General features: G+C 70.6%; 54 protein-coding genes and 1 pseudogene (2 of these 55 cut by a window edge). 26 read left to right on the top strand and 29 right to left on the bottom strand.

Annotation, left to right across the window (positions count from 1 at the left end; all coding sequences use genetic code 11):
* On the bottom strand, positions 1-1,363 hold the beginning of the coding sequence (locus AB0M87_RS07015) for a DNRLRE domain-containing protein (RefSeq protein WP_365850733.1). Its footprint begins 7,190 nt before the window's first position; only the first 1,363 of its 8,553 coding nucleotides appear in the window; its start codon is at positions 1,361-1,363; its stop codon lies beyond the left edge, outside the window.
* Positions 1,364-1,813: 450 nt separating this feature from the next.
* Here AB0M87_RS07015 and AB0M87_RS07010 point away from each other — a divergent pair, with 450 nt between their 5' ends.
* Both AB0M87_RS07010 and AB0M87_RS07005 read left to right on the top strand, forming a co-directional pair.
* Positions 1,814-2,431, top strand: a complete 618-nt coding sequence (locus tag AB0M87_RS07010; RefSeq protein ID WP_365850732.1) for a hypothetical protein — start codon at positions 1,814-1,816, stop codon at positions 2,429-2,431.
* A 228-nt stretch (positions 2,432-2,659) separates the two neighbouring features.
* The gene (locus AB0M87_RS07005) at positions 2,660-5,326 is read left to right on the top strand and encodes an FG-GAP-like repeat-containing protein (protein WP_365850730.1); all 2,667 of its coding nucleotides are present in this window, start codon (positions 2,660-2,662) and stop codon (positions 5,324-5,326) included.
* Positions 5,327-5,362: 36 nt separating this feature from the next.
* Here AB0M87_RS07005 and AB0M87_RS07000 read toward each other — a convergent pair whose 3' ends face one another.
* Positions 5,363-7,723, bottom strand: coding sequence for a transglycosylase domain-containing protein (locus AB0M87_RS07000; RefSeq protein ID WP_365850729.1), 2,361 nt, complete (start codon positions 7,721-7,723; stop codon positions 5,363-5,365).
* 236 nt (positions 7,724-7,959) lie between these two features.
* Here AB0M87_RS07000 and AB0M87_RS06995 point away from each other — a divergent pair, with 236 nt between their 5' ends.
* The 5 genes and pseudogenes from AB0M87_RS06995 to AB0M87_RS06975 all read left to right on the top strand — a co-directional run bounded on the left by AB0M87_RS06995 (position 7,960) and on the right by AB0M87_RS06975 (position 11,286).
* A complete protein-coding gene (locus AB0M87_RS06995; protein ID WP_365850728.1) occupies positions 7,960-8,760 on the top strand; it encodes an ABC-2 family transporter protein in 801 nt (266 codons plus the stop codon).
* Positions 8,753-9,556: an ABC transporter permease gene (locus tag AB0M87_RS06990; RefSeq protein WP_365850727.1), complete on the top strand. Its 804-nt coding sequence runs from the start codon at positions 8,753-8,755 to the stop codon at positions 9,554-9,556. The genes AB0M87_RS06995 and AB0M87_RS06990 overlap by 8 nt, the downstream gene beginning before the upstream one ends.
* Positions 9,531-9,641: pseudogene (locus tag AB0M87_RS06985) on the top strand (hypothetical protein); the annotation flags it as partial. The gene AB0M87_RS06990 and the pseudogene AB0M87_RS06985, both read left to right, overlap by 26 nt.
* Before the next feature lie 19 nt (positions 9,642-9,660).
* On the top strand, positions 9,661-10,626 hold the full coding sequence (locus tag AB0M87_RS06980; protein ID WP_365850726.1) for an ATP-binding cassette domain-containing protein: 966 nt from the start codon (positions 9,661-9,663) through the stop codon (positions 10,624-10,626).
* A gap of 9 nt (positions 10,627-10,635) precedes the next feature.
* A complete protein-coding gene (locus tag AB0M87_RS06975; RefSeq protein WP_365850725.1) occupies positions 10,636-11,286 on the top strand; it encodes a DUF1707 domain-containing protein in 651 nt (216 codons plus the stop codon).
* Between the two features lie 25 nt (positions 11,287-11,311).
* On the opposite strand, the gene AB0M87_RS06970 is transcribed toward AB0M87_RS06975, so the two are convergent.
* Complete coding sequence (locus AB0M87_RS06970) at positions 11,312-12,547, bottom strand: SGNH/GDSL hydrolase family protein (protein ID WP_365850723.1); 1,236 nt, start codon at positions 12,545-12,547, stop codon at positions 11,312-11,314.
* Between the two features lie 110 nt (positions 12,548-12,657).
* Here AB0M87_RS06970 and AB0M87_RS06965 point away from each other — a divergent pair, with 110 nt between their 5' ends.
* Positions 12,658-13,980: a DUF445 domain-containing protein gene (locus AB0M87_RS06965; RefSeq protein ID WP_365850722.1), complete on the top strand. Its 1,323-nt coding sequence runs from the start codon at positions 12,658-12,660 to the stop codon at positions 13,978-13,980.
* A 21-nt stretch (positions 13,981-14,001) separates the two neighbouring features.
* Here AB0M87_RS06965 and AB0M87_RS06960 read toward each other — a convergent pair whose 3' ends face one another.
* Genes AB0M87_RS06960 through AB0M87_RS06950 form a run of 3 tightly spaced genes read right to left on the bottom strand, consistent with a single transcriptional unit; the run spans position 14,002 to position 15,588 of the window.
* Positions 14,002-14,331 carry a DUF2087 domain-containing protein gene (locus AB0M87_RS06960; protein ID WP_365850720.1) on the bottom strand — a complete coding sequence of 110 codons (330 nt, stop codon included), beginning with the start codon at positions 14,329-14,331 and terminating at the stop codon, positions 14,002-14,004.
* Positions 14,332-14,388: 57 nt separating this feature from the next.
* The gene (locus AB0M87_RS06955; protein WP_365850719.1) at positions 14,389-14,706 is read right to left on the bottom strand and encodes a hypothetical protein; all 318 of its coding nucleotides are present in this window, start codon (positions 14,704-14,706) and stop codon (positions 14,389-14,391) included.
* A 60-nt stretch (positions 14,707-14,766) separates the two neighbouring features.
* Complete coding sequence (locus tag AB0M87_RS06950) at positions 14,767-15,588, bottom strand: excalibur calcium-binding domain-containing protein (protein ID WP_365850718.1); 822 nt, start codon at positions 15,586-15,588, stop codon at positions 14,767-14,769.
* A 256-nt stretch (positions 15,589-15,844) separates the two neighbouring features.
* Between AB0M87_RS06950 and AB0M87_RS06945 the strand changes: the two genes are divergently transcribed.
* The 4 genes from AB0M87_RS06945 (at position 15,845) to AB0M87_RS06930 (ending at position 19,309) form a co-directional block, all read left to right on the top strand.
* Complete coding sequence (locus AB0M87_RS06945) at positions 15,845-16,462, top strand: hypothetical protein (protein ID WP_365850716.1); 618 nt, start codon at positions 15,845-15,847, stop codon at positions 16,460-16,462.
* A gap of 170 nt (positions 16,463-16,632) precedes the next feature.
* A complete protein-coding gene (locus AB0M87_RS06940) occupies positions 16,633-16,866 on the top strand; it encodes a DUF5984 family protein (RefSeq protein WP_365850978.1) in 234 nt (77 codons plus the stop codon).
* Positions 16,842-17,390 carry a DUF5984 family protein gene (locus AB0M87_RS06935; RefSeq protein ID WP_365850715.1) on the top strand — a complete coding sequence of 183 codons (549 nt, stop codon included), beginning with the start codon at positions 16,842-16,844 and terminating at the stop codon, positions 17,388-17,390. The genes AB0M87_RS06940 and AB0M87_RS06935 overlap by 25 nt, the downstream gene beginning before the upstream one ends.
* Before the next feature lie 545 nt (positions 17,391-17,935).
* A complete protein-coding gene (locus AB0M87_RS06930) occupies positions 17,936-19,309 on the top strand; it encodes an amino acid permease (protein WP_365850976.1) in 1,374 nt (457 codons plus the stop codon).
* 38 nt (positions 19,310-19,347) lie between these two features.
* Here AB0M87_RS06930 and AB0M87_RS06925 read toward each other — a convergent pair whose 3' ends face one another.
* Complete coding sequence (locus AB0M87_RS06925) at positions 19,348-19,920, bottom strand: DinB family protein (RefSeq protein WP_365850714.1); 573 nt, start codon at positions 19,918-19,920, stop codon at positions 19,348-19,350.
* 226 nt (positions 19,921-20,146) lie between these two features.
* Here AB0M87_RS06925 and AB0M87_RS06920 point away from each other — a divergent pair, with 226 nt between their 5' ends.
* A complete protein-coding gene (locus AB0M87_RS06920) occupies positions 20,147-21,127 on the top strand; it encodes an alpha/beta hydrolase (RefSeq protein ID WP_365850713.1) in 981 nt (326 codons plus the stop codon).
* Between the two features lie 190 nt (positions 21,128-21,317).
* On the opposite strand, the gene AB0M87_RS06915 is transcribed toward AB0M87_RS06920, so the two are convergent.
* Both AB0M87_RS06915 and AB0M87_RS06910 read right to left on the bottom strand, forming a co-directional pair.
* Complete coding sequence (locus tag AB0M87_RS06915; protein ID WP_365850712.1) at positions 21,318-22,439, bottom strand: peptidoglycan bridge formation glycyltransferase FemA/FemB family protein; 1,122 nt, start codon at positions 22,437-22,439, stop codon at positions 21,318-21,320.
* 118 nt (positions 22,440-22,557) lie between these two features.
* Entirely contained in the window at positions 22,558-23,349 is a 792-nt protein-coding gene (locus AB0M87_RS06910; protein ID WP_365850710.1) for a GNAT family N-acetyltransferase, read from the bottom strand.
* Between the two features lie 198 nt (positions 23,350-23,547).
* Here AB0M87_RS06910 and AB0M87_RS06905 point away from each other — a divergent pair, with 198 nt between their 5' ends.
* Both AB0M87_RS06905 and AB0M87_RS06900 read left to right on the top strand, forming a co-directional pair.
* A complete protein-coding gene (locus AB0M87_RS06905; RefSeq protein WP_365850709.1) occupies positions 23,548-24,375 on the top strand; it encodes a YndJ family protein in 828 nt (275 codons plus the stop codon).
* Positions 24,372-24,884 (top strand): DUF1990 domain-containing protein, encoded by a 513-nt coding sequence (locus AB0M87_RS06900; protein ID WP_365850708.1) that lies wholly within the window; start codon positions 24,372-24,374, stop codon positions 24,882-24,884. The genes AB0M87_RS06905 and AB0M87_RS06900 overlap by 4 nt, the downstream gene beginning before the upstream one ends.
* On the opposite strand, the gene AB0M87_RS06895 is transcribed toward AB0M87_RS06900, so the two are convergent.
* Entirely contained in the window at positions 24,872-25,417 is a 546-nt protein-coding gene (locus tag AB0M87_RS06895; protein ID WP_365850707.1) for an NADPH-dependent FMN reductase, read from the bottom strand. The two genes, AB0M87_RS06900 and AB0M87_RS06895, sit on opposite strands and share 13 nt — an antisense overlap.
* A 105-nt stretch (positions 25,418-25,522) precedes the next feature.
* On the opposite strand from AB0M87_RS06895, the gene AB0M87_RS06890 reads away from it, so the two are divergent.
* On the top strand, positions 25,523-25,900 hold the full coding sequence (locus AB0M87_RS06890; RefSeq protein ID WP_365850705.1) for a hypothetical protein: 378 nt from the start codon (positions 25,523-25,525) through the stop codon (positions 25,898-25,900).
* 134 nt (positions 25,901-26,034) lie between these two features.
* The gene (locus AB0M87_RS06885) at positions 26,035-26,820 is read left to right on the top strand and encodes a class I SAM-dependent methyltransferase (protein ID WP_365850703.1); all 786 of its coding nucleotides are present in this window, start codon (positions 26,035-26,037) and stop codon (positions 26,818-26,820) included.
* On the opposite strand, the gene AB0M87_RS06880 is transcribed toward AB0M87_RS06885, so the two are convergent.
* From AB0M87_RS06880 to AB0M87_RS06850, 7 genes are all read right to left on the bottom strand, one after another.
* Positions 26,814-27,584 (bottom strand): hypothetical protein, encoded by a 771-nt coding sequence (locus tag AB0M87_RS06880; RefSeq protein WP_365850701.1) that lies wholly within the window; start codon positions 27,582-27,584, stop codon positions 26,814-26,816. The genes AB0M87_RS06885 and AB0M87_RS06880 overlap by 7 nt on opposite strands.
* 98 nt (positions 27,585-27,682) lie before the next feature.
* Positions 27,683-28,816, bottom strand: coding sequence for a serine hydrolase domain-containing protein (locus tag AB0M87_RS06875; protein WP_365850700.1), 1,134 nt, complete (start codon positions 28,814-28,816; stop codon positions 27,683-27,685).
* Positions 28,813-29,742, bottom strand: a complete 930-nt coding sequence (locus AB0M87_RS06870) for a hypothetical protein (protein ID WP_365850698.1) — start codon at positions 29,740-29,742, stop codon at positions 28,813-28,815. Before AB0M87_RS06870 ends, AB0M87_RS06875 begins: the two co-directional genes overlap by 4 nt.
* The gene (locus tag AB0M87_RS06865; protein ID WP_365850975.1) at positions 29,739-30,767 is read right to left on the bottom strand and encodes a hypothetical protein; all 1,029 of its coding nucleotides are present in this window, start codon (positions 30,765-30,767) and stop codon (positions 29,739-29,741) included. The genes AB0M87_RS06870 and AB0M87_RS06865 overlap by 4 nt, the downstream gene beginning before the upstream one ends.
* 56 nt (positions 30,768-30,823) lie before the next feature.
* Positions 30,824-31,558, bottom strand: coding sequence for a hypothetical protein (locus AB0M87_RS06860; RefSeq protein WP_365850696.1), 735 nt, complete (start codon positions 31,556-31,558; stop codon positions 30,824-30,826).
* A gap of 12 nt (positions 31,559-31,570) precedes the next feature.
* Positions 31,571-31,750 carry a hypothetical protein gene (locus AB0M87_RS06855; RefSeq protein WP_365850694.1) on the bottom strand — a complete coding sequence of 60 codons (180 nt, stop codon included), beginning with the start codon at positions 31,748-31,750 and terminating at the stop codon, positions 31,571-31,573.
* Between the two features lie 160 nt (positions 31,751-31,910).
* A complete protein-coding gene (locus AB0M87_RS06850) occupies positions 31,911-33,077 on the bottom strand; it encodes a low temperature requirement protein A (protein WP_365850973.1) in 1,167 nt (388 codons plus the stop codon).
* A 162-nt stretch (positions 33,078-33,239) separates the two neighbouring features.
* On the opposite strand from AB0M87_RS06850, the gene AB0M87_RS06845 reads away from it, so the two are divergent.
* On the top strand, positions 33,240-34,037 hold the full coding sequence (locus AB0M87_RS06845; RefSeq protein ID WP_365850693.1) for an inositol monophosphatase family protein: 798 nt from the start codon (positions 33,240-33,242) through the stop codon (positions 34,035-34,037).
* 78 nt (positions 34,038-34,115) lie between these two features.
* On the opposite strand, the gene AB0M87_RS06840 is transcribed toward AB0M87_RS06845, so the two are convergent.
* Positions 34,116-34,769, bottom strand: a complete 654-nt coding sequence (locus AB0M87_RS06840; protein ID WP_365850691.1) for a maleylpyruvate isomerase N-terminal domain-containing protein — start codon at positions 34,767-34,769, stop codon at positions 34,116-34,118.
* A 136-nt stretch (positions 34,770-34,905) separates the two neighbouring features.
* Here AB0M87_RS06840 and AB0M87_RS06835 point away from each other — a divergent pair, with 136 nt between their 5' ends.
* The gene (locus AB0M87_RS06835) at positions 34,906-35,568 is read left to right on the top strand and encodes an antibiotic biosynthesis monooxygenase (RefSeq protein WP_365850690.1); all 663 of its coding nucleotides are present in this window, start codon (positions 34,906-34,908) and stop codon (positions 35,566-35,568) included.
* Between the two features lie 182 nt (positions 35,569-35,750).
* Entirely contained in the window at positions 35,751-36,224 is a 474-nt protein-coding gene (locus AB0M87_RS06830) for a carboxymuconolactone decarboxylase family protein (RefSeq protein ID WP_365850688.1), read from the top strand.
* A gap of 59 nt (positions 36,225-36,283) precedes the next feature.
* Here AB0M87_RS06830 and AB0M87_RS06825 read toward each other — a convergent pair whose 3' ends face one another.
* The 4 genes from AB0M87_RS06825 to AB0M87_RS06810 form a co-directional block, all read right to left on the bottom strand.
* Positions 36,284-37,216 (bottom strand): methyltransferase, encoded by a 933-nt coding sequence (locus tag AB0M87_RS06825; protein WP_365850686.1) that lies wholly within the window; start codon positions 37,214-37,216, stop codon positions 36,284-36,286.
* Positions 37,217-37,389: 173 nt separating this feature from the next.
* Entirely contained in the window at positions 37,390-37,971 is a 582-nt protein-coding gene (locus AB0M87_RS06820) for a DUF1707 domain-containing protein (protein ID WP_365850684.1), read from the bottom strand.
* A 265-nt stretch (positions 37,972-38,236) separates the two neighbouring features.
* The gene (locus AB0M87_RS06815; RefSeq protein WP_365850683.1) at positions 38,237-39,412 is read right to left on the bottom strand and encodes a macrolide family glycosyltransferase; all 1,176 of its coding nucleotides are present in this window, start codon (positions 39,410-39,412) and stop codon (positions 38,237-38,239) included.
* A 200-nt stretch (positions 39,413-39,612) separates the two neighbouring features.
* On the bottom strand, positions 39,613-40,272 hold the full coding sequence (locus AB0M87_RS06810; protein WP_365850682.1) for a CatB-related O-acetyltransferase: 660 nt from the start codon (positions 40,270-40,272) through the stop codon (positions 39,613-39,615).
* Positions 40,273-40,397: 125 nt separating this feature from the next.
* Here AB0M87_RS06810 and AB0M87_RS06805 point away from each other — a divergent pair, with 125 nt between their 5' ends.
* Both AB0M87_RS06805 and AB0M87_RS06800 read left to right on the top strand, forming a co-directional pair.
* Positions 40,398-40,949 carry a YciI family protein gene (locus AB0M87_RS06805; protein WP_365850680.1) on the top strand — a complete coding sequence of 184 codons (552 nt, stop codon included), beginning with the start codon at positions 40,398-40,400 and terminating at the stop codon, positions 40,947-40,949.
* Between the two features lie 56 nt (positions 40,950-41,005).
* A complete protein-coding gene (locus tag AB0M87_RS06800; protein WP_365850679.1) occupies positions 41,006-41,812 on the top strand; it encodes a glucose 1-dehydrogenase in 807 nt (268 codons plus the stop codon).
* Between the two features lie 162 nt (positions 41,813-41,974).
* Here AB0M87_RS06800 and AB0M87_RS06795 read toward each other — a convergent pair whose 3' ends face one another.
* From AB0M87_RS06795 to AB0M87_RS06775, 5 genes are all read right to left on the bottom strand, one after another.
* Positions 41,975-44,734, bottom strand: coding sequence for an alkaline phosphatase family protein (locus AB0M87_RS06795; RefSeq protein WP_365850678.1), 2,760 nt, complete (start codon positions 44,732-44,734; stop codon positions 41,975-41,977).
* Positions 44,735-44,738: 4 nt separating this feature from the next.
* Complete coding sequence (locus tag AB0M87_RS06790; RefSeq protein WP_365850676.1) at positions 44,739-46,103, bottom strand: ABC transporter permease; 1,365 nt, start codon at positions 46,101-46,103, stop codon at positions 44,739-44,741.
* Complete coding sequence (locus tag AB0M87_RS06785) at positions 46,100-47,074, bottom strand: ABC transporter ATP-binding protein (RefSeq protein ID WP_365850674.1); 975 nt, start codon at positions 47,072-47,074, stop codon at positions 46,100-46,102. The genes AB0M87_RS06790 and AB0M87_RS06785 overlap by 4 nt, the downstream gene beginning before the upstream one ends.
* A gap of 168 nt (positions 47,075-47,242) precedes the next feature.
* Positions 47,243-49,066, bottom strand: coding sequence for a SpoIIE family protein phosphatase (locus tag AB0M87_RS06780; protein ID WP_365850672.1), 1,824 nt, complete (start codon positions 49,064-49,066; stop codon positions 47,243-47,245).
* Between the two features lie 239 nt (positions 49,067-49,305).
* Positions 49,306-49,908, bottom strand: coding sequence for a TetR/AcrR family transcriptional regulator (locus tag AB0M87_RS06775; protein ID WP_365850670.1), 603 nt, complete (start codon positions 49,906-49,908; stop codon positions 49,306-49,308).
* A 121-nt stretch (positions 49,909-50,029) separates the two neighbouring features.
* Between AB0M87_RS06775 and AB0M87_RS06770 the strand changes: the two genes are divergently transcribed.
* On the top strand, positions 50,030-51,058 hold the full coding sequence (locus AB0M87_RS06770; RefSeq protein ID WP_365850669.1) for an aldo/keto reductase: 1,029 nt from the start codon (positions 50,030-50,032) through the stop codon (positions 51,056-51,058).
* Positions 51,059-51,535: 477 nt separating this feature from the next.
* Here the strand turns inward: AB0M87_RS06770 and AB0M87_RS06765 are convergent, their stop codons facing one another.
* Positions 51,536-52,381, bottom strand: coding sequence for an oxidoreductase (locus AB0M87_RS06765; protein WP_365850668.1), 846 nt, complete (start codon positions 52,379-52,381; stop codon positions 51,536-51,538).
* Positions 52,382-52,489: 108 nt separating this feature from the next.
* On the opposite strand from AB0M87_RS06765, the gene AB0M87_RS06760 reads away from it, so the two are divergent.
* From AB0M87_RS06760 to AB0M87_RS06750, 3 genes are read left to right on the top strand one after another with little or no spacing between them, the layout of a single operon-like run.
* Positions 52,490-53,404, top strand: a complete 915-nt coding sequence (locus tag AB0M87_RS06760) for a LysR family transcriptional regulator (protein ID WP_365850667.1) — start codon at positions 52,490-52,492, stop codon at positions 53,402-53,404.
* Between the two features lie 47 nt (positions 53,405-53,451).
* Entirely contained in the window at positions 53,452-53,961 is a 510-nt protein-coding gene (locus AB0M87_RS06755) for a hypothetical protein (RefSeq protein WP_365850665.1), read from the top strand.
* Positions 53,958-54,485, top strand: a complete 528-nt coding sequence (locus tag AB0M87_RS06750) for a GNAT family N-acetyltransferase (RefSeq protein ID WP_365850664.1) — start codon at positions 53,958-53,960, stop codon at positions 54,483-54,485. Before AB0M87_RS06755 ends, AB0M87_RS06750 begins: the two co-directional genes overlap by 4 nt.
* Before the next feature lie 178 nt (positions 54,486-54,663).
* Here AB0M87_RS06750 and AB0M87_RS06745 read toward each other — a convergent pair whose 3' ends face one another.
* Positions 54,664-54,833, bottom strand: partial view of a hypothetical protein gene (locus AB0M87_RS06745; RefSeq protein WP_365850972.1) — the 3' portion only. It continues 169 nt past the right edge of the window; the window shows 170 of its 339 coding nt (coding positions 170-339); the start codon falls outside the window, past its right edge — the gene reads right to left on this strand; its stop codon occupies positions 54,664-54,666.

Raw genomic sequence — 54,833 nt, 5'->3', positions numbered from 1 at the left:
AGGCGGTGCTGCCGTCCTTGCCGGTCACCGTGTAGGGCGCGGCGGTCGAACGGTCGGTGGCCGGCACGTAGTGCACGTCGACGCGGTACGAGGCGGTCTCGGGAAGCTTCGGCTGCCAGGTGTAGGTGTCTCCGGCGACCGAGTCCTTGTTGTAGTGGTAGTCCTTGCCGATCGCGTACTGGGTCAGGGTGGACCCGGAGTTGGGCCAGGCACCCTTGGCGGCCGTGGTGCCGGCGTCACCGTCATCCACCTGGACGCTGGTGCCGGACAACTCGCCGACCAGGCTGCTGGTGTTGGACCAGGTCGCGGTCGACTCGTCCCACGCGCCGGTCGCCCGGTAAGCGCCGATCGGGACGTCGTAGCCGTTGGTGGTGTGCGCCTGGTCGAAGTACATGCCCAGGCGGGCCGAGTCGATGTGGGTGCCCGCGGGGATCTCGTCCAGCGGGAACTTGATCAGCGACCGGGAGATGCCGGTGTCGGTCTTTCCGGCGGCCAGCTTCCAGGAGGTGTTGAAGTTCACTCCCGGCTGGTCCGACAGGACCATCGCGTCCTGGGACTGCGAGGGAGTCGGCGCGATGGTGATGGTGGGGTCGATGACGACCGGGTACTGCCGGTCCTTCGACGCCAGCCACTTCGCGTCCGGGGTGACGGTCAGCTTCCACTGCTTCCCGTCCCGCGTCAGCTTCTGGGAGACCTTGGTGCTGTAGGTCTTGCCGAAGACCGACTTCTCGGTGGCCTTGGTGTGTGCGGCGTCCGTCATGTACGGAGCCGGGATGACCAGCGACGGGGTGTTCGGCAGTTCGCCGTAGAAGGCGATCGAGCCGTCCTTGCGGGCCTTCGGCGTGAGCCCGTCGGTGTCCAGGGTGAAGGTGAACCTCACGGGCCCGGACGGGCGCTTCGCCAGGGTGATGTCCTCCTTCACCCGGCCCGGGCCCACCTGGTACGCCAGGTCGGCGCCGTTGGCCGCGTCCTGGTAGGTGACCGTGTCGCCCTTGCCGGACGGCTTCAGACGGCCCTTGGTGCCATCGAGACCGAAGGTGACCGCGCCGCCTCCGTCCGCCTCGAACCGCAGCAGGCGGTCCGTGTTCGAGCCGAACCAACTGCGCCCGGTGTTCGTGGTGTTGGCGATGTCGAAGCCGTTCGCCGCCTTGCCGCTCACCGCGTGCACGGCGGGGTCGATCGGCTTCCAGGACTTCGACTTCTTGTCCCGGTAGGACGTCGGCACCGCCGAGAGCTCCGCCTCGACGCGGCCGTCGGACAGCTGCCAGAAGCGGGCGCTCGAGGTGCGCCGGTCCGTCAGCTCCCTGACCCGCTTCGCCTTCGGCGCGTTCTTGCCCCGGGGAAGTTTCTGCCGGTCGGCCATCTCCAATTCGTCATGCGACGACGGCTTTTCCGTATGCTTTCCATCGTCCGTGAACCACCCCTTGACCGCGGCGGCGAATCCCTCGCCGTCACCGCCCGGAGTGGGTACGGCATAAGCAGCCTGTGGTAGGAGCGCACTCGTCACCGCGCCCACCACAAGGCACGCCAATAGCCTGCCCAATCTCGGTTTCACACCAAACCTTTCTTACGTCAAAGTGACCAAAAAGCGTCGCGTCGTCTGCACGCCCCCACCGGTCGGTGCGGGATGGCATACGCAGCGGCGACGTGGTTGTAATCAAGTTGCTGATCGCGCGTCAAGTGACGGAACAACACGGTGGTTGACCGACAAAGTGGGCGGGTGGTGTCCGTTTTTTCCGCTCGCTGGCAGCGGCGTCCCGGCGTCGTGTATAAAAGCCCGGTTCCGGGCCTGTATTTGTCTGAAGGAGAGAGAATGGACGCGAAGACCGACGAATCCACCGAGGCCGATCAGGAACGCAGAAATACGGAACAAACAGCAGCGGACCCCGAGAAAAACGGGGCGAATCAGGAGGCGGTGATTGCGGGGACAGCTCGAAATCCCCGCCGGCGCGCCTATGTGGCGGCCGGTGCCGCGCTCGCCGTCTGCGCCGGGCTTGTGCTGTACGGCGTCCACGGCGCCGGGGGTGACGACGCGAAGCCCGCGTCCGGGCCGAGCGCCGCGGTGACCTACCGGGTCGACGGCACCGGCACGGTCGACATCTCCTACCGAGCGGCCGACGGGAGCGGCGCGGCGGATACGGCGGTCACCGCCGACGCGGTGCGGCTCCCCTGGCAGAAGTCCGTGCAGGTACCGCTCGGCCAGGACCCGGTCGTCAGCATCGCCCTCGACGGGAAGGGCGGGAAGGCCCGGTGCGAGCTCACCGTCCGCGGTCGGTACGTGCGCAGCGCCACCGCCAGCGGGGCGTACGGGCGTGCCGGCTGCCAGGGCACGCTCGCGACGGCAACGCTTGCGACGGGCACGAGTGGCGCGGGCACGAGTGGCGCCGGCACGAGTGGTGTGGGCACGAACCGGGCCACATCGGGTGGGTGACCGCCGTCAGGTCGGCGGAGAGTGACGTTTGACGGTGCCGGAGCGCTGAACGGATCGGACCGCTCTCACGGAGAGCGGCAGTTGTCTGAACACTTCTGAGGGGTGGGGCAAGTGAGCCCGCGTACACCGCGCAGGGCGCGCGCTTCGCGTGCGAGACGCGCATCGCATACATCACACGCGTATCGGCCGCTGAGCCTGCGGCGCCGCGCGTGGATCACGATCGGCGCCGTGGTGCTGGGAGGGGCCGGAGCGGCGACGTACGCCATGGCGGGTCCCGCGGACGGTCCGCAGTACACCGCGCAGCCGCGCAAGCCGGCCGTGCACAGCCTGAAACTCGAGAGTGAGGGCGCGCACCGCAAGGGCCTGGGGCAGAAGAGCACCGGCCGCTTCAGCGCGGTGCTGCTGACCTGGAACAACCCGAAGGCCCAGCTGGACGGCACCGCCGAAGTGCGTTACCGCGGGCTCGAGTCGGGCACCTGGTCCGGGTGGCAGAAGCTGCCGGACGACCCGTTCTCGGCGGACGGCGCGGAGGGCGCGCGGGCCGGGCAGCGGGGCGGCACCGCGTCGTTGTGGACCGATGACGCGAACGGCGTCCAGGTGCGGGTGGTCGGCAAGGACGGTTCGTCGGCCGATGCGCTGCCGGCCGGCCTGGATGTGAAGCTGCTCGACCCGGGCACCGACCCCAAGGGTTCGCCGCACGGCCCGGACGCGGCGAAGGGCATACAGCCCGCGGCCTTCGCCGAGGACGCCACACCCACGGCTACGCCCACGGACACGGCCACCGACGTGGTGACGCCCCCGGCCACCACCGGCCCGGTGCCCACGGACACCACCGGCCCGGCGCCCACCGACACCGCCACCGGCCCGGCGCCCACGGACGCCGCCACCGGCCCTGCGCCGACCGACTCCACGTCCCCGACGCCCGAGCCCTCGGCGACCGTGCCCGCGCCCCGGCCGTCGACGGTCGTGAAGCCGCCGATCATCACCCAGGCGCAGTGGGGTGCCTCCACCGACTACGACGGCACACCGTCGTACGGCACCGAGATCAAGGCCGCCGTCATCCACCACACCGGTGTCGACTCGGACAACACCGTCTCCTGCGCCGACTCCCGTGCCCGGATGCGCACCATCCAGCAGGAGCACTTCTCGCGCGGCTACTACGACATCGGCTACAACTTCGTGGTCGACCGCTGCGGCCAGATCTTCGAGGGCCGCAGCGGCGGCATGGACCTGCCGGTGGTGGGCGCCCACGACATCGGCTTCAACACGAACACGGTCGGCATCTCGTACATCGGCAACTTCGAGAGCGCCCAGCCGACGAAGGCCGGACTCGACGCCATCGCCCGCGTGGTGGCGTGGAAGTTCGGGATGTACGGCATCGATCCGACCGGCAAGGTGACGCTGGAGTCCGGCAGTCCCAAGGGGCAGGACGGCAACCTCGTCGACCAGGGCCAGTCGATCACCCTGCCGCGGGTCTTCGGACACCGTGACACCAACGCGACGCTCTGCCCGGGCAAGAACCTCTACCCGAAGCTGCCGACGATCGCGAAACTGGCCGCGCTGCCGGGCGTCTCGCACGCCCTGCCGACCACGGACTACAACGGCGACGGGCTGACCGACCTGGTCACCGGTACGCCGAAGACGTCGAGCGGGTCCGGTTCGCTGACCGTGGTACCCGGCGGCGCCAACGCCCCCGCCACCGCGGCGAAGCGGATCCTCACCCAGTCGAGCAGCGGTGTCCCCGGCGGCTCCGAGGCCGGTGACGGCTTCGGTGCGGCCACCGCCTGGGGCGACGTCAACGGCGACGGGGTCGCGGACCTGGCGATCGGTGTTCCCGGCGAGGACGACACCTCGGGCCACGCCGACGGCGGCGCGGTCACCGTCATGTACGGCCCGGCCCTCACCTCCGGTGTTTCCTGGGGCACCACGGGCATCACGCGGACCGGCGCGCAGCTCGGCTCCGCCGTGACGGTCGGCGACTTCGACGCCGACGGCAAGGCAGACGTCTTCGCCGCGGGCATCGGCTCCGGCGGCAGCTGGAACGTCCACCTCTCCAAGGGCACCGTCCAGTACGGAACGCTCACCACCTCCACCGGGAAGCTCTCCTACGAGGACGCCACGACCGGCGACTTCAACCGGGACGGCTACCAGGATGTGGCGCTCAACTACCGCGACGCGTCCGGCATCGGCCGGGTCGTCTGGTTCAAGGGCACCGGTTCCGGCCTGGTCAAGGTGGGGACGCTCGCCGTGAAGGGTGGCCGGTCCATCGCGGCCGGCGACGTCAACGGCAACGGCTATGACGACATCGTCATCGGCCAGCCCTACACCGCCGAGTCCGGCGCCCACTCGGGTGGCCAGGTCACCATGGTGCCGGGCTCCGCGACCGGGCTCACCACCACCGGCGCGAAGACCATCCACCAGTCCACCTCGGGCGTGCCGGGCGCCGCGGAAGCGGGAGACGCCATGGGGGCCTCGGTGGCCGTCGGCGACTACAACCTGGACGGATACGCGGACGTCCTCGCCGGCCTGCCCGGTGAGGACATCACCAGGGACGGAGCGAACCGCAAGGACGCGGGTGCGGCGGTGCTGCTGAACGGTTCATCGGCGGGTCTCACCGGCAGCGGTGCCCGCGGCTTCACCCAGGACACCTCCGGGATGCCGGGGGCGAGCGAGTCCGGTGACCACGAGGGGTCGGCGGTGCTGCTGGGGGACATCTCGGGATACGGCCGTGCGGACCTCGCCATCAGCGCGGAGGGCGAGAACGCGGGCGACGGCGTGGTCGCCTACCTCAGCAGCGGTAGCAGCGGCATCTCCGTGTCCGGCGCCGTACTGATGGGGCGCGGCACCCTGGGCGCCCCGGCCGGGGCGCACCTGGGGCAGACCCTGACGCCGTAGGCCGCACAGCGGGCCACGGAGGGCGGGGACGGGCGGCTAACGCCCGTTCCCGCCTTCGTCGTTCCCCCGGAAACCGTCGCCGGCGTTTCCCCAGCCGTCGTAGCGTCCGTCGTCGATTCCTCCGCCGTCGCTTCCGTCGGCGCCGGGTTCCGGGCCGCCCCCGGTGAGCCCACCGATGACGCCGGGGTTCCCGCCGGCGGGCGATTCACCGGGCAACGAGGGTGTTTCCGCGGGCGTGCTCCCGGACGGGGTGGGTGCCGGGCCCGTCGACGGTCCCCCCGGAGAGGGCGACGACGATGTGTCGGACGGCGAGGGTGACGCGGACCCGGAGGGTGACTGGTCCTGCTTCGAGCCCGGCCGGACGTCCAGGTCGAAGGGGGTGGCCGGAGTGCCGTCGAGGGCGTCCGCGGTGTACTGGCCCCAGATCTGCGCGGGCGGGCCGCCGCCGTTGATCCGGGGCAGACCGAGCGCTCCGTAGAGCGGCTTGTGTACGGCGCTGGTCGGGTCCTGGCCCATCACCGCGACGACGGTCGCCAGGTCGGGGGTGTAGCCCGCGAACCAGGCCGCCTTGTCGTCCTCGGCGGTGCCCGTCTTGCCCGCGGCGGGGCGGCCCGCCGACCGGGCCGCGGTGGCGGTGCCGTGGTCGACGACGCCCCGCAGGATGGACGTGGTGGTGTCGGCGGCCTGCCTGCTGATGGTCTGCACGGTGTTGTTCTCGGGCAGCGGGAGGTCCTGGCCGCTCTTGGTGACCTTCCCGACCAGGGTGTACGTACCGTGCCGGCCGTGGCCCGCGAGCGACGCGTAGGCCTCGGTCATGTCCAGCACGCTGGGGGTCGCGGGGCCCAGCGCGATGGACGGGGTGGGGGTGAGGTCGGGGGTGGACTTCGGAATGCCGAGGTCGATGGCGGTCTGCAGGACTCTGGCCGGACCGACGTCCTCGGCCATCTGCGCGAAGACGGCGTTGACCGACTTGTCGGTGGCCTCGCTGACGGGGATGTTGCCGTACGACTTGCCGTCCTCGTTGCCCGGCGCGTAGCCGGTGGGGCCGCTGGGGCCCTGCACCATCCGGTGGTCGGTGCCGTCGTAGGTGGTGTCCGGGGCGATCGGCCGGCCGTCCTGGGTGGTCGAGTCGTTCTCGAAGGCGGAGGCGAGGACGAACGGCTTGAAAGTGGAACCGACCTGGTAGTCGCGGCGGGTGGCGTTGTTGACGTACTGCTTGGTGTAGTCGATCCCGCCGTACATCGCGACGACCCTGCCGGAAGCCGGGTCGACCGACGCACCACCCACCCGGACGTTGCGGTCGGCGGCACGGCTCTTGTCGAGGTGGCTGTTCACCTGGTCGTCGACGGCGTGGACCAGAGCGTCCTGCTTCGCGTGCTGCAGCGTGGTGGTGATCCGGTAGCCGCCGGTGGCCAGGGTGTCCTCGTCGATGACCTTGTTGCTGGTGAGGTAGTCCTTGACCGCTTGAATGACATAACCGCGCTGTCCGGCGAGCCCGGAGGACGGCTTCGCCTTGCCGGGCACCGGGAACTTCAGACCGGCCCGTGCGGTCTCACTGATCCAGTCCTCCTTGACCATGCCGTCGAGTACGTAGTTCCAGCGGGCCTCGGCCCGCGCCTTGTTCTCGGGGTGTGCCGCGATGTCGTACGCGCTGGGGGCGTTGAGCAGCGAGGCGAGGTAAGCGCCCTGGGCGATGCTGAGGTCCTGGACGTTCTTGCCGTAGTAGGCCTGGGCCGCTGCCTGGATGCCGTAGGCGTTGCGGCCGAAGTAACTGGTGTTCAGGTAGCCCTGGAGGATGTCGTCCTTGCTCTCCTCGCGGTCCAGCTTGATGGAGATGAAGAACTCCTTGACCTTGCGTGTGATGGTCTGTTGCTGGCCGAGGTAGTAGTTCTTGACATACTGCTGGGTGATGGTCGAGCCGCCCTGCTTGCCCTTGCCGGTAACGGTGTTCCAGGCCGCGCGGAGCATCGCCTGGGGGTCCACCGCGCTCTCCGAGTAGAAGTCGCGGTCCTCGGCGGCGAGTACGGCACGCCGCACGCCCAGCGGGATCTGGGAGAGCCGCACGTTCTCCCGGTTGACCGTGCCGTCGCGGGCGAACGCGGAGCCGTCGGAGTAGAGGTACACGTTGCTCTGTTTGATGGCCGCGCTGTTGGCCGCGGGGATCTCGACCAGGTTGTAGCCGGCGAAGAAGCCGCCGATGATCAGCAGCAGCACGATCAGCACGCCGCCCAGGACCATCCGCCAGGTGGGCACGAGCCGGCGCCAGCCGGTGCGCCGGGGGCGCTTCCGCTTGCCCTGCGCCCGCTGTGCGGCTGCCTCTTCCGGTGACGGTGTGCCACTCGCGGTGGGGTCCCGGGGCGCCCAGCCGGGCTGCTGCTCGGGCTGCTCGTCGCTCACTGTGTCTCCAGCGTCCGGCTGCGGGTCATGAGGGGTGTCGTATGGGCGATTCGCGTTGTACGTCCATAAAACACTGTCGCAGCGTCTGTCCCCGACCAAGCCGTTTATTCGGTCGCGGCGTGCGACCCCGTTGGACTAAGGTCGTGCGCTTTGGTGCCTGCGGGCCCGACGCCCGGTGAGGCCGCCGGAAGGACGGGGATTCCGTGGGCGGGGGCGGGCGAGGGGAGGGGAATCGGGTGCGGTTGTACGCGGTCGTCGCCGCCGGGGGTTTCCGGCGCTTTGCGACCTACCGGATCGCCACGGTGGCCGGGGTGTTCACCAACAGCGTGTTCGGTTTCATCATGGCCTACACCTACATCGCGCTCTGGCACGAGCGGCCGCACCTGGGAGGCTATGACCAGGCACAGGCCCTCACCTATGTGTGGATGGGGCAGGCGCTGCTCACCACCATGGCACTGATGGGCGGCGGATTCGAGGACGAGCTGATCGAGCGCATCCGAACGGGTGACATCGCGATCGATCTGTACCGTCCCGCCGACCTGCAACTCTGGTGGCTCGCCAGCGACTTGGGCCGCGCTGCCTTTCAGCTGCTGGGGCGCGGGGTGCTGCCGATGGCGCTGGGAGCGCTCGCTTTCCCCCTCGCGCTTCCGTCCGACCCGTTCGTGTGGGGTGCGGTGCTGCTCTCCGTCGTGCTGGGGATGGTCGTCAGCTTCGCGCTGCGCTACCTCGTGGCACTGTCCGGCTTCTGGCTGCTCGACGGTGCGGGAGCGGCGCAGATCGCCTGGCTGGCCGGGATGTTCTTCTCCGGGATGCTGCTGCCGCTGAATCTCTTCCCCGGGCTGCTCGGCGAGGTCGCCCGCGCGCTGCCCTGGTCGTCGCTGCTCCAGGTGCCCGCCGACGTCGTGCTGGGCAAACGCACCGGCTGGGGCCTGTTGAACGCTTACGCCTTCCAGCTGGGCTGGGCCGTCGTCCTGCTCGCCGCAGGGCGGATGTTGCAGTCCGCGGCCACCAGAAGGGTGGTGGTGCAAGGTGGTTGAGGGCCTCCGTGCGTATGCGCTGATCGCCGGGATGTGGATCCGCTCGACGATGGCCTACCGGGCCTCGTTCCTCATGACGGCCTTCGGGAACTTCGCGGCGACCGGCTTCGACTTCGTGGCGATCCTGCTGATGTTCTCGCACGTCGACCGCCTCGGCGGCTACTCGCTCGGCGAGATCGCCTTCCTCTACGGCGCGGCCGCCACCTCCTTCGGCCTCGCCGACCTGATCATGGGCTCGATGGACCGCCTGGGCCGCCGTATCCGCGACGGCACCCTCGACACCCTGCTGGTCCGTCCGGTGCCCGTCCTCGCGCAGGTGGCCGCCGACCGCTTCGCGCTGCGCCGGCTCGGCCGGATCAGCCAGGGTCTGCTGGTGCTGGTCTATGCACTCACGGCCGTCGACATCGCCTGGACGCCGCTGAAGGTCGTCCTGGTTCCCGTGATGATCCTCAGTGGCGCGGCGATCTTCTCGGCGGTGTACGTGGCCGGTGGCGCCTTCCAGTTCTGGGCGCAGGACGCCTCGGAGGTCCAGAACGCCTTCACCTATGGCGGGGTGACCCTGCTGGAGTACCCGCCGACCGTCTTCGCGAAGGACCTGCTGCGCGGGGTGACGTGCGTGGTGCCGCTGGCCTTCGTGAACTGGCTGCCGGCGTTGTACGTGCTGGGGCGGTCGTATCCCCTGGACATGCCGCGGTGGGTGGCGTTTCTTTCCCCCGGGGTCGCGGTGGCGTGCGGGGCCCTGGCCGGGATGGCCTGGCGGGTCGGGCTGCGTGCGTATCGCAGCACGGGGAGCTAGCGGGGTCGTCCGACCCGGAAGCGCAGACCTCAGGAGCGCGGACCTCAGGAGTACAGACCTCAGGAGTACGGACCTCCGGACCGCAGACTTTAGGAGCAGAGACCATGAGCGCCGACTTCATCACCCTCGACGCAGTCGAGAAGGTCTTCAATGTGCGCCGGAGGACCAGCCGGCTACGGCGGGAAACGCACCAGGTCCGAGCCGTGGACACGCTCACCTTCCGCATCGCCCGGGGGGAGATGGTCGGCTACATCGGTCCGAACGGCGCCGGTAAGTCCACCACCATCAAGATGCTGACCGGCATCCTCACGCCCAGCGCGGGCCACCTGCGGGTGGCCGGTCTGGACCCGTCCCGCGAGCGCACCAGGCTCGCGCGCCGTATCGGCGTGGTCTTCGGCCAGCGGACCACCCTCTGGTGGGACCTCCCGCTGCGTGACTCCTACCGGTTGGCGCACCGGATGTACCGCATCCCGGACGCCCGCTTCCGGGAGAACCTGGACCGGTGCGTCGAACTGCTCGACCTGAAGGACCTGTTGGACGTGCCGGTGCGGCAACTCTCCCTCGGGCAGCGGATGCGCGGTGACATCGCGGCAGCCCTGCTGCACGACCCGGAGGTGCTCTATCTGGACGAGCCGACGATCGGGCTCGACGTCATCTCCAAGGTCAAGGTCCGTGCGTTCCTGCGGGACCTGAACGCCGAGCTCGGCACCACCGTCCTGCTCACCACCCACGACCTGACCGACATCGAGCAGCTCTGCGAGCGGGTGATGGTGATCGACCACGGCCGGCTGATGTACGACGGCGCGCCGGCCGCGCTGCACGAGGTGGGGGAGAGCGAGCGGATGCTGGTCGTCGACCTGGAACAGGAACTGCCGCCGATCCGAACGCCGTTGGCCCGTACGGTCAAGGTCGAGGGTCCGCGTCAGTGGCTGGCCTTCCCGGCCTCCGCATCGGCCGCGCCGGTCGTCGCCGCCATAGCCGCCGACTATCCGCTGGTCGATCTCTCGGTACGGGAGCCGGACATCGAGGCCGTCATCGCGAAGATGTACGCCGACCGTGGTCTTCAATAGGCTGGCGGCATGACAAACGAACTCCCCGAGATGCGCGCATCCGATGCCGAGCGCGAGCGGATCGCCGAGTCGCTCCGTGAGGCCGTCGCCGAGGGGCGTCTCGACATGGCGGAGTTCGAGCACCGCCTCGACGCGGCGTACAAGGCCCGCACGCACGGCGAGCTCGAACCGCTGGTACGTGACCTGCCGGCCCCCGGCGCTGCTGCCGCCGTGTCCGAGCCGCAGCCGGGGAGCGACTGGTCGGCCCGCATCGGCGGTCCCGCCACCTCCACCGGGGCGCTCGCGGTGTTCGGCGGCTTCCACCGCAGGGGCACCTGGACCGTCGCCCGCCGGTTCACCGCTTTCACGCTGTTCGGCGGCGGCGAACTCGATCTGCGCGAAGCCCGGTTCGAGGACCGGGAGGCGGCGATCCGGTGCTTCGCGCTGTTCGGCGGCATGGGCGTGATCGTGCCGCCCGACCTGCACTGCACCGTCAGTGGCTTCGGCCTCCTGGGCGGCTTCGGCGACAAGGCGTCCGGCGAGGGCACACCGGGATCACCCCGGGTCAAGGTCACCGGCTTCGCGCTGTTCGGCGGCATCGGGGTCGAACGGCGCATCACCAAGGCGGAGAAGCAGCGGCTGCGGGAGGAGAAGAAGTCCGGCCGCAAGGAACTCGGCTGACCCGCCGCCGCCCCGGCCGCCGCCGTCAGGCCCGCGCCGGCGCGGACCTGCTCAGCGAGCCCAGGTCGATCACGGCGGCCATCGCCCGGTACCCGGCGTCGCTCGGGTGCAGGTGATCCCCGGAGTCGTAGCGCGGCAGCAGGCGCCCCGGTGCGTACGGGTCGCGCAGCGCCTTGTCGAAGTCGACGACCGTGTCGAAGATCCCGCCCGCCCGGATCGTGGCGTTGACCTGCTCGCGTGCCGCTTCGAGCTGCGGGGTGACGCCGGGGTGGCCGCCGAAGGGCGTCAGCGTGGAGCCGACCACGTGCAGCCCGCGGGCCCGCGCCCGCTGGGCCAGTTCCCGCAGGCCGTCGGTGATCTGCTGGGCGTCCAACTGGTGGGGCAGCCGCAGGATGTCGTTGACACCGAGATCGATGATCACGGTCCGCGCGCCGGACCGGCCGAGCACATCGCGGTCGAAGCGGGTCAGCCCGCTCTGGCCGATGCCCGGGAGCAGCACCCGGTTGCCGCTGATGCCCTCGTTCAGTACCCCGTACCGGCCGTCCAGCCGCTCGGCGAGTCCGTCGGTCCAGCGGTGGTTGGCTCCGGTGGTGGAGGTGATGCCGTCGGTGATGGAGTCCCCGAGCGCGACGACCGCGCCGCGCGCCTGCCGGGTGTGCACGTCCAGGGCGGTGACGTAGCGCCAGTACGGGCTCTCCACCGTGGCGCCGTTGGTGGTGACGTACGAGATCTGCCGCGCGTGCGGGTGGTAGGTGACCGGGCCGCCCGGGCTGGGAGTGTAGAGCGAAACCGTCACATCGTCGTCGCCGGGGATCGGGATGCGGATCGCGTCGCTGATGGTCTGGCCGCCGGCCGGGATGGTGACGTAGCCGCGGCGGTCGAAGGTGACCTCACGCAGCACGCCGTCGGCCGCGATGGACGCCTGGGTGATCTTCAGCGGGAGGGTGCCGAAGAGGTTGGAGAGGGTGATGCGGGCCATGGAGCCGCCGATGCTGGTGTGCACGACGTTACGGATGGTGCTGCCGGGGAGCCCGTTCGGCGTACCGGGTTCCGGGCCGACGGGGGCCGCCGCCCAGGTGCCGGTCCAGGTGCCGGACGCCGGAACGCCGGATGACACACCCGACGAGGAGCCGGATGAGTCGGATGAGCCGGCGGAAACGGTGGTGGCCGGTGTCCTGACCATGGTGAAGATGCCTACCGAAATCAGCGTCACCACGGCCGCGAGAGCGGCGAGCAGGGCGTAACCACGGCGCCTGGTCATGAGCGGTCGTTCTCCTCGGGAACTCGACGTGCGTCCCAGGAGTAGCTCTGGCAGGGACAATACGTACGGGGATGGTGCAGGTGCGTGGACGGGCGGAGCAGGCGGAGCTGATGGAACGTACAGAGCGGGAAGCCGCGACGGAGAGCGTCACAGGTGTTGCCCCGCTGGGCTCCATCGCCTACAGCGCGGCCGACGAGGAGAAACGCCGTGGTGTCCGCCGCATGAAGGCGACGGCCACCGGGCTTCTCCTGATGGTCACTCTTATTTTCGTACTTGCCACTTGGGCGGATCACACCGGGGCCGGTTCCTGGGCGGGATACGTCGCGGCGGCCGCGGAGGCCGGAATGGTCGGCGCGATGGCTGACTGGTTCGCCGTGACGGCACTCTTCCGCCGACCACTTGCTCTCCCCATTCCTCATACGGCGATCATCCCCAACAAGAAGGATCAGCTCGGAGCGTCACTTGGTTCCTTCGTCGGGGAAAATTTTCTGTCACAAGATGTTGTACGGGCTCGGCTGCGCGCAGTCGGCATCGGCGGCAGGCTGGGTGCCTGGCTGGCCGAACCGGAGCACGCCGACCGGGTGACCGCGGAACTGTCGACGGCGCTGCGCGGCGCCCTGACGGTGTTGCGCGACTCGGACGTCCAGGCGGTGGTGGGCGAGGCGATCACCCGGCGCGCGGAGGCCGCGGAGGTCGCGCCCGGGGCCGGCAAGATGCTGGAGAGGATCGTCGCGGACGGCGGTCACCGGCGGGTCGTGGACCTGATCTGTTCCCGCGCGCATGACTGGCTGACCCTGCACGGCGACTCGGTGATGGACGCCGTGCAGGGCGGAGCGCCCGGCTGGACGCCGCGATTCGTGGACAAGCGGATCGGCGACCGGGTCTACAAGGAACTGCTCCGGTTCGTCACGGAGATGCGCGACATGCCCGCGCATCCGGCGCGCGGCGCGCTGGACCGTTTCCTGGTGGACTTCGCGTCCGATCTGCAGTCGGACACCGAGACCCGGGCGCGGGTGGAGCGGCTGAAGTCGGACCTGGTCGGCCGCTCCGAGGTGCAGGACGTGATCGCCTCGGCCTGGTCATCGGTACGCGCCATGATCATCTCAGCGGCCGAGGACGAGCAGAGCGAACTGCGGCTGCGGGCGCGTGCCTCACTGCTGTCCCTGGGCGCGCGGCTGACCACCGACGAGCGGCTCCAGCGCAAGCTCGAGGGCTGGGTGGAGGACGCGGCGGCGTACCTCGTCACGACCTACCGAGGTGAGATCACCTCGCTGATCTCGGACACCGTGGCCGGCTGGGACGGCGAGCAGACCTCCCGCAAGATCGAGGCGCACATCGGCCGTGACCTGCAGTTCATCCGGATCAACGGCACGGTGGTCGGGGCGCTGGTCGGCCTGGTGATCTACGCCGTCTCGCAGGCGGCGGGCGGCTGAGCCGGTGTGCCGACCGCCGGGTCAGTCCACCCGGCGGTAGCTGCTGCCGTCCCGGGGCCGGGCCAGCAGCCCCGCCTCCACCAGGTCGCGGCGGAGCGCCGAGCAGTCCTCGTGCACGGTGAGCAGCGCAGCGTTGACCTCGCGCTCGCTGTACGTCCGGTCCCCCTCGAACAGCGTCTCCGCGAGGTGTGCGAGCAGCTGCTCACGGCGCGCCGTCTTCCGCGGGATCCTCGTCAGCCGCCCGTGCGAGAACAGCGCGGCCACCCCGTGCGCCTCCCCGGGCCCGTCGGGCGTGCCGGAGGTGCTCGGTGCGGCGGACGTGCTTGACCCGTGGGAACTCTTGTCGGACATGGCCCGAAGCCTGCCAGCCGCCCCGCCGCCCGGGCAACGCGTTTTCGGCCGCCCCGCTTACGCGCTCTGTCCGCCCTGCCCGCGCCGCGTCACCACGGTCGTCGCAACGGCCACCGCGCCCGCCACCGAGAACACGGCCGGCCAGGCGCCGATCTTCTTCGCCAGCGGGTGGGACCCGCCGAAGGCGGCCAGATACACACCGGTGAGGACCGCCGCCTTTCCGGTACCGGCCTGATGCTGCCACTTCCGGGCGGCGACGGCGCCGGCGGCGGCGAGCGCGGCCCCGCCGAGGGGACGCTTCCTGGTCCAGCGGGCGACGGCGTAACCGCCGACGAGACCGGTGGCTGCTACGGCTGCTGCGGGGATGTTTGCCATACTTCCGAGGCTAATGCGAAGCACCCGCCGCCGGACCGCGGGGCCCGCTGGATTCGCGGTTCACTCGCACCCGACTCCGTCCCCGTCCCGGTCGAGGTGCCGGGCGTAGCCGGGGTCACCGACATGGATGGGCGCGGCTCCGGCAGCGCGTACGGCGTCGCAGTTCTGGTAGTACGTGCTGCCGGACCCGCCGCTGCTGCTGCTTCCCCCACTGCTCCCGCCGGTGCTTTCACCACTGCTCCCGCCGGACGAGCCCCCGCCGCTGTACGGCTCGCACCCGATCCCGTCCCCGTCCGCGTCCAGATGCGGTGCGTACCCGGGCTGCCCCCGCCGGATCGGCGCGGCGCCCGCGGCTCGCACGGCGGCACAGTTCCGGTAGTACACAGTGGCCGACGTGGCCTTCGGTGTGGCCTTCGCCTTCGGCTTCGGTGCGTGCTTCGGCTTCGGCTTGACGGTGACCTTCGGGGCGGGCGTGGCCACCGTGATCCATACCGTAGCGGTGCCGCTCAAGTCGCCCGTCTCGACGCGGTAGGTGAACTGGTCGTTGCCCGCGTACCCCGCCGTGGCGGTGTACGCCACCGAGGTGCCGTCGACGGTGGTGGTGCCGTGGTTCGGCGCCGTATCGACGGTGAGCTGGGTGCCGGGAGACTGCCCGTCGATTGCCGTTTCCACGCCGGCCGCGTCCGTCACGACGTCGTTGGCCAGCACATCGACCAAGACCTGCTTTCCGGCGTCAGCATCCGCCGCGTCCTCCGAGAGCTTTAGCTCCGGCTTCTGCGAGGGTGAAGCCGACGGGCTCTCCGTCGTGCGGACAGCAGCCGGTGCGGAGTCCGTGTCACCGCGGCCGTCGTTGCATCCGGCGAGTGCCGTCACGAGCACCACGGCACCTATCGCTAAACGGATGTGGCGGTGGTGTGTACGCACTGAATTCATCTGCCCCCCAAGGCCTTTCGCTGTACAGCCGGTGCAGCAGACGCGGCTCGGCTGAGGGGTGATGGTGGCAGCGATGGGGGTGTGGCGGCAGGGTATGAACGAGCTTGTGATGAAGTTGTGAACATAGGGTGTGCATGGCCTTGTGTGCGGCAGGAACGCCCTCGTGTTCTGATGACGTCCGAGTCGGTGCGGGGAGGGCCACAAGGTGACGGCGATCAGGATCAGCGGGCGGCGAGGGCTGGTCGGGCAGACGTTGCGGGACATGGCGGCGGTGCTGGGGCGGCGGCCGTGCGGGGAGCCGGGGGAGACGGTCATCGGTCACTCGTCGGCGCTGCGTACCAGCGTGTTCCTGGGGGTCGGCGGGGAACTGTGCGTCGAGGCGCTGATGGACGTGTCGATGATTCCGCCTGCCTGGCGCCCGTTTCACCTGGTGTGGCTGGCGCTGATGATCGACCTGTGCGTCGCCTTCTCCGCCGTCACCCGGCGCCATCCGCACCGGCTGACCGCCCGCACCCTGCGGATCAGAGCCGGGCTCTACGACGAGCTCCTGCTGCCGCTGTCCCGCGTGGTCACGGTCCGCCGTGAGTTCGTGTCGGCGAAGGGTCGTGGCGTACGGCCGGTGCCGGGCAGCAGCGGCTCGGTGCTGTGCACGGTGGCCGGGACGGCCGAGCTCACCCTGGAACTGGACGAGCCGGTCGAGCTGCGGCTCGCGGACGGATCGTCGCTGACCGCCGAGCGGCTGCATCTGTCGGCCGACCATCCGGTCACCGCGCACCGTGAGCTGTTCCGGGCGGTGCGTGCGCTGCGGGCGGACGGGAGCTGAGCCCTTGACCGCGTGGAACGCACGCCAACACGAACGTCTGCACCTACCGGCCGATCGCCGAGGCATAGCGGGACACCGGTACGAGAAGCCGGCCTCGTCCCTCGTCGGCACTGCCGCTGCCCCGGCAGCCGGACCGGGATACTGAGCCGGTGACCGAAAGCGACCCCGCGATGCGCCTCCGTTTCGAGCTGACGCCCCTGGACAGGGTCGTCCCCTGGGGGGAGCGTCCCGTACTGCACTGGTTCGGGCTGACGGACGGCTGGTACAGCGTCGAACTCGGCGGTCACGAGGTCCTGCGCTACTCCGAGCGGACCGTCCGGGAACTATGTCCGGCTGTGGGAAGACCTGATCGCGCTCGTGTCGGGGGGCGATGGAACCGGTGCCACCGGACCTTGTCGACGTAGCCGCCGACACCTCACCGGACTGGGACTGGCTGGATACGCCGGAGGCCGAGGCCACTCTGACCTGGCATGGGGCGGGCCACCTGTACACCGACTACCTGCGAGTGGCCCCGAACGTCCGATGCTGGCGCACGGTCACCGCTGGGGACGACACCATGCACGCCACCTGGGAGCACTCGGCGGACCCGGAAGACGTGATCGAGTTCGACGGCCCGCAAAAGGGCCGGGTGACCATGCCCACGGCCGAGTTCCTGTCCGCGGTGCGCGTCTTCGACCGGGCGCTGTTGACCGCGATGGAGCAGCGGATCAGCGAGCTGGAGCAAACCGGCGCCGCGCCCGGCGTCGAGCTGGACCTTGAGCAGGTGCGCCGCGAGCACCGGGAGCGGGCCGGCCGGCTTCAGCGGGCGCTGGACCACGACCCGGGTACCGACTGGGATGCCGTCCGAGTCGGTGTGCGCACGCTCCTCGGCACCGCGCGGCCCGGGAGGGGCCCGTGGCAGCCCATGCCGAGGGACCTACCGGCTTGAAGGGGGCCCGGCCCGCGGTGCCCTCATACCCCGCGGGTGCCTGCCGCCGCAACTGAGCATTTGTCCAACCAGCAGGGCAGGCCGTGTGGCATATGTCTATGGTGCTGCGGAAGCCGCGCTCCTACCTTCTGCTACACCCGATTACGTACGCCAGGTCACCCCCCGGCGATACATGTCCGCCAGGCGTCGCTGCCTCGACCGAAAGTCCGTCGAGTTATGGCTCCGATGCTGCTTGCGGCCTCCCGCACGAGTGAGTCCGGCGGGCCGGGCGGGCGACACACGGTGAGCGCCGGGTGGCTGCCTCCGGGCTCGTCCCCTCACCGGAGACATCACCTGATCCCCAGACCCTCACGCACGACGCCGCCCACCGATGCCCCGGCACGCGGGGTGGCCCGACAGACCGGTTCAACCCCATTCCTTCGGCTTAAGGACTGTGCATGAGCGCCCGACCGACGAGCACCCGCACCACTTCGCCGCCCTCGGAAACCGTCGAGGTTTCCGCCGGGTCCGGTCTCCAAGCCGGGCTGAAGAACCGCCATCTGTCGATGATCGCGATCGGTGGTGTCATCGGCGCCGGCCTGTTCGTCGGCTCCGGCTCCGGCATAGCCGCGGCCGGGCCCGGCATCCTGCTGTCCTACGCCCTGGTCGGCGCGATGGTCGTCCTGGTGATGCGCATGCTGGGCGAAATGGCCGCTGCCAATCCGTCCTCCGGTTCGTTCTCCGCTTATGCGGACCGGGCGATCGGCCGCTGGGCGGGATTCTCCATCGGCTGGCTGTACTGGTTCTTCTGGGTGGTCGTACTCGCCGTCGAGGCCACCGCCGGCGCCAAGATTCTCGAAGGCTGGGTGCCGGCCGTCCCGCAGTGGGGCTGGGCGCTCATCGTGATGATCGTCCTCACCGTCAGTAACCTGGCCTCGGTCAGCTCCTACGGCGAGTTCGAGTTCTGGTTCGCCGGCATCAAGGTGGTCGCGATCGCCGTGTTCATCCTGCTCGGCGCCCTGGCGATCTTCGGTGTGCTGCCCGGCTCCTCGCACGCGGCGAGCGGACTGGGCAACCTCACCGGGCACGGCGGATTCCTGCCCAACGGGCCGGGGGCGATTCTCACCGGCGTACTGCTGGTCGTCTTCTCGTTCATGGGCAGCGAGATCGTCACCCTCGCCGCCGCCGAGTCCGAGGACCCGCGGCGCGCGGTCGCCAAGGCCACCAACAGCGTGATCTGGCGGATCGCCGTCTTCTACCTGGGCTCGATCTTCGTCGTGGTGTCCCTCCTGAAGTGGGACGACCCGGCGATCCTCAAGAGCGGTTCCTACGTTGCCGCTCTGGACGCGATGGGCATCCCGCATGCCGGCCAGGTCATGGACGTGGTCGTGCTGACGGCCGTGCTCTCCTGCCTGAACTCCGGTCTCTACACGGCCTCCCGGATGGCCTTCTCACTCGGCCGACGCGGTGATGCCCCCCGGTCCTTCGCGCGGACCAGCGGCCGGGGCGTCCCGCAGACCGCCATCCTGGCGTCGGTCGCCTTCGGGTTCGTCGCCGTCGGCTTCAACTACCTGTGGCCGGACACCGTCTTCCTGTTCCTGCTGAACTCCTCCGGCGCGATCGCGCTGTTCGTGTGGCTGGTGATCTGCTTCAGCCAGTTGCGGATGCGGGGGATCATCCTGCGCGAGAACCCGGAGCGCCTGGTGGTGCGGATGTGGCTCTTCCCGTACCTGACCTGGGCGACCATCGGCGTCATCTCGTTCGTGCTCGTCTACATGCTCACCGACCCCGCCGGTCGCAAGCAGGTGCTCCTCTCGGTGCTGGCCGCCGTCCTGGTGGTGGCCGTCGCGCTGATCCGCGACCGGGTGAGCGGCGGCGGCAGCGGATCGGGTGACGCCGTCACTTCGTCCGAACGGGCGGACGCCGTCACCCCGTCGTAGGCCGCCCGGCTGCCGGCTGCCCCGCGCCCCCATGCAGGTCAGCCGGCGCTGTCGCCGCCCGCGTCGCCGCCCCGCGAAGCCGCCTCGGCCATCCGGGCCGTGGTGTTCGCACCGTCCAGTGCCTCGCGGATGATGTCCGCGTGGCCACTGTGATGCGCGATCTCGCGGAAGACATGGAGCAGTACGCGCCGCACGGTCCAGGTGACCGGTTCCGGCGGTGACCACGGGTACTGCGGAAGGGTCAGCAGGCGGTTGAAGTCGGGCTCCTGGCGTACGGTGCGGTCGAAGTCCGCGGCGGCGGCCCGGAAACCGTCGAGCAGACCGTCCAGGGTCTCGCCCTCGGCCATCCGGTATTGGTCCGGGTCGAGGTCCGACCAGTCGACCTTTGCCGGCGCCGTGCCGTCGACCACGTTGAGCCATGCGCTCTGCGTTTTGGCCAGGTGCTTGACCAGACCGCCGAGCGTCAGCTCGCTGACCGTGGTGCGGGTCGCCGCCTGCTCGTCGTTGATGTCCGCGACCGCGTAGAGGAAGTTGGTGCGCTGGTCGGAAACCATCGCCAACAGGTCTTCGCGTTCCTCGGCCTGCGTGCCGTGCGCTTGCGTGGCGTTCATGAGAAGTGCCCCCTCGTGATCGACGGTCGGGGCCACCCTAGGACGTCACCCGTGAGCGGCGTGCGGGATTGACGGATGCCTCCCGGGAGTTGCCCGCACCCGGCCGCCGCACGGCAGATCTCCGCGGTTTGCCGTAGCGGCAACAGGACTCGCATCGGCGCGCCGTTCCCCCGCATGATCGACCTCGACCCTCGTGCACAGCAGTTACGAGAACACCGGAGGATTCATGTCACGGCCCGCCCTCGACGTCACTCACCGGATGGTCCCCTCGCCCGCCGGCCGTATCCACCTGGTGGAACAGGGCACCGGGCCACTGGTGTTGCTGGTGCACGGGTTCCCGGAGTCCTGGTACTCCTGGCGCCACCAGTTGCCGGCGCTGGCGTCGGCCGGGTTCCGCGCGGTAGCCGTCGACGTACGTGGCTACGGCCGATCCTCCAAGCCCGCGGACCCGGCGGCGTACCGGATGCTCGACCTGGTGGAGGACAACGTCGCCGTCGTGCACGCGCTCGGCGAGCCGTCCGCGGCGATCGTCGGCCACGACTGGGGGTCGCCCATCGCCGCCAACTCCGCGCTGCTCAGGCCGGACGTGTTCCGCGCGGTGGGCCTGCTGAGCGTGCCGTACACCCCGCGGGGCGGGCCGCGTCCCACGGACGTCTTCGCGGGGGTGGGCGGGGACGACGAGTTCTACGTCTCGTACTTCCAGCAGCCCGGCCGGGCCGAAGCCGAGGTCGAGCCCGATGTCCGTGGCTGGCTCGCGGGCTTCTACGCCGCGCTCTCCGCCGACACCATGCCCGCCCCCAACGCACCGGACCCGCACTTCGTGGGTCGCGGCGGGAAGCTGCGGGACCGCTTCCGGGCCGAGCGGCTGCCCGCCTGGCTGAGCGAGGACGACCTCGACGTCTACGCCGCGGAGTTCGAACGGACCGGCATGACGGGGCCGCTCAACCGCTACCGCAACATGGACCGGGACTGGGAGGACCTGGCCGACTTCGACGGCGCCCCCATCACCCAGCCGTCCCTCTTCGTCGGCGGCGCCCTGGACGCCTCCACCACCTGGCTGACCGACGCGATCAAGGCGTACTCCACCACGCTGCCCGGCCTGGTCTCCTCGCACATCCTCGACGACTGCGGCCACTGGATCCAGCAGGAACGGCCGGCCGAGATCAACCGGCTGCTGACCGAGTGGCTCGGGGGACTGCCCGTGTGAAGCGTGGCGGCCCGACCCGGTACGGCGTCAGGCCGAACGCTGAACGGCCGTGGCCGGGCCGCCGGACTGCCTACTGCGTCAGTCCGGGCTCGTCGAGGGTGACCGGCCGCCCCTGGGGCCGGTGTCCGGCGTCGGGGCAGCGGTCGGTCGAGCCGGCGCCCGCCCCCGAGGGAAACGGGGGAGGTCTTCGTCAGCGGCGCGACATGTAGAGGCCGAGGGCCTTGTGCAGGAGTTTGTTGAGCGGAAAGTCCCACTCGCCGAGGTATTCCACGGCCTCACCACCGGCGCCGACCTTGAACCGGAGCAGGCCCAGCAGGTGATTGCTCTCCTCGAGGGTGTCGGTGATCCCGCGGAAGTCGTAGATGCTCGCGCCGAGCTCATGGGCGTCGGACATCATCCGCCACTGCACCGCGTTGTTCGGCTGCACCTCGCGCTTTCGGTTGGTGGAGGCTCCGTAGGAGTACCAGACGTGCTCACCGACGGTCAGCATCGTCGCCGCTGCGAGTACTTCGCCGTCGTGATGGGCGAGGTACAGCCGCATACGGTGGGGGTCCTCTGCCGTCAGCGCGGTCCACATGCGCTGGAAGTAGGCCGGCGGGCGCGGGATGAACCCGTCCCGTTCGGCGGTCTCCACGTAGAGGTCGTAGAAGGCGGGCAGATCGTCATAGCTGCCGAGCACGACCTTGACGCCTGCCTTCTCGGCCTTTTTGATGTTGCGGCGCCACTGCTGGTTGAGGCCGCCCCGGATGTCTTCCAGCGAGCGGCCGGCGAACGGGACTTGGCACACATAACGCGGCTGACCGGCGGCGAAGCCGTCCTCGCCGCCGGGCTCGGTCTGCTGCCAGCCCATCCGCCGCAGCTGGTCGGCGATATCGGCGGCCCGCGGCTCGTCTGTGGTGGCCTCGGCATCACGCAGGCGTCGGGCCCGCGGGTCGGCGATCGCGGCCTTGACCGCCTCCGCGCTCCAGCGGCGGGCGACGACGGGCGGGCCCATCCTCACCGAGAAAGCGCCTTGGGCCTTCAGATACGTGAGCATGGGCTCCAGCCATCGCTGAAGATCCGGTGCGTCCCATGCGATGACCGGCCCTTCGGGCAGATAGGCGAGGTACCGCTTGAGCTTCGGCAACGGCCGGAACAGCACCAGCCCCACCCCGACGAGACGGTCGTTGCCGTCGAACCAGCCCAGGCTCTCCGCCCGCCAGTCCGGCTTCACATCACCCCAGGAAGGGACCTGCATGTGACTCGCCGAGGGCAGGGCCGTGATGAAGGCCAGATGGTCCTCACGGGTGATCGCCTCGATGCGGAAGCTCATGTGCGGTGCTCCTTTGCTCGACGCGTCAGCCTACTGAGGCACCGCTGTGCATCGGCCCGACCGCTCCGGCGCGTCGGGGTGGACGCTTTTCCGCGCCGTGGTCCGCCGTTCGGCCGGCTCAGCGTCGGGGCGGTGACCAGACGTAGGGCGTGGTGGTGGTCACCGCCTGGAAGCCGAGCCGGCGCAGGATCGGGGCGCTGTCGTCGGAGGCGTCCACCTGGAGGAACCTGACGCCGCGCGCCACGGCGAGTTCGGCGCGGGCGGCGACCAGCGCGCGGTAGATTCCCCGGCCCCGCCAGGCGGACAGCGTCGAGCCGCCCCACAGACCGGCGAATTGGGTTCCCGCCCGGAACACCAGCCAGGCCGCTGAGATCACCTCACCGTCCGCCTCGGCGACCATGACGGCGATTTCGTCCGGGGCGGCCGAGACGCGGGTGATCAGGTCGTGGCCGAGCCAGCTCCGGTCCTGGCCCCAGACCGCGGATTCCATCGCGGCTATCCGGTGCATGTCAGCGTCCGCGGTGACCTGGCGGATGGCGACCCCGCCCGGCGGGTTCACCGGCGCGGACATCTCCTCGGCGAGGCCGATGAGGACCGTCTCCTGTTCCTCCGGGACGAAGCCGGCGGCCAGCAAGCGGTCGGTGAGGTCGGCAGGTTGGTCGTGACCGCGGGTTTTCCATTCGACCGCCTCGCCGCGGGCGGCGAAGTGGTCACGCTGCCGGGCGATCAGGCGGTCGAGTTCGGCGCCGCGTGCCCCGATGTCGCGCGGCGCGCTGACCAAGCCGCGGAACTGGCCGACGACGCGGAGCAGCGGACCGTCCTGCTCGTACGTCACTCCGGTGGGCGGGTGGGGAGGCGCTCCCCGCATCTGCTCGTCGTAGGCCGTGAGCAAGCTGTCGATGTCTGTCACACCTGTGACGGTACGAGGCCGTGGCAACTGCTTTTCCGTTTGACGGTCGTTCGGCCGAGCGCATCCCGCGGTTGACGGGGGCACCGGGCCGCCGGACAAACCGACAGGGAGTCGTCGGCGAGCGATCGGACTTGAACGTGTTCAGAAACTCTCGTAGGCTCACCGCTGTTGAACACGTTCAAAAGGGGTGGGTGTCTGATGTCCGTACTGGTCAATCTGATCGTGATGCTCGGCATGCTGATCGTCGTTCCCGTGGGGCTGCGGCTGCTCGGCGATCCCCACCTCGGGGCGGTTGACCGGCTCTGGCCACTCGCAGCGGTGTCAGGCGCCGCATCCCTGTGGCTGCCGCGCGGCCCCGTCGCGGAGGCCCTCGCCGCCGGGTACGCCGTGGCGACGGTGCTGCTCGCGCTCCAGGCTCCGCTGCGGCTGGCGAGGACCCGCTCGTTCGCGCCGGCCGAGATCGCGACGCTCACGGCGCTCGTGACTCCGTCCGTCGCCGCGCTGGCCCTGGTCGCCGAGCGCGGGGGCCATCAGCTTCTCGGCTTCGACCTGCGGACCCTGGCGCTGACCGTGCCGCACTTCCACTTCGCGGGATTCGCCGCGGCGTTGGTGGCGGGGCTGTGCTGCCGGGCACACCCCGGCCCGCTGGGAAGGCTGGCGGCGCTGAGCGTCCCGCTCGGCACGCTGCTCGTCCTGGCCGGGTACTTCATCGACGACTGGGTGGAGCTGGCGGGGGCTCTGGTACTGACCGCCGGGATGTGGGCCGTCTCGCTGGTGACCTGGCGCGACATCCGCAGGACCGGCCGAGATCAGCTCACCCGCCTGCTGCTGGCCACAGCCTCGGCGGTGCTGGTCCTGACCATGCTGCTCGCGCTGAGCTGGGCGCTGGGCGAAGCGGCCGGAATTCCCCACCCGACGGTGGCCTGGATGGCCGCCACGCACGGCATCGGCAACGCGCTGGGTTTCGCACTCTGTTCGGTGCTGGCCTGGCGACGCATCAAGGCGATGAAGGAGACGACCGGATGAGCGCCCTCAACTACCGTGAAACAGGCGCCACCCGGCACGTCCCCCTGCCACCCGGTTACCATCATCTGCGCCACCGCACCCGGATAGGGCAGGGTCGGGACGTCTTCGAGGCGGCGGGTGCGGCCGTCACCACCTGGCGGATGCACCGGCAGTCCGGGGCCCGGGTGGACACAAGGTCCCCACGCGTCGAGACCGGCACGCACGTCACGCTCTCCCTCGGCCTCGGGCCACTGCGCTTCTACGCCCCGTGCGAGGTGGTCTGGACGGCGTACGGGACAGAACTGATCGGCTTCGCGTACGGAACCCGAGCCGGCCATCCGGAGTGCGGCGAGGAGTCGTTCCTCGTCGAGCTCGCACCGGACGGAACGGTCTGGTTCGACGTCACCGCCTTCAGCCGGCCGGGCTGTTGGTACACCCGGCTCGCGGGCCTGCTGGTCCCGGTACTCCAGCGTGCCTATGCCCGTCACCTCGGGAACACCCTGCGACGGATGACGCATCACCGAGGGTGAACAGCCGCAGCAAGTCGCGCCAGCACCACCCGGAGCCGCTCACGCGCCTCCGGGTCCGTGCTGATTCCGTCCGCGTCCACGGCCGTCCGGTCCACCGGTACCCGTACGCAGGCCTCCTCCACGACGTCGGCCCCGGTGTATCCCAGTACCCCCCGCAGGGAGTCCGCCGCGCCTTGTCCGCGACCGGGGGCCGCCGCGTTCACCCAGGCGGCGGGCTTGTCGCAGATCTCCGTGCCGCCGACCGTCCAGTCCAGGAGGTTCTTGAACGACCCCGGAAGCGTCCCCGCGTACTCCGGCGTGCAGATCAGCAGGGCATCGGCATCGTCGATCGCCGCGCGCAGTCCGGCGACGGGCGTGGGCAGCGGGTCGGTGTCGTCGTCGGGGTTGAAGTGCGGGAGGCCCGCCAGTCCGGTGTAGCGGACGGTGTGCAGGTCCGGGGGCGCGACTGCCTGTGCGGTGCGCAGCGCGATGTCGTTGGAGGAGCCCGTCCGCAGACTTCCGGACAGCAGCAGGATCACGCGCGGCATCGTCATGCCGGAGTAACCGTCCGTCGGCTCGGGCCATTCCGCGGCGCGGTGCTCAGCACCGGCGCCGCCCGTTCCGTGGCCACCTGAGTCGGGAGCGACCATCCTGCTGGCATGCTGCTGCCACTCACCTGCCCGAAGACCGAGCTCGTAGAAGTCGTCCGGATCACCGATCCCACCCGGCACATCACCTCGGATGACCTGGCCGGTGACACTGTCGCGATCTGGGAGGGGCGCCAGGTCCGGGCGGTACTGGAACTCATCGCGGCCCTGCCGGACAGCGAACCCTTCCGCTGTTTTCTTCCCGGCTGGGGCATCCGGGCCCACGGCTTCACGGGTCGGCTCTTCGAGATCGCCTTCTGCTTCCAGTGCCACACCGCCCGTATCTGGGGCCCGGATCTGCCCCCGGAACGACAGGGCGGGAGCTTCGATGCGGAGAGCGCGCCCGCGCTGGAACTGCTCCGTGGATTCCGCACCGCCATGACGGACTGAACGCTGCCTTGCCCTCGATGAGCAGGACGGTGATGAGCCCTGCGGTTCCGCTCCCGGTGGGCGCCCGCTCTCCCTCCTCGGGCCAACGACCGGACACGGCGGACACGGTGCACGATCGCCGTACCGTGGACCGCATGGCTGACGACATATTCGAGCACCCGCGGCTGGCCGCGATCTATGACCCGCTCGATCCCGACCGCGATGACCTCGACGGATACGTCGCCATCGCGGAGGAGTTCGGCGCGCGCCGGGTGCTGGACATCGGCTGCGGCACCGGCGTCTTCGCGTTGCTGCTGGCCGGCCGGGGCGTCGAGGTGACCGCCGTCGACCCGGCCGGCGCCTCGCTCGACGTGGCGCGGGCCAAGCCGGGCGGCGAGCGGGTGCGCTGGGTCCACGGTGATGCGACGGTCCTGCCCGTGCTGCGGGTGGACCTCGCCACCATGACCGGCAACGTCGCGCAGGCGATCACCGACCCGTCGGACTGGGCCGGGACGTTGCGCGGCGCCCATGACGCCCTGCGGCCCGGCGGGTACCTGGTCTTCGAGACCCGTGACCCGGCGAAACGCGGTTGGAAGGAGTGGAACCGTGCGGAGTCGTACCGGGTTACGGAGATCCGGGGCGCCGGCCCGGTCGAGACCTGGGTGGAGCTGACGGAGGTGGACGGACCGCTGGTGACCTTCCGTCATACCTGGGTGTTCGCCGCGGACGGACAGGTACTGACCTCCGACTCGACCCTGCGTTTCCGGGAGCGCGACGAGGTAGCGGCAGACCTCGCCGCGATTGGGTACACCGTCGAGGAGGTCCGCGGCGCGCCGGACCGGCCGGGCCGCGAGTTCGTGTTCTTCGCGCGGCGGCCGGAATCGCGGCGGGCGCGCGACGCCGGAACCGGTGCACCCGGCGAGCCGGGAACGGATCAGTAGCGGTAGTTCGGCCAGTGCGGGTCGTCCCAACGGGCCGGGCCGGTGAGGCCGAGCAGCCGTATCCGGTGCCGCAGTTCCTCGGTGGCGCCGTGGGCCCGTAGGTCCTGTCCTAGCCGGTCCGGGGCGTGCCGGACCAGCCAGGCCGTGAGCTCCTCGCGCATCATGTCCTCGTTCTGCCGGGCCCACCAGGGCAGTTCGTCGGCCAACAGGTCGTAGTTCCAGCGGTCGACCGCCTCGGCCAGACACCGGTCGGCGACCGGATGGGCCAGCTCCTCCCAGAGCGCGAGCCAGGGGCTGAGCGTGGCGGACGCCTCGGCGCACACCACGAGGACCTCGTGCGCGGGCACGGCGGGTTCCGGTTCGGTGAGGCTGTGCACCCACCAGGCCGCCAGGAACTCGCGTACGGCGTGGGCCTGTTCGGTCGGCCACTGCTGCCACCTGCCCCGGGAGAACGAGAGTCCGGCCCACTCCATCCCCACTGGCGGCCGGACGCGGCCGGCCGCAAGCGCCGTGGCGAACTGCGGCAGGATCCGGCGCAGCACCGCCCCGTGGTCGCTCCAGTCGGGCGCGTCCCAGGTACGGCGCAACAGGTCCGGATCCAGCTCCACGTCCGGGATCTTCAGCAGAGCGAGCTCTTCCGCGCTGCCCCAGTGGCACTCGCAGTTGTGCTCGTCCGCTCGGGCCGTCATCCCCCGGAAAATGACGACCAGGCGCTCCAGCGCCGCGTCGAGGTGGCCGCGGGCGGCGGTGGCGTCGAGGTACATCGGGCACGACCTTCAGGGACTCCGGGCGGCGGCGAGCCGGGTCCGAAGATCGTCACCTTACCGGAGCCGGTCCGGGCCGGTGCCGCCCCGGTGGGCCGTCATTCGGTGTCGCTGAGGAGTGCGTACGCCGTGGCGATGAACGTGTCGCGGAAGAGGCGGACTCGGCGGGTGCACACGGCCGCCACTGCCGTACGGGTGGCGGGGCGGAAGCCGATGAAGGCCTGCTGGCCGGTGGTGGCGCCCGCGTGGAAGTAGAGGGGGCCCTGCGGGGTGGGGTGCTGGAACCAGGTGAGCGTGTGCGTGTGGCGATGCCCTTGCCCACGGCGCAGCAGGGGCCGGCGGACCGCATGAAGGGCGTCGGCCAGCGGGGTGCCGGCCGACGGGGTGCCGGCCGGGTCCAGGAGTGCTTCCAGGTACGTGAGGAGGTCGCCGGGCGTCGCGCGTACGGCGCCGGCCGGCTGGAAGCCGCCCATGGCGAGGCCCGGCACGGGGGTGACGCCGTCGGGGCGGTGCCCGCAGGCGTCCGTACGGGGTGCAGCGGTGCGGGCCGGTTCGGCGCCGGGGGTGCCGGCCCCCGGCATCTCCGGGTGCAGGCGGGTGCCGGTCAGGCCGAGCGGGCCCAGCACGTGGTGGCCGAGCAGCTCCTCCCAGGGTGTGCCGGTGGCGGCGGCGAGGGCGTGGCCGAGCACCGAGGCGCCGAAGTTGGAGTAGTGCCAGCGGGTGCCCGGGCGGTGGCGCGGTCGGTTACGGAGGAACGCGGCGACCACTCGTTCGGCGGGGTAGCCCCGGTACGGGTCGGTGGACCAGCGGCGGACCGCCTGCGGGTAGAAGTCGGCGGGCAGCGAGGGCAGCCCGGCGGTGTGCGTGATCAGGTGCCGCAGGGTCGCCGTGTTCCGGTCCCGGCCCGTGCTCCGGTCCGAGTCCCGGGGCGCGTTGGCCGGGTGCCCGTCTGCCAGTCGGTCGGCCGCGACGTCGTCGTAGGAGAGGCGGCCGGCCCGGACGAGCTCGGCCAGCAGGAGGCCGGTGAAGGTCTTCGACGCCGAGCCGATCTCGTAACGCTGCTGGTCACGAGGGACGGGCGGGGGAGGGGCGGTGCCGCCGCAGTGGACCGTGCGGTGCCCCCGGCGGCTGACCGCGATGACGATGCCGGGCGCGTCGACGGCCTGCGCGGCGGTGGCCAGGCGGCCCGCCATGCCGGTCACGGCGCGGCCCGCCGTCACTGTCGCCGTCATGAAGCGGTCGCGGACGGCGTGGTCAGGCCCGTCATGGCACGGGAGACCGCCAGTGCGGAGGCGAACGCGGCCACCAGGGTCGGGTGGTAGACGATGTCGAAGACCGATTCCGGGTCTCCCTCGGGCATCGCTCCCATGGCGGGCATCGCACCGTCGGCCTGTTGGGCGGCGGCGAAGCCCTGCCAGGCCGTCGGGTCCAGGGTCGGCTCCGGCAGGCAGGCGTCGACCACCAGCAACTCGCCCAGCAGGTCCCATCGTTCGAGGTCGAGCCAGTCGTCCAGCCAGGCCGGCAACCAGGTCGCCAGATAGTCCGCAACGGCCGGCGGCAGACCTGACGGGTTCTCGCCCCAGTCGGTCAGGTGGAAGACCGTGTGCGTGATGTCGTAGCCGATGTGGCCCTCCACGGTCCACGGCTCCGGGCTTCGGGCGAGCCAGGTGCGGTCGAACGCCTCGTCCTGCGGCAGGCTGGGTCGGAGACCGTACCGCCGTTCCATGGCGGAGATTCCGAGCCGCCGGTTGGGCATCACCTCCAGCGCCGCCCAACTGCCGAGGCGGTGGTTGAGGTGCGCGGCGGTCTCGATGCCGGGGCTGCCGTACCCGAGTTCCTTGAAGGGTACGTAGACCTCCCAGGGCACCGGCGACAGCGGTTCGTGGCGCTGGCCTTCGACGAGCTTGGCACCGGAGTCCAGCAGTCGGTGCCAGGCATGGTCCAGCAACTTCCGTGCGGTCGCGGCTTGTTGGGAGCCGGCGACGCCCTCGCGGAAGATGACCTTCGTGATGAGGGCCAGCTCCCCGAGCGGCTTGAAGCGCTCCAGCATCCCGACGCCGGGTTCGGGGTGCTCCTCGAGGCGAAAGCCGTCCCGGTGGCCGTACAGCCATTCCAGGGCGCGCGATCCGACACCGTGGATCTGCTGGATGCCCGTCATAGCGCGCCTCCGTCCCGACGGCCGGCCATGTCCAAGGCCGGGAACCGGTCGGGGTGTTGGTTACGGTCGGGGTCCTGGTTTCCGGCAGCGGGATGGATGCGGGCAAGCGTGAGGGCGGCGGCGAAGGCCGTCACCAGCGTCGAGTGGTAGCAGTTCAGGAACGTGCGGGGCGGTTCACCGGCCGGCCCGTCCCGTCCTTCACCGTCATGCGGTGGCAGACCGGTCTCCGGCACCGCACCGGCCGGGTCCTGCACGGCGGCGATGACCGGCCAGCAGGTCTCCAGCAGTGCCGCCGGCGGAGGTGCGGGCAGACAGGCGCCGACGGCCAGCAGTTCGCAGCCCAGGTCCCACTGCCCTCCCTCGAAGCAGCCGTCGATCCAGGCCGGCAGCCAGGCGCCGAGGTATCCGGCGACGTCGTGCGGCATGCGATCGGGTGCGGTGCCCCAGTCGGTGACGTGGAACACCGCATGCGTGAGGGCGTATCCCGATGCCCGCTCGAACGTCCAGGGCTCGGGCAGCCCGCCGAGCCAGGTGCGGCGCAGCGCCGGGTCCATGTCCGTGTGCAGCGGTAGCCCGATGCGTCGCTCGGAGTTGAGCAGCCCGAGCCGGCGGTTGGCGTGCTGCTCGGTGAACGCCCAGCCGCGGGTGGCGGCGATGGTGCCGGCGAGGCGCTCGAAACCCTGGTGCCGTAGGCCGTCGCCCGCGAAGGCCGCGTAGATCTCGAACGGGTACGTGGCGAACGGCTCGGCGCGCAACAGGTCCAGCAGCAGTTCACCCGCGCCGGTCTGCTCCCAGGCGAACCGTACGAGCGAGCCGGCGACGGTGTGCAGCCGGTCGCCGGGCCGGGTACGGCGGCGGACCGTGGTGCAGAGCTGCGCCAGCTCACCGAGCGGTTTCAGGGTGTGGTTGACGTCCGTATGCGGCTCCAGGACGTCGGCGGGGAGCACGAAGCCGGAGCGGTTGTCGCACACCCATGCCAGGGCGGCGCCCGCCACGTCGTGCACCAGGTCGCCGTGGGCCGCCAGGTCGCCCTGCGGCGCCCGCCCGGCCCCCGACGGAGTTCCCGGGCCTTCGCCCGCCGTCACCGCAGCGATCCAGAGCGGATCAGTCTGGCCGCACGCAGATGCAGGGTCACCCGGGCATCCTGGCCGCCCATCAACTGGACGAAGTCCAGACCGGCGTCCAGGCCGAGGGTGTCCGGTACCCCGTCGAGCGTGGCCAGCCACCGGCCGGCCCCGGCCGCCTGAAGCCAGTCGCGGCGCCGTACGGCGCGGACGAACCCACGCGCCACGTCGACCGGCCTGCGGTTCGCCGCCCGGTTGACCGCCGAGGTGGCCGCGGGCACGGCGAGCGGCGCCAGTACCGAGAGCTGATGGGTGAGCGCCTGCCAGGGGGCCTGTTCCAGCCACCCGGCCCCGGGTTCCGTACCGGTAGCGCTGAACTGCCCCGCCTGCCGGAGGCCTTCCGCTGTTTCCGCCGCTTCCGCGCGGGCCAGTTGCCGCAGCGTCGACTCCATGGCCCAGTGACTCCAGGCGGAGGCCGCGGGGGCGCCGGTGCGGGGCGGGAATTCGATGACCGCACGCTGCAGCACGGCGATATCACCGGGGTGCGGATCCCGCCCGTACAGAATGCTCGGCAGCAGCAGGTCCGCTCCGATCACCCTGACGGCGGCGATTCCCGTTCTGTCGTCCTCACCGATTCCGGCCGCGCCGCACACGGCGGAGAGGTGGTCTTCACTCTGCAGAGCGAAGACCACCTCGGATGCCAGGTCGTGCACCGCGCCCGCAATGCGGGAGGAAGCGCTTGACTGGTCCATCCGCGTTACTGCTTACGACTTCTTGGGGCGCGGAGTCGGCGGCGAGAGCAGCAGCGAGGTGCTCCCGGAGAGAAGCGCGAGCTCAGCGCACTCACGGGAGTCCCGGAAGGTGCCCTCGATCTCACACGGGTTGAGTGCCGCCTCGACATCCGTGTCGAGGCTGGTGTCCGTCAGCGGTTCAGTGGAGTACATGAGCCATCCCATTCTGTCGGGTTGGGTTCCCTTCCGTCTCAGCTAAACCCAAGGACGAGAACCGCGCAAAAGGAAGAATCCGGCTCTTGACCCTTCAATTGAGTTGTCATTCACGGGACGCTCCTGAGCGCTCATTTGCAGGGCGCTCCCGTCCGGCCGGTCACCGCCGATGCGGCGAGGGCAGGTGCCAGTGACGGCGCCGCGCGACGGTCACGTTGACGGCCAGGGTCGCGGCGCAGGCCAGGCCCATGCCCAGCACGGCCCCTCCCAGGCCCAGCACCGGCGGGCTGAAGCCCAGGGCCAGCACGACGAGCGTGCCGACCGTCATCAGCAGGCCGTGTCCCACGGTGCCGGTGCCGGTCATCCGGTGCAGCACGGCCAGCAGAAGCAGCACGATCGCCACCGGAACGGCCACCGCCAGGCCGGCGGCCTCGTCGGACAGATGCGCGTGGTGTTCGCCGGCATCCAGTGCCGCCTCCAGGCCGGCGCCGAGCGCGGCCAGTGCGGCGAAGACGACGTAGTGGCCGTATCCCCACGTCAGGGCGGTGCGCAGGCTGGTCAGGCCGGCGTCGTCACCGGTGAAGTAGACCCACCACAGGGTGAAGACGAGCAGCAGACCGCCCAGGGCGATCAGCAGGATGGTGGCGGACAAGCCGTGGGCGGTCACGGCCGACTGAACGGCCGAGAGCGTGGCGAGGATGATCTCGCCGAGCACGATGATCGTGAACAGCCCGTAGCGTTCGGCGATATGGCCGGGATGCCAACTGGTGGGGCTGCCGCGGTATTCGGCCCAGGCCGGCACGGCGAGCTCCGCCGCCACCAGTACCACGAAGGTGACCGGGGCCCAGACGCCCGGGGCCCAGAGCCGGGCGACCCACCCGGCCTGCACCACGGCGATGCCCACGGCGTACCGCAGCGCGGCCCTGCGGCCCTCGGGGTGCTCGACGGCCGCGCGGAGCCATTGGGTGATCATCGCGAGCCGCATGATGACGTAACCGACCACCACGAGGGCGAAGTCGCCGTCGAACGCGGCGGGTACCCCGGCGGCCAGTACGAGGACACCGGCCATCTGCAGCAGCGTCAGCAGCCGGTAGGGCACGTCGTCGGTGTCGTAGGCGGAGGCGAACCACGTGAAGTTCATCCACGCCCACCAGATGGCGAAGAACACCGCGGCGTACCCCGCCAGGCCGGAGACGAGGTGGCCCTCGGCCAGGGCGTGGTGGAACTGAGCCGCCGCCTGCGACACCGCGACCACGAACGTCAGGTCGAACAGCAGCTCCAACGGCGTCGACGCCCGGTGCTCCTCGCCGGGGTCCCGCCCCCGCATCACCCGTCGAAACGGCCCGGTCCGTTCCGGGACGGTGCTGCTACCGCTCATCGCGCCTCTCCTGCAACGGTCCGATCTGCTGTGCGCACATTCTCGCCGCCCGCCCGGCCGGGACGGCACAGGGGCGCGGGGTCGACAGGCCGACCCGATATCCTGCACGGCATGGTCAACTCATCCGTGAGTCCTGACGACGCCGACGTCGCGATAGCCGCGGCGCAGGCCGGCGCGGACGTGGTGCGCGCCATGTACGGTCGGCAGCTCGCCCGCATCGACAAGGGCGCCGGGGACTTCGCCACCGCCGCCGACGTGGCGGCCGAGAAGGCGATCCTCGACGTCATCCGTGCTGTCCGGCCCGATGATGCGGTGCTCGGCGAGGAGGGCGGGCAGCAGGGTGCGGCCGACGCGGGGCGCCAGTGGTTGGTGGACCCCCTGTGCGGCACGCTGAACTACGCCGTCGGCACCATGCTGGTGGCCGTCAACGTGGCACTGCGCGGCGGGGCGGCAGCGGTGGCCGACCCGTTCAGCGGTGAGGTCTTCTACACCGACGGCGAGAGCGCCCGGGTACGGCAGAACGGGGTCGACGCCCGGACGGCGCCCACCCCCGCCACCCGGTTGGTGGACGTCAACCTGGACCCGCCGTTCCCGGGCGCACCCGGCTTCCGGGCCGTGGACCTGCTGGCCCACCCGGGGTTCGTCGAGCGGTTCCGACCGCGGGTGGTGTCCACGACGCTGGCGCTGACCTGGGTCGCGGCCGGCCAACGCGCCGCGTACGTCACCGATGGCGGCGACCTGTCCGGGAGCGTGCACTTCGCCGCCGGCATCGCTCTGTGCCGGGCGGCCGGCTGCGTGGTGACCGGGATCGACGGCGCCCCGATCGGGCCGGCCGGCCGCGGGCTCGTGGCAGCCGCCGACGCCGAGACCCACGGGCTGCTGATGTCGATGATCCGCAGCGGAGGTTAGCGCCGGCCTTCCCCGACTCACCCGCCGCTGGGCGAGGTTGTTGCGGCTCGCACGGGTTGAACGGCTCGAACGGGTCGATCAGCCGAGGACGAGCGGGAGTCGCGCGGCCAACTCACCCAGTTCCGTCTGCTCCGCACCGGCCGGGCCGCGCCGTCCGGTGCCGATCAGCAGCGCGTCCTTGTCGGAGAACGACGAGGGGAACGCCGCACCGGCGATCTCCTCCAGCAGTTCGCGTGACCGGGCGAGCCCCTCGGCGGGCGGTTCCGCCGCGTCCGGGAGGTGTGCGGTCAGGTCGAGGTGGTGCAGCGTCCACTCCAGGACGTACGCGGAGAGGTAGTCACCCGCGGTGAGCACCTCATCGCGGGTACGGACCCGGCCCGCAGGATCCGCGAGTTCGGCGGCGCGACCGGCGGCGGAACCGACGTCGTCGAGGTGGAACCTGAGCAGCCGCGGTTCTTCGTACGCGGCGGCCAGGCGGACGGTCAACGCGTCGAGCGGGTCGTCACCGGTCGGCGGATCGACGATGTCCCAGTAGGTCACCGCGTCCCGCGTCGGCTCGTCATCGGCGGGGGTGACGAGGGTGATCAAGACGTCCTTAGCGTCGATGATCAGGTGGCACACCAGGTCCCGCACCAGCCAGCCGGTGCAGCCGGACGGCTGCGCGAAGTCCTCGTCCGGGAGTTCGGCGACCGCGGTGCGCAACGCTGACCAACAGCGCGAGAAGAGATCCACGGCGGCAAGCTACCAACGGCCTGCCTCCCTTGCGACCGGTTTCGCCCGCCCACGAAGGTGGAGCTCGCCGCACGCTTGACCTCAATCACGCTTGAGGTTGCACGCTGAGCGCACGACGAGTCCGGAAGGAACTGTGATGACACCCCCTGAGCCGCTGCCCCACGTCAGCCGGCCCGACGCGGGTACCACCCTGATCAGTGAGTGGATCGTAGGCACGCCGGCCCGGCAGCGGATGGCGGCCGATGCGCTGCTCAGCGAGTGGCGCGAGCTGTCCGCCAGGTTCCGGCCCGAAGGGTTCCTGCAGCTCAGTTGTTTCGCCGGGGCCGACGGCCGGGTTCTCCTCAGCCACGCGCAATGGACCGACGACGACGCGCACCTCGCTTTCGTGCGCGAGCATCGGCCGGACATGGTCAACCGCATCGATCGGGACGTCCCTGGCATCGAGCGCCCGGGCCTGGCGCGTTACGAGGCGCTCCGCAGCGTTGCGCTCGGCGCCGGACCTGCCGACGTGGTCGGTCTGGTGCGTGCCGAGGCCCGTACGGCGAAGGAGGCCAGGAGCTGGGCCGATACCGTCGCCGGGAGGCTGCGGGACGAGTCACCCGCAGGCATCAGCGCAGCGCACCTGCTGTTGAGCAAGGACGGGAAGCACGCTCTCCTCTACGCACTGGGTACCTCGCGCCACGGCTCACCGGACCTGCCCGCCACCGCCGAAGGCGGAGTACGTGTGCACGCCCCTCAGTACTACCGGCTGCTGGGGAGTGTGCGCGGCCCGGAGAAGGACAACACTCCGCGCCGGTAGGGCTCCCGCTCCCGCCGCGTGCAGCTCGACCACCGGTCGGCGGACGGGCTCGCGTGCCACCCGGGACACGGCTCTGGAGCCCTCCGCGGCAGGAGACGCACGTCACATTCAGGCCGTGTCACATCTCGCCGAGCTGTCCCGTCAGAGGTGTGTAACCAACAGCGACGACAGAGGAGCTCATCATGGAAGCTCGTTTGAACCTTTTCGACAGCCGGACCGCAGCCATGTTCGGCAAGCACCTGGTCGCGGCGGGCAAGGTGCTGGCCGACTCGACGCTGCCGTTCGCGACGCAGGAACTGGTGAAGCTCCGTGCCAGCCAGATCAACGGCTGCGCCGGCTGCATCGACATGCACACCAAGGACGCCGCGCACGCCGGGGAGACCGCGGTGCGCCTCAACCTGGTCGCGGCCTGGCGGGAAGCCACGGTCTTCACCGACGCCGAGCGCGCCGCCCTGGAGCTTGCGGAGCAGGGCACCCGCCTGGCTGACGCGGCAGAGGGGGTCACGGACGAGGTCTGGGCGAATGCCGCCAAGTACTACGACGAGGACCAACTCGCTGCCCTGGTATGCACGATCGCCCTCATCAACTCCTTCAACCGCCTGAACGTCATCGTCCAGCAGCCGGCCGGGGACTACCAGCCCGGCCAATTCGGATGACGGAGCACCTCTCGGCCGGGCCGTACGGCACGGTTCCACGGTGAGGCTGCCGCGTCGCGTCAGGCGGCGCGGCAGTCGATGAGCACGTGGCCGTTCGGGGTCGTACGGACATCGGCCGTTGCGAGCCCGGCCACTGCGGCGAGCGTTCGGTAGCCGTCGATGCTGCGCTCACGCCCGCCGCTCAGCACCAGCATGCGCAGGTCCATCTCGGCGAACATGCCCGGATCGTCGCCGGCGGTGCCGTGCGATTCGACGATGACGACCCGGCCCCTCTCGCCGGCGGCCTCCGCGCACCGGCGCAGGATCGCGGTGGCCGGCTCGTCACCCCAGTCATGCAGCACCGCGCTGAGCAGATAGACGTCGCCGCCGGAGGGCAGCGGGTCGAAGAAGCTCTGCCCGGCGAACTCGCACCGCCCTTCCAGCCCGCGCTCGGCCAGGAACCGGCGGCCGCGGGCGACGGTGTCCGGCAGGTCGACCAGCGTGGCCCGGATGTCGGTATGGGGCCGCAGCACCTCGGCCAGCAGCGCCCCGGTACCGCCGCCGACGTCGACGACGTGCCGGATCCCGGACCAGTCGTAGCCGGTGGCCGCCGCGGACCGCAGTGAGCCCGCCATCGACGCGTCGAAAGAGGCCGCCACGGCGGGGTGGGCGTCGAGGTAGTCCCAGAACGGTGCGCCGAAGGCCGTTTCCCAGGCGGGGCGGCCGGTGCGGACCGTGTGCATCAGCTCGGTGAACACCAGGTCCATCCGGCCGCCGAACTCCTCGAGGTCGAACTGCGTCCGCATGCCCGACGGCTGGTCCGACCGCAGCAGTTCGGCGGTCTCGTTGAGGGTGAACCGCCCCGGCGAGGGCTCGGCGAACACCCCGTGGCAGGTGAGGTGACGCAACAGCCGGCCCAGCGCGTCGGCGTCGGTGCCGGCCCGTTCGGCCAGCTCGTCGACGCCTTCGGCACCGCCGGCCATCAGGTCGGCCAGCCGCAGCGTGGCGGCCACCGGGACGCCATCGGAGTCACCAGATCCGTGACCGGGGCCAGCAGCTGCCAGGCGGAGGTCTCACTCTCGTTCGACGGCACTCCGCCATGCTAAGGGGGCGCACCGCGCGAACGGGGGTGCACCGACGGGCGGATGACGCCGCGAAGCCGGGGGTCCGGTACGCCGACCCGCGCTCAGCGGCCGGTACTCCTCGGCGCGCCGCGGCGTAGCCGCTCCGAGAACTTCCGTCGCGGCGGTCGGGCGATGATGTCGCCCCCGCGGGACTGTCCGGCCAGCTGCACGCGCAGGGTGATGGGAGTGTCCGGGTCGGATGCCGGCCGGATCTTGATCTCGCCGCTGCTGCGCACCAGGTCGTCGGTGTCGACCACGATTCCTGGCCTGGTCACCAGGATCAGGTTTCCCCCGATGCGCAGGTCGACATCGATGTGCAGAGCGCTGTGGGTGATCACCGCGTCGGTGAAGTCGAGCTTCGCTTCGCAGAACATCAGTCGGATGTCCATGCGGCGCGGGACCAGCCAGCGGCCGGTGCGCGTGACGTCGCCGAAACGCTGGTCGATCCGGACCAGATCCCTGGCCTGCGGGGGCATCCCTTCCGAGGGCAGGTCGGCGGTCAGCTCGGCCAGCTCGCCGATGGTGCGGGCGGACAAGGCCGCGTCCAGGCGCTCGTCCAGTTCGGAGGCGGTGATCCGGCCGTCACCTGCGGCAACCTGCAGGATCTCCACGACCTGGTCCCGGTCCCGGTCGGAGGCGCGCATGGCGGGAGTTGTGCCGTGCCCGGAAGAGTCATCGGCCGGTCTGAGTTCGCCCGTCATGTCCACAGTCTGGTGGAGAGCACGGAGTCCCGCAACGCCGATGATCGCCGACCGGAGACGGAGCAGGCCGACGGGCCGTGCCGAACTGGCTTGATTTATAACCGAGTTCCGGTGGGGTGGTGAAGCGGGGCCGCCGCTTCACCACCCCACCCCCGTCCGGCCGCGGTCAGCGATCAGCGATCAGCGATCAGCGATCAGCGATCAGCGATCAGCCCAGCATCTTCTCGATGAGGTCGGCGGCTCGCCCGGTGCCGCCCTCGGCCCGCACGTCGGCGCGGAGCAGCGCCGAGCGGCGGGTGACCTCCGGGTCGGCGACGAGTTCGAGCAGGGCCGTCCGCAGGGTGGCGGCGGTGGCTTCCGATGCGTCGATACGGCGGGCCACACCCAGCTCCACCAACTGGTCGGCGTTCACGAACTGGTCGGCAGCCTGCGGCACGACGATCATCGGGACACCGGCGAACAGCCCTTCGGCGCTACTGCCCATTCCGGCATGGGTGACGAAGGCATCTGCCTGCGCCAGTACTGCCGGTTGGGGCACCCAGGAGCGCACTTCGACGTTGGGCGGGATGGCGCCGAGTTCCCGCGGGTCGGTGTGCCGGCCGATCTGGAGCAGGACGTGCCAGCCGGGCAGGTTTCCATAGGCCGCCAGGCACTGGCGGTAGAACTCCGGCCGGTGTGTGTACGCCGACCCCAAGGAGACCAGCAGCACCTTCTCCGCATCGGCCGGACGCGTCCAGCCACCCTCGTCCGCCCGCGCACCGAGACAGGGGCCGACGAATGTCACGGTGTCGGTGTCGACCTGGTCGGCATGCGGTTGCATGGTCCGGGGGATCAGGGCCAGCGCCTGTGCGGGCCGGCCGCCGAAGGTGTCCACGTCGGTGGTGGACGCCCCGCAGTCGGCGAGCCACTGCGCGAACCGTGCCCGGTATGCGTCGGCGCCCGGCAGCTGCCACAGGTGTGCTGCGACGTCCTGACCGTAGCCCTCCCAGGCCACGAACGTCGGAGACAACTGCATGAGCGGCCGGTCCTGCGTCTCAGCGAGGGCTCGCCCCGCGTAGGCGCCGATGTCGTACAGGTAGAGATCCGCCGGGTCCTGGTCGTACGCGGCCCGCAACTGGGGGAGCACCTGGACGGCGTCGTCGAGGAACAGGCTCATCGCGGCGATGGCGTCGTCAGGCCAGTTGTTGTCGGCGACCGGAAGCACGGAGGTGCACGGGACGAGTTCGGCGCCGGCGCCGGTGATCAGGCCGGCCACCGCCGGGTCGTTGGCGTAGGTCACCCGGTGGCCGCGGGCCACCAGCTCGCGGATGACTTCAAGGCTGGGCAGAACGTGGCTGACGATCGGGATGCCCACCATCGCGATGTGGGAACGGCGACGGGTCATGGAAGATCACTCGTTTCAGGTCTACGGCGAAAAGGACACGGCACACCGGTGCGCGACCCGCTCCGAGGGGAAGATCCCTCTCCGGGGCGCACATGGGTATGCGAACGGGAGCGAGGCGCTGCCCCGTCCGTGTCAGCCGTAGATCTGGTAGAGGCACATGCCCACGACCCTAGACCGGCCCGGGCTCCCGCGCACCGCAATTACGACGGCCTGCGGGGTGAGGTGCCCGGGGCGGCGGCCTCCAGCTCGGCGATGCTGCCCGACATGATCGTCCGCACCTGCCCGGTGAGGTGCTCCGCAGGCCAGTCCCACCAGGCCACCGCCAGCAGCCGGGCGACGTCCCGCTCGCTGTAGCGGGTGCGGATGAGGCGGGCCGGGTTGCCGCCGACGATCCCGTAGTCGGGTACGTCCGTGGTGACCACGGCGCCGGAGCCGATGACCGCGCCGTGTCCGATGCGCACGCCGGGCATGACCGTCGTGTCGTAGCCGAACCAGACATCGTTGCCGACGACGGTGTCCCCGCGATTGGGCAGGCCGGTGAGCAGGTCGAAATGCTCGGACCACGAACCGCCCAGGGTGGGGAAGGGGAAGGTCGAAGGGCCGTCCATGCGGTGGTTGGCGCCGTTCATGATGAACCGCACCCCCGTGCCCAGCGCGCAGAACTTGCCGATGACCAGCCGCTCCGGCCCGTAGTGGTAGAGCACGTTGCGCGTCTCGAACGCGGTCGGGTCGTCCGGATCGTCGTAGTAGGAGTACTCCCCGACCTCGATCAACGGGGACTTCACCAAGGGTCTGAGCAACACCACCCGGGGCTGCTCGGGCATCGGGTGCAGGACCGTCGGGTCGGCAGGGACCGGCATGGCGCTTGCTTCCTTACGTGGTGTGTGTCTGTATCCGGTCCCATGATCCTGTGTGCCGCGCTTGCCGGGACACCGGTTTATCACCCCGCTCGACCCGGTTGCCTGGTGGAAGAGACCCTGTAGGCATGGAGTTCCTCTGTTACCACCGCGACCGGCCCGGCTCCCTGGCGCTGCGGGACGAGCTGCTGGAGAAACATTGGTCCTATATGGACCGGTACGCGAAGGAGATGATCGCCCGGGGCCCGACCTTCGCCGTCGACGGCGATGCGCCCACCGGCAGCCTGCACATCGTCGACCTGCCGGATCCTGCCGCCGCCCGGGCCTTTGCTTTCGACGAGCCCAACTACCGGGCCGGCGTGTACCGGGACGTCCTGCTGCGCCGGTGGCGCAACGTGCTGGGGCGCACCATGTGGGACTTCCCCGGTGGCCGCAGCGGCGGAAACCGTTACCTCGTGCTCGGCCTCGGCACGGGGCAGGCCGCCGACCTGGCCGTGCCGTCCGCCCGGGACGACCTGATCGCGTACGGGCCGCTGCTGTCCGACGACGCCACCGCTTGGCTCGGTACGGCGGTACTGGTCCGGGCGCCGGACCCGGACGCGGCCCGTGCCGTCCTGACCCGGGACCGGTACGCCGACATCGAGGTCCACGACTGGCAGTTCGGCGGACGGCCGTCCTGAGCCCCAACGGCGGTCGCATCAGCGCGCGTTGACGCGTTGACGCATATGCTCGAGCCATGACCGAACGGGAGATCACGCGAGGACATCGCGAGGGCATGCTGACGGACCGGGTCGCGATGATCACGGGGGCGTCCAGCGGGATCGGCGCGGCCGCCGCCAGGCTCTTCGCGCAGGAGGGCGCGGCGGTCGTCATGATGGCGCGCCGCGCCGACCGGCTCGAAACGCTGGCGAAGGAGATCACCGCCGCCGGGGGCCGCGCACTGGCCGCCGCCGGCGACGTCACCGACTCCGGTGACGTCCGGCGCACGGTCGAGGCGGCCGTGGAGCGGTTCGGTGGCCTCGACTGCGCTTTCAACAACGCGGGTTACGCCACCATCGAGACCGCCCTGCACGAGACGGACGACGAGGTGTACGACCGCACGATGGACGTGAACGTGCGTGGGGTGTGGAACTGCATGAAGCACCAGCTGCCGGTGATGCTGGCCTCCGGTACCGGTGGGTCCATCGTCAACACCAGCAGTACGGCGGGCCGTTACGCCACCGGCGCCTCCGTGCCGTACGTCGCGGCCAAGCACGCGATCCTCGGTATCACCCGGGCGGCCGCGGCCGAGTACGGGGAGCAGGGCGTCCGCGTCAACGCGCTCGTCGTCGGCACCACCCGCAGCGAGATGATCGATCAGGTGGTGCTCCAGGTTCCGGCGCTGGAGCAGGCGTTCATCGCTCCGCAGATCCAGAAGCGGATGGCCGACCCGCAGGAGATCGCGGAGGCCGCGGTCTGGCTGTGCAGCGACCGCGCCTCCTTCGTCACGGGCACGGCGATGCCCGTCGATGGCGGGATATCGGCCCAGGCGAAGGTGGGTTGACGCGGGGAAGGACCGCAGGCGACCGAGGAGCCCCCGGCCGACGGAATCCCCCGGCCGAGGGAGCCCCGGCCGAGGGAGCCCCGGCCGACGGAACCCCCCTCAGACGGAGACCCCCGGCCGGCGGAATGCCGGCCAGGGGGCCCCTTGACTGGTCAGCTGACGTCAGCCGTCGTTCTCCGAGGACGGGATGTAGGCGCCAGGCACGTCATCCGGCGCGAAGATCTTGCTCTCGCCGGGGTAGGGCTTCTTGAAGTTGTGCGTCTCGTACCACGTGAAGCGGTTCATCTGCTCGGGGTTCGCGTAGTCCGGCACAGCGCCGGGCCCGGTCAGCTTCTGATGCGACTTCCACGTCTTCCACTTCGCCGCGACGCCCTGCTCGGACGTCGGCACCGTTGTGGTCGTCGGCGCGGGCGCCGCCTTGGCGTCCTGCGGGGCCGGGACGTCCGCGCCGCAGGAGGGCTGGGTGCTGCCGCTGAGGCCGAGGGTCAGCGAGGTCCGGTTGGGCAGCGCGGTGAACGGCGTGTTGTCGGGGGTCCGGGTGAACGCCCCGGTCATCGGGCTGGCCGCGCTGTCCTTCTGGTTCATCGGCTTGATCCCGAGGATCTGCTCGATGGTGCGGACCATCGTGATCTGCGAGTAGTAGTGGTCGTCGACGACGCCGTGCTGGGCGTAGGGGCTGATGATCTGGATCGGGGCACGGTGGCCGTCGACGTGGTCGAGGCCGGCCTGGGAGTCGTCCTCGGCGATGAAGATCGCCGAGTCCTTCCAGTACTTGCTGTGCGTGATCTCGTCAACCATCCGGCCGACCGCGAGGTCGTTGTCCGCGACCTGAGAGGCCGCGTTCACCGGACCACCGGTGTGGTCGTTGGAGAGCCAGAACATGTTCAGGTTCGCAGGACCGTTCTTCTCGAAGTCCTTCTTCCAGATCTGCTCCTTGTAGATGTCCGGAACGCTGGTGTCGAACATCGGGAAGCCGGGCACCGACACGTCGTTGAGCGACGGGATCGCCGAACCCGTCTTGATGGGGTAGGCGGTGTCCTGCCCGGTCGCCTGCATGGTCTTGGTGTCGCAGTAAAGGTTCTGCCAGGACGCGCCGGACGGCTTGCTCTCGATCGACTGGAACTCGCCGTAGTCCTTGACGGACTTGCCCGCCGCCTGCGCTCCGGACCAGATGAAGCCGGACTTCTGGTGGCCGAGAGCGTCGTTCTCCGTGTCGTAGCTGCGCAGGTACTGACCGGCCGAGGACTCGGTGTACTCCGGGTTGTCGGCCTGCATCAGCCAGTTGTGGCCCTCGGCGGAGTTCGTGCCGATGTCGTAGGTGTTGTCGTACAGCCCGAACTGCGAAGCCAGCGCGTGCTGGTTCGGCGTCACGTTCTCGCCGAACTGCGTCAGCGACGGGTCGCCGTTGCCCTGCGGCATGTCACCGTAGACCTGGTCGTAGGTCCGGTTCTCCTTGACGATCAGGAAGACGTGCTTGATCGTCGAGGGATCACCGATCCGTGCCGGGACCGGGACCGGCTTCTTCTTGCCGTGGCCCGGGGCGACCTTGACCGAGCCGTGGGTCCAGCCGTTCTGCTGGAAGACCTTGGCGGTCTGGGACTTGATGACCTTGTCGCTCGGCAGCGTGAAGTGCTGCACGCTCGATGTCGTGTCGTGGGTGCCGTGCCCGGCTTTGGTGGTGGGGCGGAGGGCGTCGACACCACGGGTGTTGGAGACCACGACCTGGTTGCCGGCGGTGGCGATCTCCGAGGGGAAGTAGTCCGTCGGGAGCAGGCCGACGTAGCTGACCGGCTCCTGCGGGGACTTGTACCGGTAGACGGCGACGGCGTTGGCACGGCCGAGCGTCACCAGCAGGTGACCGTCGTCGGTGAGCGTGACCGCGTCGGGCTCGTAGCCCACGGACGCCTCCGGCCACGGCCGGGTGGCGATGGTCTGGACGACCTTGTCCTTCGCGGTGTCGATGACCGACACGTCGTTGGTGGCGGTGTTGGTGACGAACACTACCCCCTTCTTGGCGTACACGGCGGTCGGGTGCAGACCGACGTTGATGCTCGCGGGGGCGGCAGCCGGGTTCGCCAGGTCGATGACGCTGACCGTGCCGGTGGTGGTGGCACCGGTCTTCGGGTTGGCCGGCACCGGGGTGTTGTAGGAGTTGATCGTGGTGTCGCCGGCCTTCGCCGGACGCCCGCCCTCGTTGCTGACGTAGAGCTTGTCGCCCACCTGGACCATGCCACGCGGGGCGTTGCCCACGGCCCAGCTCCGCTGGACGGCGCCGGTCGCCGCGTCGAGGGCGACCACCCGGTTCTGGCCGTTGACGGCGACGTACACGGTGGAGCCGTCGGCCGAGAACACCGGCTCGCCCACCAGCGCGTGCTTGGCCCCGTCAGCCGGGATCGTGACGTTCACCGGGCCGGCGAGGGTGCCGTCCGCGTTCACCGTGAACTTGGTGAAGCCGTCGGTCCGGCCCAGCCACAGCTGCTTGCCGTCGGGCGAGTACGTGGGGCCTTCCTGGCCCACGTCGTTACCGCTGATGCGCAGGTCGGCCGACGCGGAGTTGCCGACGACCTGCTGAACCTTCCAGCTCTTCAGGTCGATGATGTCCATCGCGACCCCGCCGTCGGTGACCGAGGCCGCGAGGTGGGTGCCGTCCGGGCTGACCGAGGACGACATGATCTTGCCGTTGTTGACGACCATGTGGTCGCCGTACGGGGCGATGTGCTGGTCGCTTGAGATGACCTGGCCCTTGGCGGTGGACTGGCCGACCTTCTGGAAGCCGAAGGTGTCCGTCGCGGCGAAAGCGGTGCCGGCGGCGGTGACGGCGAGGGCGGTGATGCCCGCCGTTACCAGAGGAAACCGGCCGATGCGCTGGGGGATAAGGCCGGACTCGCCGTTCTCGGCACGTCTGCGGCGTGCTACCTGCATGGAGCTATCCCTTCGGGGTGGTGGACAGCAGTTCGACGTTGCCGTCGAACTGCCAGAGCGGGTTCGTTGCGTCCCCAGTCGGGGTCCGCACCAGGAAGTAGCCGTTCACTTCCTTGGGTCCGTCGCCGTCGGCGACGAACCGCCCGTCAGAGGTGAGGTCGAGTTGGTAGATGGCCGTCCCCGTGACATCGGCGCCGGGGAGACGCCAGGACACGACGCAATGCCAGTCGTTGCCCGGCCCCTTGGCGCCGTCCGCGACGTCGCCCTTGGTGCACGCCGCCGTGGCCTTCAGCTGCGCCTCGGTGACGGCGGGTCGGTTGAGTTCCCTGGTCTGTAGGCGGTAGAGGTGCGCGAATGCCGTGGCGACCGAGCGCTGCACCTTCTCCTGCTCGATCCCGGAGCCGGTGGCCGTGGTCGTCGCGTCGACGACTCCGGCCGTCACGGCGGCCAGCCCGACGAGCGGCAGGAGTCCGGTGGTGATCGCGCGGCGCCCGGAGCCGTCGTAAGCCAGGTTGGTGAAGTCGCGCCGCACGAAAAGGACGTACGCCAGCGCGGTCGCCGTCACCGCCCACACCAGGCTGACCGCCATGCCGATCAGCAGCGGGCCGAGCTGTACCGGGCTGGTGAACAGGCCGTTCCAGGCGATGAAGGCGTAGCCGGGCAGCGCGAGGCGTACGGCTATCGGCAGCTGCAGCATCTGGGCGATCTGCATCGCGAGCGCGACGAGCGCGGGCAGCAGCAGCCCCATCGGGGACCGCCCCAGCGCGACGGACCCAAGTAGTCCGATCGCGGCGAGGGCCAGGGTCGGGGCGAGTACGCAGACCCAGGCGAGGAGAACCTTCCCGGCGGCGTCCGAAGGCGTCAGCAAGTGGCCGTCGAGGCCGACCAGGGAGTGGTTTCCGACCGCCACGAGCCCGCCGGCCGCGCTGGAACAGGCCATCCCCGCCACGAGCAGCAGGATGACGGTGAGGCTGGCCAGTGCCTTCGCCGCGAAGATCCGTCGATGCGACCGGACCGCCACGAGCAGGTGCCGCCAGGTGCCGAGCCGGTCTTCGGAAGCGAACGCGTCACCGGCGACCACCGAGGTCAGCAGCGGAAGCGCCCAGGTGCCCGCGAAACCGAGCACCACCAGCGATCCGGCCCACCCGGTGGCGTGCATCCAGCGACCGAAGAGGGTGTCGGAGGGGAGCGAGGTCTGCCGGCTCACCGCGGCGACGAAGAGTGCCGGTGCGATCCAGCAGGCGAGGACCAGCAAGCGGATCCGCCACTGCGCGACCAGCTTGACCAGCTCGAAGCGGTAGCCGCGTACCCACGAAACGCGTCGGGCACCGGCACCGGCAGTGTGGCCGTCGGCGATGGTCGCGGTCATCGGCCGGCCGCCTGGGGGTGCTTCGCACGCTGTTGAGGCAGGGAGGGATGCTCGGTGAGGGCGAGGAACGCGGCCTCCAGCGGCGATACCACGGGCGCGAGTTCGCGCAAGGCGATGCCCGCGTGCACGAGCCGCGCCACCAGTGCGTCGAGGGCGGGCACCGGCGCGCGCACGACGAGCGCCTCGGTGTCGTGCCGCGCCCCGCCGTCGTCGACGACCCGGACCCCTGATGCGTCGGCGGCGAGCCGCCGGGCGGCCTGCGCATCGGAGGTGAGGAGCCGGTAGTCGAGTTCGCGGTTCTCGGCGGCCAACTTGCTCAGCGGGCCGGAGAATACGACCCGTCCGGCGGCGAGAAGGGTGACCTCGGAGCACAGTGCCTCGAGGTCGTCCATGCGGTGGCTCGAGAGCACGACGCTGGTTCCGTCCGCGGCGATCTGGGTGAGGACACCGTGTACGTGTTTTTTACCGGCCGGGTCGAGGCCGTTGGAAGGTTCGTCGAGCACGAGCAGCCGCGGCTTGGTGAGCAGGGCGGCGGCGAGCCCGAGCCGCTGACGCATGCCCAGGGAGAAGCCGCGGGTCCGGTCGTCGGCGACATCGGTGAGCCCGACCTGATCGAGCACCTCGTCGACCCCCGTCGTCCGCGCGTCGTGGCCGCGGAGGGCGGCCAGCGCGGCGAGGTTCTGCCTGGCGCTGAGCGAGGGGTAGAGACCGGGCCCGTCCACGAAGCCGGCGACACCGTCGGGAGCGGCGAGCGCCCGCCCGACCGGCGTGCCCAGGATTTCGAGACGGCCGCTGTCGGCGACGGCCAGGCCGAGCAGGAGGCCGAGCAGAGTCGTCTTGCCGGCGCCGTTCGGTCCGACCAGGCCGTGGAGCTGACCCTGCGTCACATCCACATCGATGCCGTCGAGTGCGACGACGTCGCCGAAGCACTTGACGATCCCACGAGCCCGGACCGCGAGGAGTGTGTCCATGAGTCCCTTCCTTCGAACCTTCAAGGACCCTAGGGACAGCACACCAAGCAGGGCAGGGACAGCCGGTTGAACGCTCATGGAACGGGAGACGACCGGCATCTGCCGCGCCGAACGCCCGACCTGACGGCTCGCCCGGTCGGACCCCGGCAGAGATCGGTCGGCCGGGAACTACGCGGGCTCGGAGGTGTCCCTGACCGGGGTGCCCTCGACGCGGGACCCCGGGGCGGCACGGTCGGGCGTGGCCGGGCTGTGCGCGTGGCGGGGCGGCGGCGGGGACTCGTCCTCCTCTGCGCCCGCCCCGGCAGCGGGGATGCGCAGGACGAGCAGAGCCACGTCGTCGCCGCTCGGCGTGATGCGGGCGAGGAGTTCGTCCAGGAACTCCTCGACGTCGCGGCGGGCCAGCGCGGCGGCATGGCGCCGCAGGTTGGCCAGCCCGGTTTCGATGGGATAGGCGCGGCTTTCGACCAGGCCGTCGGTGTAGAAGAGCAGGGTGGACTGGGGCGGGAGCTCTTCGTGGGTGTCGGGCCAGGTCAGGCCGAGGTGCAGAGTCGAGCTGATCCCCAGCAGCGGGCCGTGGCCGCCCTCCAGGAAGCGGGCGTGTCCGTCGGAGGTGACCAGCAGCGGCGGCGGATGGCCGGCGTTGACCCAGTGCAGTCGCCAGGGCCCCCCTTCGGGCCCTTCGATGCGGGCGAAGACGGCGGTGGCCATGGGGGCGTCGCTGGTGTTGGTCATCGCCTCGTCCAGCCGCCGCATGATCAGGCTGGGGGGCTCCTGGTGGTCCCAGGCCAGGGCGCGCAGCATGTTGCGGACCTCGGCCATGTGGGCGGCGGCCTGGAGGTCGTGCCCCACCACGTCTCCGATGACCATGGTCATGACGCCGTCGGCCAGCAGGAAGGCGTCGTACCAGTCGCCGCCGATCTCGGCCGCCACCTCGGCGGGCCGGTAGCGGGCGGCCATCTTCAAGTGGTCGACCTGGGGCAGCGGGGTGAGGAGCTGACGCTGCATGGTCTCGGCGACGTGCCGCTGCTGGTCGTACAGCTGGGCGCTCTCCATCACCAGGCCGGCGCGCCGTCCGATGTCAGCGAGCACCGTCACCTCGGCGTCGGTGTACGGAGCCGGCTGCCCGGTACGCGCGACGGTCAGCACACCGAGGACCTGCCGGGGGGTGCGCAACGGCACCACGATCGCGGAGTGCCCGCCGAGCCGGTGGAAGAGTTCCTGATGCGCCTGATCGAGCGGCGTGACAGCCGCCGCGGCCAGCTCATCGGCGTCCAGTCGCCGCGGCGTGCCCTCACGCATCGCACGGACCACCATCGACGGTGATGTCTCCGGCAGCGGTGGCAGCGGCCCCAGCAATTCCTCGACCGTGCCGTTCATGGTGTGGACGGCGATCCGCTGCATCTCGTCCGATTCGCCCGGCACGAGCGCGTCCACCGCCGCCCAGTCACCCAGCTCCGGCACCAGCAGACGCACCAGCCGGTGCAGCATCTTGGGCAGGTCCAGGGTGGAGGACAGCACCGCGGAGGCCTCCGCCACCATGATCAGCCGCTCGGTGAGCCCCTCCAGGGCCGCCAGACGGTCCGCCGCCTCCTCGGCATCCCGGCGGTGCAGGCTGAAGTCGTGGAGGACCACCACCGCGCCCTCCACCCGGCCTGCCCGCAGTAGCGGGCTGGACGCCCAGATGATCGGCACCAGGGTGCCGTCGTCCCGGGCCAGGAACTCGTCGCTGCCCTGACTCAGCTGCCCGCTCTCCAGCACCGCCAGTGCCCGGCACTCATCGCGCGGGACCTCGCTGCCGTCCGGGTGACGGTGCAGCAGGTCATGCAGATCACGGCCGAGCATCTGCTCCTCGGACCGGCCTGCGAATCGCTGAGCGCTCGGATTGCAGGCCGTGATACGCCCGGCGGTGTCGATCACGTACAGCCCCGCCCCCGCGCTGTCGAACACAGCGCGCAGGAAATCGGGCTCCAGCGGCCGGCCGGCGGGACTCATCGCTGCACCGGGGCCTGGCCCGTTCCGGATGGCTGCACGGTCTTGTCTCCGCTTTCCTGAGGCCACGAGCCGGCGCCCGTGTCGGCCGCTCGGCTCCCCCTTGGACATCGTCCATCCGAGACGGCTGCCGCGCTCGCTGGGAACGGCGCCGGCCGGGAACGGCGGGGACGGCCGGCCGGGCACGGCGGGGACGGCCGGCCGGGAACGACGGGGGCGGGCCGCGACCGTCGGCTTCCTGCTCAGACGGCCTCAGCGTGGGTCCCGTAGCGCAGTCCGTCGACGAGCAGGGCGATCATGCGCCGGGTGTGGCCGTTGTCGTCCTCGTGGGCGGGCAGCGTCAGGTTGCGCACGGCGACCAGCAGGTCCCATGGCTCGGTGTCGGAGCGGATTTGGCCGGCTTCGGCCGCGGAGTCGAGAAGTGCGCCGAGGACGGGTACGAAGCGTTCCTCGAAGTAGGCGGGAAGGCTGTCGTAGGCCGGGTCGCCCGAGTGCAGCGCGGCGCCGAGACCGCGTTTGGTGGCGATGAAACCCGAGAAACGCTCCAACCACCGGGTGAGCGCCTCGACCGGTTCGTGCCGGGCCGAGAGCAGCGGGGCGGCGTCGGTGCAGGCGTCGACCTCGTGGCGGAAGACGGCGGCGATGAGGTGCGTGCGCTCCGGGAAGTGCCGGTAGAGGGTGCCTGCTCCTACGCCCGCCTTGGCGGTGATCTCCCGCACCGGGGCGTCCACGCCGGACGTGGCGAAGACCTCCGCGGCCGCGGTGAGCAGGGCGTCGATGCTGCGCTGCGCGTCGGCGCGCACGCGCCGGCGGGGTTGGCCCCCATCCGTCGGGCCGTCGTTCACGGTGTACTCCTCTTGCTAAATGGAACGGCGCTCCGTATTGTCGGCGTCGATCCTGAACGGTGTTCCGCTTGCACCACTCTAGCGCGCCACTGCGCGCACCGGCCCTGCATGAGGAGAGCCAATGAAATACCGCACACTGGGCCGCACCGGCATCAAGGTCAGCCCTTACTGCCTGGGCACCATGATGTTCAACTCCCGGGGCAACCCCGACCACGACGACTGCGTACGCATAATCCACACGGCGCTGGATGCGGGCATCAACTTCGTCGACACCGCTGACGCCTACGCACGCGGTGAGTCCGAGGAGATCGTCGGCAAGGCCCTCAAGGGCCGCCGGGATGACGTCGTACTCGCCACCAAGGCGCACCTCCCCATGGGAGACGACCCCAACCAGCAGGGCAACTCGCGGCGCTGGCTGGTCCGCGCGCTGGAGGACTCGCTGCGCCGGCTGCAGACCGATCACGTCGACCTGTTCCAAGTCCATCGGCCCGCGCCGGACACCGACGTCGAGGAGACCCTCTCCGCCCTCACCGACCTGCTGCGGGCCGGCAAGGTCCGGGCCATCGGAGCCTCCACCTTTCCCGCCTCGGACATCGTCGAGGCGCAGTGGGTCGCCGAGCGGCGTGGCCTGGCGCGCTTCCGCACCGAGCAGCCGCCGTACTCGATCCTCGACCGCTCCATCGAGAGTGAGGTGCTGCCCGTCTGCGAGCGTTACGGGATGGGCGTCCTGGTCTACAGCCCTCTCGCGAAAGGCCTGCTCACCGGTCGCTACCGCAAGGGCAGTCCGGCCGATACCCACCGGGCCGGCTTCGGCTTGAAGGAGCTGGGCAACGAGCGCCGGCTCGACGCCGTCGAGCAGCTCATCCCGCTCGCCGAAGAGGCCGGGATGTCGCCGACGCACCTGGCGATGGCCTTCGCGATCGCCCACCCCGGCGTCACCTCCGCGATCATCGGCCCGCGCACCATGGACCACCTCGACGACCTGCTCGCCGGTGCCGGGACCGTCCTGACCGACGACCTGCTCGACCGGATCGACGCCATCGTGCCGCCCGGCACCACGATCGGGACGTCCGACGCGGCCTACCTCCCGCCCGCCATCCAGCAGACCGCACTGCGCCGTCGCCCGGCCGCCGACCGCGCCGCCGTCTGAACAGACCTGCGAGCGGCCGGCCCGCTGCGCTCGGGCGAAGTCCCGTTTGTGTGGTGGGTGCGGGGCAGCCCCGACCTGCGGCCGGTCCTGCTCGCCGAACTGCCGCACGACGGCGTGCGCTCAGCGGTCGGCTTCCTGCGCTACCGCCTCGTACAGAAGCTCCCCGACGCCCCGACACCACCCTTCGCCCCGCAGCCATCGCCGCCCGCTCCCGGGCTCGTCACCTGCCGAGGGCCGGGCGAGGACCACGCCTTCCGGCCCGTGCCGACGAAACCCACTGCTCACCCGGCCGCCGCCGCTCAGCCGCAACCACTCGCCGCCCCCGCTGTGCCGCCGCCCCTGTACACCCCGTGGCGCGAACGCTTCGCCACCCTCAACAGGGCACCCTGCCGGGCCCACGTGCAGGCGTACGGCCTCGGACGGGCTCACCCATGGGCTGTGGACCCACCGCGACTTGGCAAGATGTTCTGCGGCCGGTCACCGCGTGTCGAAGTCCGTCCCCCGGGAGACCTTCTCCCACGCGGCGAGCTCGGCCCGCACCGAGTCCAGGTGCCCGACGAGGGAGTCGACCGCGTCTCCGCCGAGGGCGAGCCGCAGCGGCGTGTCGTCGGAGTCCAGGGCCAGCCGGATCGCTGCCGCGGCCTTCGCCGGGTCCCCGGGCTGGGCGCCGTTGCCGCCCTGTACCACCGTCCGGGTGGCACCGACCTTCTCCGCGTACGCCGGGTGCTCCTCGGAGAAGTAGGCCGCGCCCTTGCCGAACAGATTGGTGCGGAACGCGCCGGGCTCCACGATCAGCACCTTGATGCCGAACGGCGCCACCTCGTCGGCCAGACCCTCCGACAGCTGCTCCAGTGCCGCCTTGGTCGCGCTGTACGCGGAGAACCCGGCGAAGGACAACTGCCCTCCGAAGCTGCTGATGTTCACGATCGATCCGCTTCCCCGCTCCCGCATCTGCGGGAGCAGCACCCGGGTCAGCCGGGCCGGGCCGAATACGTGCAGCTCGAACAGGTCGCGCAGCTCCCGGTCAGTGGTCTCCTCGAAGGCCCCGACCTGCGTGCGGCCGGCGCTGTTCACCAGCACGTCCACCCGGCCGTAGCGAGCCAGGACGTCGGCGGCAACCGTGTCGATCCGCTCGCCGTCGGTGACGTCCAAGCCGATCGCCTCCACCCGGTCGGGGTGTGCGGCGACCAGGTCGTCCAGCGCCTCGGTGCGCCGGGCCGTGCCGATCACCGTGTCACCGGCGGCGACAGCGGACTCGGCGATGGCCCGCCCGAAACCGCTGCTCGCGCCGGTGACCAGCCAGACCTTGCCATTCTCGGTCATCTGTTCGTCTCCCTCGTCCGGTGCCGTTCGGGACTTCCCCGCCGGCAGCTCTCATCCTTCGACGGGATCCGGGTCCACGTCCAAGACCTGCCGTGATAGCCATGCGTTATGGATGTCCATGGACGCGATCTGCGCTACTTCGCAGCGGTCGCCGAGGAGTTGAACTTCACCCGGGCCGCCGAGCGGCTGTTCGTCTCCCAGCCCGCTCTCAGCAAGCAGATACGCATGCTGGAGAAGCAGCTCGGTGCGGAGCTGTTCCACCGGGACCGGCGGGCGGTGCGGTTGACCGCGGTGGGGGAGGCCCTGCTGCCGCACGCCCGCGAGCTGCTGGCCGCCTGGCAGGCCGCCGAAGCGGCGGTGGCGGAGGCGAGGGCCGCCGAGCGGCGCACCCTGGTGATCGGCATGTCCACCAGCCCGGGCCGCGGGCTGCTGCCCGCCCTGCGCACCCGGCTGTTCTCCCGTTGCCCGGACGCCCGGCCCGTCCTGCGACAGGTCAACTGGGCCGACCCCAGCGCGGGGTTGGCGGACGGGTCCAGCGATGTCGCCTTCGTCTGGCTTCCGCTGCCGGACGCCGACCGCTATCGGTACGCGGTCGTGGCCGAGGAACCACGACTTGTGGCCCTGCCGCATGGACACCCCTTGGCGGCGCGCGCCGCAACCGACCGCGAGGGGGCGGTGGACTTCACCGACCTTCTCGACCAGCCGTTCCTCGCCCTCCCCCCGCAGGCCGGTCCGCTGCGGGACTACTGGCTGGCCCTGGACTCCCGTGCCGGTCGCGCGCCGCGGATAGGCGGGGTGGTGGCCAGCGCCGAGGAGACCCACGAGGCGGTCGCCAACGGCCAGGGTGTGGCGCTGCTGGCCACCGGTAACGCTCCGCTGGTCACTCGGGACGGGGTGATCGCCGTGCCGGTCCGGGGCATCTCCCCGTCCCAGCTGGCGGTGGCCGCCCGCCGGGACGACGAGCGGCCCTTGGTGCGGGCCTATCTGGCCGAGGCGGCGAAGGTGGCAGCCGGCACGTCCTGAACCCGGCCGGTGGCGTGCGCCTGTCGTCGTCCTTCAGGATGGCGGCCATGCAGCGTATCGAGTTCCTGAACTATCCCTCCGGGGAATCGCCGTCGGAGCTCCAGTGGGGCTTCCGTATCGATGGCACGGACCTGCGCGTGTACGCGGCCGACGCCACCCGCGCCCTCTGGCGCCTGGAGCGGGAGGACGAGGGCGCAGCCGAGGAGGAACGCTTCCTGCTTGCCCAGCACGACGGCCTCACTCTCTCCGAGGTCGGCGACCCGGCACGGCATTTCCTCGGCGATCCGGCCCCGCAGTTCGCCGATCCGCCCACCGGCACCACTCCGGTCCTGGGCTGCTCCTGCGGCCTCTGGGGTTGCTGGCCCCTGCACACGGTCATCAGCGCCACCTCCGAGACCGTCACCTGGTCCTCCTTCCGCCAGCCCTTCCGTAAGGAGTGGGGAGAGCTTGCTCTGGGCCCCTACCACTTTCCCCGGCCCGCCTACGAGGCCGCGCTCGCGCAGCCGACCCGCCTTGCTGCTGATCCGCTGCGAACGCTCGGAGGAGGTACGGCATGATGCTCGATCGCTTTGAACTGATCGCGCCGACCACCCGCCTGCATGCCGCCTGGCTCGAGGCGCATGACGAGTGGGGTCCCGGCCTGCACGAGGACGGATTCGGTCTGGGGCCGTCCGACGAGGTCGACTCGCCGGACGGGTTCGCGGCCTGGGTGGCGCGACTGGCTGACGCGCCGGGCCCGAAAGCGGGGCAGGCGGAGCCGGGTTGCCGGTACCGGTGGCTCGTCGAGGGCGACCGGGTGCACGGCGGGATCGCACTCCGGTACGGGCTCGACGACTACGTGCCGCAGTTCGGGCACATCGGCTACGGCGTGCGGCCGTCTTCTCGCCGGCGCGGGCTGGCCACCTGGGCGCTGGGCCGGATACTCGACGAGGCACGGGCACTTGGCCTGGGCCGGGTGCTGATCGTCTGCGACGCCGACAACCCCGCCTCGGCGAAGACGATCGAGCACCAGGGCGGCGCCCTCGAAAGCGTCCAGGACACCGAACACGGCCCGGCGCGGCGATACTGGATCAAGATCTAGTTGTCCGTCGGTGAGGAAGGCTTCGTGGATGTCGTCGCGGACCTCCCCGCGGATGCGCAGGCGGCGACACGAGTGACAGTCCGCGAAGGCACGCTCCACCACCGAGCGTTGAGTAGCAACGTGTCCGTCCGGCGGGAGCGGGGGCCGATCGCAGCCAGTAGCTCTCTGACGGCTCGCCTCACTGGTGGGCGGCTCGGCGCGTCCCGGTGCACAGGGCCCAGATGATGAACGCGTCGACGGCGATCAGCACGATGCCCCACAGCGGGAAGTACGGCAACCAGATGAAGTTGGCGATCATGCTCAGACCCGCAAGCACGACACCCACGAACCGGGCCCACAGTGCGCCGC

The organism is Streptomyces sp. NPDC051320, assembly GCF_040682175.1.
In the GTDB taxonomy this organism is placed as follows: domain Bacteria; phylum Actinomycetota; class Actinomycetes; order Streptomycetales; family Streptomycetaceae; genus Streptomyces.
Note: the sequence above shows the minus strand (reverse complement) of the source record. Positions and strands in the feature narration are given on the sequence as shown.

Excerpts from the sequence above, each read along its gene's own strand:
- AB0M87_RS07010 (WP_365850732.1), top strand. The coding sequence starts at position 1,814 with ATGGACGCGAAGACCGACGAATCCACCGAGGCCGATCAGGAACGCAGA.
- AB0M87_RS06980 (WP_365850726.1), top strand. The coding sequence starts at position 9,661 with ATGAGCGCCGACTTCATCACCCTCGACGCAGTCGAGAAGGTCTTCAAT.
- AB0M87_RS06975 (WP_365850725.1), top strand. The coding sequence starts at position 10,636 with ATGACAAACGAACTCCCCGAGATGCGCGCATCCGATGCCGAGCGCGAG.
- AB0M87_RS06970 (WP_365850723.1), bottom strand. The coding sequence starts at position 12,547 with ATGACCAGGCGCCGTGGTTACGCCCTGCTCGCCGCTCTCGCGGCCGTG.
- AB0M87_RS06965 (WP_365850722.1), top strand. The coding sequence starts at position 12,658 with ATGGAACGTACAGAGCGGGAAGCCGCGACGGAGAGCGTCACAGGTGTT.
- AB0M87_RS06960 (WP_365850720.1), bottom strand. The coding sequence starts at position 14,331 with ATGTCCGACAAGAGTTCCCACGGGTCAAGCACGTCCGCCGCACCGAGC.
- AB0M87_RS06955 (WP_365850719.1), bottom strand. The coding sequence starts at position 14,706 with ATGGCAAACATCCCCGCAGCAGCCGTAGCAGCCACCGGTCTCGTCGGC.
- AB0M87_RS06940 (WP_365850978.1), top strand. The coding sequence starts at position 16,633 with ATGCGCCTCCGTTTCGAGCTGACGCCCCTGGACAGGGTCGTCCCCTGG.
- AB0M87_RS06930 (WP_365850976.1), top strand. The coding sequence starts at position 17,936 with ATGATCGCGATCGGTGGTGTCATCGGCGCCGGCCTGTTCGTCGGCTCC.
- AB0M87_RS06925 (WP_365850714.1), bottom strand. The coding sequence starts at position 19,920 with ATGAACGCCACGCAAGCGCACGGCACGCAGGCCGAGGAACGCGAAGAC.
- AB0M87_RS06920 (WP_365850713.1), top strand. The coding sequence starts at position 20,147 with ATGTCACGGCCCGCCCTCGACGTCACTCACCGGATGGTCCCCTCGCCC.
- AB0M87_RS06915 (WP_365850712.1), bottom strand. The coding sequence starts at position 22,439 with ATGAGCTTCCGCATCGAGGCGATCACCCGTGAGGACCATCTGGCCTTC.
- AB0M87_RS06905 (WP_365850709.1), top strand. The coding sequence starts at position 23,548 with ATGTCCGTACTGGTCAATCTGATCGTGATGCTCGGCATGCTGATCGTC.
- AB0M87_RS06900 (WP_365850708.1), top strand. The coding sequence starts at position 24,372 with ATGAGCGCCCTCAACTACCGTGAAACAGGCGCCACCCGGCACGTCCCC.
- AB0M87_RS06895 (WP_365850707.1), bottom strand. The coding sequence starts at position 25,417 with ATGACGATGCCGCGCGTGATCCTGCTGCTGTCCGGAAGTCTGCGGACG.
- AB0M87_RS06890 (WP_365850705.1), top strand. The coding sequence starts at position 25,523 with ATGCTGCTGCCACTCACCTGCCCGAAGACCGAGCTCGTAGAAGTCGTC.
- AB0M87_RS06885 (WP_365850703.1), top strand. The coding sequence starts at position 26,035 with ATGGCTGACGACATATTCGAGCACCCGCGGCTGGCCGCGATCTATGAC.
- AB0M87_RS06880 (WP_365850701.1), bottom strand. The coding sequence starts at position 27,584 with ATGTACCTCGACGCCACCGCCGCCCGCGGCCACCTCGACGCGGCGCTG.
- AB0M87_RS06875 (WP_365850700.1), bottom strand. The coding sequence starts at position 28,816 with ATGACGGCGACAGTGACGGCGGGCCGCGCCGTGACCGGCATGGCGGGC.
- AB0M87_RS06870 (WP_365850698.1), bottom strand. The coding sequence starts at position 29,742 with ATGACGGGCATCCAGCAGATCCACGGTGTCGGATCGCGCGCCCTGGAA.
- AB0M87_RS06860 (WP_365850696.1), bottom strand. The coding sequence starts at position 31,558 with ATGGACCAGTCAAGCGCTTCCTCCCGCATTGCGGGCGCGGTGCACGAC.
- AB0M87_RS06855 (WP_365850694.1), bottom strand. The coding sequence starts at position 31,750 with ATGTACTCCACTGAACCGCTGACGGACACCAGCCTCGACACGGATGTC.
- AB0M87_RS06850 (WP_365850973.1), bottom strand. The coding sequence starts at position 33,077 with ATGCGGGGGCGGGACCCCGGCGAGGAGCACCGGGCGTCGACGCCGTTG.
- AB0M87_RS06845 (WP_365850693.1), top strand. The coding sequence starts at position 33,240 with ATGGTCAACTCATCCGTGAGTCCTGACGACGCCGACGTCGCGATAGCC.
- AB0M87_RS06835 (WP_365850690.1), top strand. The coding sequence starts at position 34,906 with ATGACACCCCCTGAGCCGCTGCCCCACGTCAGCCGGCCCGACGCGGGT.
- AB0M87_RS06830 (WP_365850688.1), top strand. The coding sequence starts at position 35,751 with ATGGAAGCTCGTTTGAACCTTTTCGACAGCCGGACCGCAGCCATGTTC.
- AB0M87_RS06820 (WP_365850684.1), bottom strand. The coding sequence starts at position 37,971 with ATGCGCGCCTCCGACCGGGACCGGGACCAGGTCGTGGAGATCCTGCAG.
- AB0M87_RS06815 (WP_365850683.1), bottom strand. The coding sequence starts at position 39,412 with ATGACCCGTCGCCGTTCCCACATCGCGATGGTGGGCATCCCGATCGTC.
- AB0M87_RS06810 (WP_365850682.1), bottom strand. The coding sequence starts at position 40,272 with ATGCCGGTCCCTGCCGACCCGACGGTCCTGCACCCGATGCCCGAGCAG.
- AB0M87_RS06805 (WP_365850680.1), top strand. The coding sequence starts at position 40,398 with ATGGAGTTCCTCTGTTACCACCGCGACCGGCCCGGCTCCCTGGCGCTG.
- AB0M87_RS06800 (WP_365850679.1), top strand. The coding sequence starts at position 41,006 with ATGACCGAACGGGAGATCACGCGAGGACATCGCGAGGGCATGCTGACG.
- AB0M87_RS06795 (WP_365850678.1), bottom strand. The coding sequence starts at position 44,734 with ATGCAGGTAGCACGCCGCAGACGTGCCGAGAACGGCGAGTCCGGCCTT.
- AB0M87_RS06790 (WP_365850676.1), bottom strand. The coding sequence starts at position 46,103 with ATGACCGCGACCATCGCCGACGGCCACACTGCCGGTGCCGGTGCCCGA.
- AB0M87_RS06785 (WP_365850674.1), bottom strand. The coding sequence starts at position 47,074 with ATGGACACACTCCTCGCGGTCCGGGCTCGTGGGATCGTCAAGTGCTTC.
- AB0M87_RS06780 (WP_365850672.1), bottom strand. The coding sequence starts at position 49,066 with ATGAGTCCCGCCGGCCGGCCGCTGGAGCCCGATTTCCTGCGCGCTGTG.
- AB0M87_RS06770 (WP_365850669.1), top strand. The coding sequence starts at position 50,030 with ATGAAATACCGCACACTGGGCCGCACCGGCATCAAGGTCAGCCCTTAC.
- AB0M87_RS06765 (WP_365850668.1), bottom strand. The coding sequence starts at position 52,381 with ATGACCGAGAATGGCAAGGTCTGGCTGGTCACCGGCGCGAGCAGCGGT.
- AB0M87_RS06760 (WP_365850667.1), top strand. The coding sequence starts at position 52,490 with ATGGATGTCCATGGACGCGATCTGCGCTACTTCGCAGCGGTCGCCGAG.
- AB0M87_RS06755 (WP_365850665.1), top strand. The coding sequence starts at position 53,452 with ATGCAGCGTATCGAGTTCCTGAACTATCCCTCCGGGGAATCGCCGTCG.
- AB0M87_RS06750 (WP_365850664.1), top strand. The coding sequence starts at position 53,958 with ATGATGCTCGATCGCTTTGAACTGATCGCGCCGACCACCCGCCTGCAT.